The 57671-nt window shown below is 73.7% G+C and carries 40 protein-coding genes (1 of these 40 running past the window's edge); 12 read left to right on the top strand and 28 right to left on the bottom strand.

Going from position 1 to position 57671, the window contains the following annotated elements:
- The 5 genes from ACZ4W9_RS32130 to ACZ4W9_RS32110 form a co-directional block, all read right to left on the bottom strand.
- On the bottom strand, positions 1-613 hold the 5' portion of the coding sequence (locus ACZ4W9_RS32130; RefSeq protein WP_467941663.1) for a hypothetical protein. 290 nt of this gene lie to the left of the window's left edge; only the first 613 of its 903 coding nucleotides appear in the window; the start codon lies at positions 611-613; its stop codon lies off the left edge, out of view.
- Positions 614-933: 320 nt separating this feature from the next.
- Complete coding sequence (locus ACZ4W9_RS32125; protein ID WP_467941661.1) at positions 934-2730, bottom strand: eCIS core domain-containing protein; 1797 nt, start codon at positions 2728-2730, stop codon at positions 934-936.
- A 150-nt stretch (positions 2731-2880) separates the two neighbouring features.
- Positions 2881-3444, bottom strand: coding sequence for a TetR/AcrR family transcriptional regulator (locus ACZ4W9_RS32120; RefSeq protein WP_467941659.1), 564 nt, complete (start codon positions 3442-3444; stop codon positions 2881-2883).
- 86 nt (positions 3445-3530) lie between these two features.
- Positions 3531-4922 carry an amidase gene (locus ACZ4W9_RS32115; protein ID WP_467941657.1) on the bottom strand — a complete coding sequence of 464 codons (1392 nt, stop codon included), beginning with the start codon at positions 4920-4922 and terminating at the stop codon, positions 3531-3533.
- Positions 4909-5118 carry a hypothetical protein gene (locus ACZ4W9_RS32110; RefSeq protein WP_467941655.1) on the bottom strand — a complete coding sequence of 70 codons (210 nt, stop codon included), beginning with the start codon at positions 5116-5118 and terminating at the stop codon, positions 4909-4911. The genes ACZ4W9_RS32115 and ACZ4W9_RS32110 overlap by 14 nt, the downstream gene beginning before the upstream one ends.
- Before the next feature lie 132 nt (positions 5119-5250).
- On the opposite strand from ACZ4W9_RS32110, the gene ACZ4W9_RS32105 reads away from it, so the two are divergent.
- Positions 5251-6171 carry an MBL fold metallo-hydrolase gene (locus ACZ4W9_RS32105; protein WP_467941653.1) on the top strand — a complete coding sequence of 307 codons (921 nt, stop codon included), beginning with the start codon at positions 5251-5253 and terminating at the stop codon, positions 6169-6171.
- A gap of 61 nt (positions 6172-6232) precedes the next feature.
- On the opposite strand, the gene ACZ4W9_RS32100 is transcribed toward ACZ4W9_RS32105, so the two are convergent.
- Complete coding sequence (locus ACZ4W9_RS32100; protein WP_467941651.1) at positions 6233-7531, bottom strand: MFS transporter; 1299 nt, start codon at positions 7529-7531, stop codon at positions 6233-6235.
- A 94-nt stretch (positions 7532-7625) separates the two neighbouring features.
- On the opposite strand from ACZ4W9_RS32100, the gene ACZ4W9_RS32095 reads away from it, so the two are divergent.
- Positions 7626-8594 (top strand): ArsR family transcriptional regulator, encoded by a 969-nt coding sequence (locus ACZ4W9_RS32095; RefSeq protein WP_467941649.1) that lies wholly within the window; start codon positions 7626-7628, stop codon positions 8592-8594.
- Between the two features lie 85 nt (positions 8595-8679).
- Here the strand turns inward: ACZ4W9_RS32095 and ACZ4W9_RS32090 are convergent, their stop codons facing one another.
- Together ACZ4W9_RS32090 and ACZ4W9_RS32085 are read right to left on the bottom strand one after the other, a co-directional pair.
- Complete coding sequence (locus ACZ4W9_RS32090) at positions 8680-9222, bottom strand: MOSC domain-containing protein (RefSeq protein WP_467941647.1); 543 nt, start codon at positions 9220-9222, stop codon at positions 8680-8682.
- 156 nt (positions 9223-9378) lie between these two features.
- Positions 9379-11253, bottom strand: a complete 1875-nt coding sequence (locus ACZ4W9_RS32085; RefSeq protein WP_467941645.1) for an amidohydrolase — start codon at positions 11251-11253, stop codon at positions 9379-9381.
- A gap of 349 nt (positions 11254-11602) precedes the next feature.
- On the opposite strand from ACZ4W9_RS32085, the gene ACZ4W9_RS32080 reads away from it, so the two are divergent.
- Positions 11603-12484, top strand: a complete 882-nt coding sequence (locus ACZ4W9_RS32080; RefSeq protein WP_467941643.1) for a class I SAM-dependent methyltransferase — start codon at positions 11603-11605, stop codon at positions 12482-12484.
- Here ACZ4W9_RS32080 and ACZ4W9_RS32075 read toward each other — a convergent pair.
- The 10 genes from ACZ4W9_RS32075 to ACZ4W9_RS32030 all read right to left on the bottom strand — a co-directional run bounded on the left by ACZ4W9_RS32075 (position 12421) and on the right by ACZ4W9_RS32030 (position 27194).
- A complete protein-coding gene (locus tag ACZ4W9_RS32075; protein ID WP_467941641.1) occupies positions 12421-12963 on the bottom strand; it encodes a GNAT family N-acetyltransferase in 543 nt (180 codons plus the stop codon). The two genes, ACZ4W9_RS32080 and ACZ4W9_RS32075, sit on opposite strands and share 64 nt — an antisense overlap.
- A 120-nt stretch (positions 12964-13083) precedes the next feature.
- Positions 13084-13785 carry an HAD family hydrolase gene (locus ACZ4W9_RS32070; protein WP_467941639.1) on the bottom strand — a complete coding sequence of 234 codons (702 nt, stop codon included), beginning with the start codon at positions 13783-13785 and terminating at the stop codon, positions 13084-13086.
- A complete protein-coding gene (locus ACZ4W9_RS32065; protein ID WP_467941637.1) occupies positions 13782-14426 on the bottom strand; it encodes a transaldolase family protein in 645 nt (214 codons plus the stop codon). Before ACZ4W9_RS32065 ends, ACZ4W9_RS32070 begins: the two co-directional genes overlap by 4 nt.
- Positions 14423-16441: a thiamine pyrophosphate-binding protein gene (locus ACZ4W9_RS32060; RefSeq protein ID WP_467941635.1), complete on the bottom strand. Its 2019-nt coding sequence runs from the start codon at positions 16439-16441 to the stop codon at positions 14423-14425. Before ACZ4W9_RS32060 ends, ACZ4W9_RS32065 begins: the two co-directional genes overlap by 4 nt.
- Before the next feature lie 62 nt (positions 16442-16503).
- The gene (locus ACZ4W9_RS32055) at positions 16504-17784 is read right to left on the bottom strand and encodes a D-arabinono-1,4-lactone oxidase (RefSeq protein WP_467941633.1); all 1281 of its coding nucleotides are present in this window, start codon (positions 17782-17784) and stop codon (positions 16504-16506) included.
- A complete protein-coding gene (locus tag ACZ4W9_RS32050) occupies positions 17781-19373 on the bottom strand; it encodes an alpha-amylase family glycosyl hydrolase (RefSeq protein WP_467941631.1) in 1593 nt (530 codons plus the stop codon). Before ACZ4W9_RS32050 ends, ACZ4W9_RS32055 begins: the two co-directional genes overlap by 4 nt.
- Before the next feature lie 16 nt (positions 19374-19389).
- On the bottom strand, positions 19390-20364 hold the full coding sequence (locus tag ACZ4W9_RS32045; RefSeq protein ID WP_467941629.1) for an aldo/keto reductase: 975 nt from the start codon (positions 20362-20364) through the stop codon (positions 19390-19392).
- A complete protein-coding gene (locus ACZ4W9_RS32040; RefSeq protein ID WP_467941627.1) occupies positions 20364-21803 on the bottom strand; it encodes a glycosyltransferase in 1440 nt (479 codons plus the stop codon). The genes ACZ4W9_RS32045 and ACZ4W9_RS32040 overlap by 1 nt, the downstream gene beginning before the upstream one ends.
- Positions 21796-25311, bottom strand: a complete 3516-nt coding sequence (locus ACZ4W9_RS32035; RefSeq protein ID WP_467941625.1) for a DUF4915 domain-containing protein — start codon at positions 25309-25311, stop codon at positions 21796-21798. Before ACZ4W9_RS32035 ends, ACZ4W9_RS32040 begins: the two co-directional genes overlap by 8 nt.
- On the bottom strand, positions 25308-27194 hold the full coding sequence (locus tag ACZ4W9_RS32030; protein WP_467941622.1) for a class II aldolase/adducin family protein: 1887 nt from the start codon (positions 27192-27194) through the stop codon (positions 25308-25310). Before ACZ4W9_RS32030 ends, ACZ4W9_RS32035 begins: the two co-directional genes overlap by 4 nt.
- A 520-nt stretch (positions 27195-27714) precedes the next feature.
- Between ACZ4W9_RS32030 and cysC the strand changes: the two genes are divergently transcribed.
- The 3 genes from cysC to ACZ4W9_RS32015 are packed head-to-tail and all read left to right on the top strand — an operon-like array spanning position 27715 to position 30546.
- On the top strand, positions 27715-28275 hold the full coding sequence (gene cysC, locus ACZ4W9_RS32025) for an adenylyl-sulfate kinase (protein WP_467941620.1): 561 nt from the start codon (positions 27715-27717) through the stop codon (positions 28273-28275).
- The gene (gene cysD / locus ACZ4W9_RS32020; protein ID WP_467941618.1) at positions 28272-29228 is read left to right on the top strand and encodes a sulfate adenylyltransferase subunit CysD; all 957 of its coding nucleotides are present in this window, start codon (positions 28272-28274) and stop codon (positions 29226-29228) included. The genes cysC and cysD overlap by 4 nt, the downstream gene beginning before the upstream one ends.
- 4 nt (positions 29229-29232) lie before the next feature.
- Positions 29233-30546 carry a sulfate adenylyltransferase subunit 1 gene (locus ACZ4W9_RS32015; RefSeq protein ID WP_467941616.1) on the top strand — a complete coding sequence of 438 codons (1314 nt, stop codon included), beginning with the start codon at positions 29233-29235 and terminating at the stop codon, positions 30544-30546.
- Positions 30547-30693: 147 nt separating this feature from the next.
- Here the strand turns inward: ACZ4W9_RS32015 and ACZ4W9_RS32010 are convergent, their stop codons facing one another.
- Positions 30694-31968 (bottom strand): MFS transporter, encoded by a 1275-nt coding sequence (locus ACZ4W9_RS32010; RefSeq protein WP_467941614.1) that lies wholly within the window; start codon positions 31966-31968, stop codon positions 30694-30696.
- Positions 31969-32103: 135 nt separating this feature from the next.
- Between ACZ4W9_RS32010 and ACZ4W9_RS32005 the strand changes: the two genes are divergently transcribed.
- Complete coding sequence (locus ACZ4W9_RS32005; RefSeq protein WP_467941612.1) at positions 32104-33255, top strand: epoxide hydrolase family protein; 1152 nt, start codon at positions 32104-32106, stop codon at positions 33253-33255.
- Between the two features lie 10 nt (positions 33256-33265).
- On the opposite strand, the gene ACZ4W9_RS32000 is transcribed toward ACZ4W9_RS32005, so the two are convergent.
- Together ACZ4W9_RS32000 and ACZ4W9_RS31995 are read right to left on the bottom strand one after the other, a co-directional pair.
- Positions 33266-34726, bottom strand: a complete 1461-nt coding sequence (locus tag ACZ4W9_RS32000; RefSeq protein WP_467941610.1) for a radical SAM protein — start codon at positions 34724-34726, stop codon at positions 33266-33268.
- Positions 34726-37329 carry a glycosyltransferase gene (locus tag ACZ4W9_RS31995; RefSeq protein ID WP_467941608.1) on the bottom strand — a complete coding sequence of 868 codons (2604 nt, stop codon included), beginning with the start codon at positions 37327-37329 and terminating at the stop codon, positions 34726-34728. Before ACZ4W9_RS31995 ends, ACZ4W9_RS32000 begins: the two co-directional genes overlap by 1 nt.
- 232 nt (positions 37330-37561) lie before the next feature.
- On the opposite strand from ACZ4W9_RS31995, the gene ACZ4W9_RS31990 reads away from it, so the two are divergent.
- Positions 37562-38410 carry an EamA family transporter gene (locus ACZ4W9_RS31990; protein WP_467941606.1) on the top strand — a complete coding sequence of 283 codons (849 nt, stop codon included), beginning with the start codon at positions 37562-37564 and terminating at the stop codon, positions 38408-38410.
- 149 nt (positions 38411-38559) lie between these two features.
- Here ACZ4W9_RS31990 and ACZ4W9_RS31985 read toward each other — a convergent pair whose 3' ends face one another.
- On the bottom strand, positions 38560-39330 hold the full coding sequence (locus ACZ4W9_RS31985; RefSeq protein ID WP_467941604.1) for a class I SAM-dependent methyltransferase: 771 nt from the start codon (positions 39328-39330) through the stop codon (positions 38560-38562).
- A 159-nt stretch (positions 39331-39489) separates the two neighbouring features.
- Positions 39490-40350 (bottom strand): helix-turn-helix transcriptional regulator, encoded by an 861-nt coding sequence (locus ACZ4W9_RS31980; protein ID WP_467941602.1) that lies wholly within the window; start codon positions 40348-40350, stop codon positions 39490-39492.
- 86 nt (positions 40351-40436) lie between these two features.
- Here ACZ4W9_RS31980 and ACZ4W9_RS31975 point away from each other — a divergent pair, with 86 nt between their 5' ends.
- Both ACZ4W9_RS31975 and ACZ4W9_RS31970 read left to right on the top strand, forming a co-directional pair.
- Positions 40437-41216 (top strand): SDR family oxidoreductase, encoded by a 780-nt coding sequence (locus ACZ4W9_RS31975; protein WP_467941600.1) that lies wholly within the window; start codon positions 40437-40439, stop codon positions 41214-41216.
- Positions 41217-41316: 100 nt separating this feature from the next.
- On the top strand, positions 41317-41526 hold the full coding sequence (locus tag ACZ4W9_RS31970) for a 4-oxalocrotonate tautomerase family protein (RefSeq protein ID WP_467941598.1): 210 nt from the start codon (positions 41317-41319) through the stop codon (positions 41524-41526).
- A 24-nt stretch (positions 41527-41550) separates the two neighbouring features.
- On the opposite strand, the gene ACZ4W9_RS31965 is transcribed toward ACZ4W9_RS31970, so the two are convergent.
- The gene (locus tag ACZ4W9_RS31965) at positions 41551-42342 is read right to left on the bottom strand and encodes an SDR family NAD(P)-dependent oxidoreductase (RefSeq protein WP_467941596.1); all 792 of its coding nucleotides are present in this window, start codon (positions 42340-42342) and stop codon (positions 41551-41553) included.
- Between the two features lie 372 nt (positions 42343-42714).
- On the opposite strand from ACZ4W9_RS31965, the gene ACZ4W9_RS31960 reads away from it, so the two are divergent.
- Both ACZ4W9_RS31960 and ACZ4W9_RS31955 read left to right on the top strand, forming a co-directional pair.
- On the top strand, positions 42715-45021 hold the full coding sequence (locus ACZ4W9_RS31960; RefSeq protein ID WP_467941594.1) for a beta-L-arabinofuranosidase domain-containing protein: 2307 nt from the start codon (positions 42715-42717) through the stop codon (positions 45019-45021).
- Positions 45022-45180: 159 nt separating this feature from the next.
- Positions 45181-46479 (top strand): eCIS core domain-containing protein, encoded by a 1299-nt coding sequence (locus tag ACZ4W9_RS31955; protein WP_467941592.1) that lies wholly within the window; start codon positions 45181-45183, stop codon positions 46477-46479.
- A gap of 25 nt (positions 46480-46504) precedes the next feature.
- Here ACZ4W9_RS31955 and ACZ4W9_RS31950 read toward each other — a convergent pair whose 3' ends face one another.
- The 4 genes from ACZ4W9_RS31950 to ACZ4W9_RS31935 form a co-directional block, all read right to left on the bottom strand.
- Positions 46505-47944: an MFS transporter gene (locus tag ACZ4W9_RS31950; protein ID WP_467941590.1), complete on the bottom strand. Its 1440-nt coding sequence runs from the start codon at positions 47942-47944 to the stop codon at positions 46505-46507.
- Between the two features lie 8 nt (positions 47945-47952).
- Complete coding sequence (locus tag ACZ4W9_RS31945; RefSeq protein ID WP_467941588.1) at positions 47953-49077, bottom strand: alpha/beta hydrolase; 1125 nt, start codon at positions 49075-49077, stop codon at positions 47953-47955.
- The gene (locus ACZ4W9_RS31940) at positions 49074-51260 is read right to left on the bottom strand and encodes a thioester reductase domain-containing protein (protein ID WP_467941587.1); all 2187 of its coding nucleotides are present in this window, start codon (positions 51258-51260) and stop codon (positions 49074-49076) included. Before ACZ4W9_RS31940 ends, ACZ4W9_RS31945 begins: the two co-directional genes overlap by 4 nt.
- Positions 51261-51594: 334 nt before the next feature.
- Positions 51595-57657 (bottom strand): HAD-IIIC family phosphatase, encoded by a 6063-nt coding sequence (locus tag ACZ4W9_RS31935; protein ID WP_467941585.1) that lies wholly within the window; start codon positions 57655-57657, stop codon positions 51595-51597.
- Positions 57658-57671 lie beyond the last annotated feature (14 nt).

Genomic DNA, 57671 nt, shown 5'->3' with positions numbered 1-57671 from the left:
CGACGCGGCCGTCCCGCACCGCCCACGGGGTGCCGTTCGACGCGAGCTTGCGCCACTGCCCGTCGGTGTCCCAGACCGCACCGCCGAAGCCGGAGTCGCCCTGGGCGATGATCCTGCCCTGGCTGTCGACGTCCTGGAGATGCAGGTAGGAGACATCCGGGGTGGGCAGCACGCGGTAGGTGCCCGGCGCGCTGGCCGGCCACACCACCACCTGGGACTTCAGGTTGATGGTGGCCCGGCCGACGATGTCGCCGTTGTCGTTGACGAGTTCGGCGGAGTAGCCGTCCCACGTGGCGCTGCGCGGCAGTTGGTGGGTCGTGCCGTCGTGGTCGATGGTCACGGCGGCGAACGCGTCGTCGACGATGGTGTCGCCGACGATCAATCCAGCCGCGTTCACGTCTCTGAAGTGCGGGATTTCATCGGTGACCCGCAGCACGACCTTCCCGTTGTCCCACAGTGTGCCCCGCGGGTCGCTGATGCCTTCGCCCATCCACGGCCGGTTGCCCGTGGTGCCGACGGCCCAGCGGTCGCCGTCGTAGCCGCCGAGTGTGCCCACGTCGGCTCCGGCGGGCAGCTCCCACACCGTCTTCTGCCAGGTACAGGCCGCTGCCACCGCGCCTGCCTGACCCGCGGGCAACGTCACCAGCCCCAGCACCATCACCGACACCGCGCCCAGCACTGTCGCGAGCGCACGTCTTCTCCGTCGATCCGACAACGGTTCCACCCTCCTGTTGACACGCATTCACCTCAGCCCAGCGGTTCACCCCATAGCGGCCCTATGAGGTTCCTATGCGGTGGGACAAACCATCCGACCGGACTCCCGCACCCGACACACGGAAGAGACTTCCCGAGGCTGGAGACCGTCAAAAAAAGGGGGGCGCCTTTCCAGGCGCCCCCTTGTCGGGCATGAAATGCTTTTTCGCCGTAACGCGGTCAGGACATCATGATTTCCAGCCAGGGGCTCATCATGATTCCGGCCGCGCCGCCCGGCTGATTGGCCAATCCCGCGCGGGCGGCTTCCAGATCCTGGCCCGGCCCCTGCCAGAACGTGTACGGCTTGCCCTCGCTTCGGGGCGGGATCAGCGCCCAGTACTGGTAATGCGTCAAGGTGAGGTAGACGCGCTTGTTGATGTAGTCCAGCACCACCTTGACGTTGTGCTCCCAGTCGCTTCCCGTGCCGGTGTACTCGGCGAAGCCACGCGGCGCCGTGGCCGCGTTCTGGACCGAAGAGCCCGCGCCGGACTGCGAGTGCGCGGTGTAGTGGGCGTGCAGTCCCTGGGCGTGCGGGGGGACGTTGGCGGGGTCGAACCCGTTGTCGGGCAGCCTGCCGTAATCGTCCTGGTGCCAACTGCGCAGTGTTCCGGGCTGGTTGGGGCTCTTGTCGCGGGCCGCCTTCTGCGCCTCGGTCCGCTCGTCGATCACGGGCCGGGCTCCCGTGTCCGGTGTCTCCAACTGGTAGCGCACATCGAAGATGAGGTTGAGCAGCGGGCGCGGCAGCATCTCGACGGCCTGCTTCAGCGTGAGCCGCGTCAGCGGCAGGTTCTCCCCGCCGCGTGCGTGGCTCTGGAGCCTCGGCTGCTCCTGCGGGGCTCCGCCGGCGACGAGCGGCCCGAGCGACCGACCGGTCTTCTCGCGCATGGTGTCGTCGTTGCCCCAGTACGGCTCCTTCTGCTTGGACAGCGACGAGTGGAAGTAACCGGTCTCCCCGGTGTCCGGTGCCGTGGCGTACCGGGTGTCCGCGTTCGGCACCGTGACCATGGCCCCCGGCCCCTCCTCGTGGTCCGGCGGGTTGTAGTTCGAGACGTAGGTCTGCTCGTTCTCCAGGAGGGTGTTCACCTTGCGGACGAGCGCGGTGGTCAGTTGCAGGGCCCCCGGGACATCGAGGGTGGCGGGCTTGAGCCTGCGCATGACCTCCTTGAGGTCCGCCGCGTACGTTCCCGACGGGTCGACGTTCTGGGCGCGGCTCACCTCGTCCTGCACCGCGATCGCCAGATACCGCAGGAGCTGGGGCCCGGCCGTCTGCTCGGTGGCGTTCACTCCCCGCATGTACATATCGGGAGTGATCTTGACGATCCGCTGAACGGCGGCCGGGCCGCCGTCCGCCGCGTGTGCCGCGGCACCGGATCCGGCGTCGTGCGTCTTGGCCGTGTGCCCCGCCAGGGCGCGCTGTGCGGTGGCCTCGGCCTCCCGCTCGAACCGGTCGGCGGGGTCGGAGACCCGCAGACCGGCCCCGTTGTCGGTGCCGGCGACGGGGCCCCGGCGCTGCTGGATCACGTGCACCAGTTCGTGGGCCAGCGTGTGCCGGTCCGCGCCGCCCTCCCCGAGGACGACGTGGCTGCCCGAGGTGTACGCCCGCGCCCCCACCTCGGCCGCGGAGGAGCGGGCCGCCGTGTCGTTGTGGACGCGCACGTCGGAGAAGTCGGCGCCCAGCCGGGTCTCCATGTCGTGGCGGGTGGCCTCGTCCAGGGGGCGTCCGGGGGTGCGCAGCACGTCATGGACGGCGGAGCGCTGCACCGCGGGCTGTTCGTGCCCGCAGCCGGCGTCGTGCCGGTGTTCGTCCTCGGACAGCTGTCCGGCCTGGCGCAGCATCCGCACCACGGCGTCGTTCCCGGCGGCCGTCTGCAGAGCCGCGAGGCTCCGCGCGACCGTACGGGGTCCGGCGGCGGTCCGCCGGGGCGCCGCCCGGCTCGTGTCGGTGCCGGTCGTCCTCGTCCTGGAGTGGTCGTGCACGTGTCCCTCATCCGGTGGCGAACTCGACTCCCTCCTGGATACCGGGGCGGATGCTCCGCGCACCAGGGCCATCGGGGCAGCTCCGGGGACCGAACGGGTACCTCGCGGTGCCCCCGGGGATGCCCCGGGGCACGACCCCGGGTCGTTCGGTCACCCGGGGGGCGGGCCGAGGGCCGCGGTCACGAGCCGGCGCGCGTAGGTGGCGTCCAGCCCGTGCGGGCGGAAGAGGATGCGGTACATCAGGGGGGCGACGACGTGGTCCATGACCGTCTCGACGTCGGGTGTGCGCTCGCCGCGTCCGGCCGCGCGGGCGAGGATGACGTCGATCTGCGCGGCGGCGTAGGCGGAGCACTGGCCGGCGTTGCCGCCGTCCGGGTCGCCGAGCAGGGCGTCGCGGATGTAGGCGCGGCCGGAGGGGGAGGCCATGTCGTCGAGGAACTGCTCGGCCCACGCGGTCAGGTCGGACGACAGGGCACCGTGGTCCTCGGGCTCGGCGTCGGGTCGCAGGCGCTCCACCGCCACGTCCGACAGCAGTTCCTGAAGGTCCCCCCAGCGCCGGTAGATCGTCGACGGCGTCACGCCCGCGCGCTGGGCGACCAGGGGAACCGTCAGGGCGTCCCGGCCCACTTCGGACGCGAGTTCGCGTACGGCCGCGTGCACCGCCGCCTGGACGCGGGCGCTGCGCCCGCCGGGGCGGACCATCTGCCTGCTCATGCGGCCACCTTAAAGCAAAATCATGGCTTCTGATCGCGACCCTGGACGTCTTGGGCCCGACCCGAGTGGCCGGGCCGAGGGGGTGGTCAGACCGGCGGGGCGAGCCCGGGTGTCGGCCAAGCCTGCTGGTAGGCGTGGCCCACCCGCAGAAGCACGCTCTCCGTGAGGGGCCGCCCGAGCAGTTGCATGCCGATGGGCAGCCCCGCCGCGTCCCGGGCGACCGGTACGGACAGGGCCGGCACTCCGGTGATGTTGGCGGGGGCCGACAGGCGTACGTAGGCGTCGGAGACGCCTTCCACGGTGCCGTCGGCCCAGGTGACCGTCTCCTGACCGGCCTTGACGGCGGTCACCGGCACGGCGGGGGCGGCGATCACGTCGACCTCCCGCAGCACGCGCGCCCACTCCCGCCGCATGAGGGTGCGGGCGCGCTGGGCACGCAGGTAGTCCCCGGCGGAGATCAGTTCGCCGGCTTCGAGGAGTACGCGGACGTCGGCCTGGTAGAGCTCCGGAACGGTGCGCAGGGTCCTCTCGTGGTAGGCGGTGGCCTCGGGCACCATCAGGCCCCACTGGGTGGCCCGGATGTAGCGGGTCATGGGGATCTCGACCGGGACGAGGCGGGCGCCGAGGGCCTGGAGCCGGTCGACCGCGCGCCGGACGGCGGCTTCCACCTCGACGTCGACGTGCTCGAAGTAGTAGGTGCGGGGCACCCCCACGCGCAGTCCCGTGAGGTCCGTGCCCGCGGGCGGCCGGTAGTCCGTGGCGGGTGTGGTCAGAGAGGCGGGGTCGCGGGGATCGGGTCCGGCGAGGGCGGTCAGGACCAGGGCGGCGTCCTCGACGGTGCGGGTGATCGGGCCGACGTGGTCCAGCGACCAGGACAGCGAGGTGACGCCGTGGCGCGGGACGAGACCGTAGGTCGGTTTCAGCCCGACCACTCCGTTCAGCGCGGCGGGCACCCGGATCGACCCGCCGGTGTCGGTGCCGAGGCCGAAGAGGGCGGTGCCCGCGGCGACGGCGACGGCGGATCCGCCGCTGGAGCCGCCGGCGATCCGGCCCGGGTCCCAGGCGTTCACGGTCTGCGGGGTGGTCAGGCCGTAGGCGAACTCGTGGGTGTGGGTCTTGCCGACCAGGACCGCGCCGGCCGCCGACAGGCGGGCGGCGACCGTGCTGTCCGCCGTCGCGCGGTGGCCGGCCCTGACCCGGGAACTGGCCGAGGTCGGCGTGCCGGCGACGTCGATCAGGTCCTTGAGACCCATGGGGATGCCGTGCAGCGGACCACGGTGACGGCCGGCCGCGATGTCGCTCTCGGCTTCGCGCGCGGCGCGGCGGGTGCGCTCGGCCGCGACGGCGACGTACGCCCGCAGGTGCGGCTCCACCTGCGCGACGCGCTCGAGGACGGAGTCCGCCAGTTCCACGGGGGACAGCCGCCGAGCCCGGATCGCGTCGGCTGCCGCGCTCACCGACAGTTCATACGGCCGCATCGTCCGCCTCCTGTTCCGCGCGGTAGGCGAGGGCGGGCGGGGTGTCCCCGAAGTCCAGTTCCCGCAGGACCGCGACGACGGAGTGGATGTGGCGGGCGGTGGCCGCCACGGCGGCGTGGCGTTCGGCGGCCAGCGGGAGGCCGGCGCGTACGGCCCAGCGGGCCGCCTCCGGCGGGGTGAGGTCGGCGGAGGACAAGGGCGTTCTCTCCTCGGGTGGGGCGGAACGGGCGCAGCTCTTCAAAAGCTAAGCGTTTGCGTTAGCCGCACTGTAGGACCTACGGTGATTTAACGCAAACCAATTGCGTTTAGCTCCGTGAAGGGACCGTTCATGAGCACTCCCCGGGCCGCCACCCCCTCCTGGACCGTGGGCGACGTCCTCGTCCACCGCATCGACGAGGTCCTCCTGCCGCCCGCGACCGGAGCCTGGCTGCTGCCGGGCGCCACCCCGGACGTCATCGCCGGGCAGGACTGGCTGCGCCCCCACTTCGCGGACGACGAGGGCGTCCCGCGCCTCCACAGCCACAGCTTCGCGTTCACCGTCGGCGGGCGGCGCGTCCTGGTGGACACCGGCATCGGCAACGGCAAGCAGCGGGCCAACCCCGCCTGGCACGACCTGGACACCGGCTACCTCGAGCGCCTGACCGCCGCCGGATTCCCCCCGGAATCCGTCGACTTGGTGATCCTCACCCACCTGCACGCCGACCACGTCGGCTGGAACACGCGGAAGGCGAACGGTGCCTGGGTGCCCACCTTCGCCCACGCCCGGTACCTCGCCTCCCGCACCGAGCGCGAGTTCTGGGCCGGGTACGCCATGGACGCGCCGCGCGAGCAGATGTTCCGCGACTCCGTCATCCCGGTGGAGCGGGCGGGGCTGCTCGACCTCGTCGACGTCCCGGACGGGGGCGCCGAGATCGTCCCGGGCCTGCGCCTGATCCCGACCCCCGGGCACACACCCGGTCACCTCGCCGTCGAACTGAGCAGCCGCGGCCGGACGGCGGTGATCACCGGCGACTGCGTCCACCACCCGGTCCAGCTCGCCCACCCCGCCATAGGCGCCTGCGTCGACATGGACCCCGCGCGCTCCGAAGCGTCCCGCCGCGCGCTCCTCGGCTCGCTCGCCGGCACCCGGACCCTGCTCCTGGGCACCCATTTCGCGCCGCCCGCCGCCGGGCACGTCGTCGCCCAGGAGGGCGGCTACCGGTTGTCGCCGGTCCCCGCCGCGTCGCACGGAGCGGACGTCGGCGGCTGACCGCCGGAGGCGCCGCGCCCACGGCCGCCGCGCCGGCCGCCCCTGCCGCCGGGCGGCTGGATCACCGCGGGCCGGCGGCCGGGGCCGGGGCCGGCCGGTGTGGTGCCGGTGGATGCGGCTGGGCGGGCTGCGCGGGGGCCTGGGCCGTGCCGGTGTGCGCGCGGCGGGCCAGGGGGACGGACGAGGCGGCCAGCACCGCGTAGACGAGACCGATGACGAGCCAGCCGGTCTCGGCGAGGGAAGACAGGGCGAGGGTGACCAGGAGGGGGCCGCAGGAGCGGACGAGCTGGGTGCCCGTGCTCCAGGCGCCCTGGTACTCGCCGAGGCGGGCGTCGTCCGCCAGGTCGTAGGACAGGCCCCAGGACCCGGCCGACTGGAGCAGTTCGGTGAGGGTCAGCAAGGTGACGGCGGCGAACAGCGCGAGCGCGCCGGGCAGGGGGCCGAGCGTTCCGGTGGCGGCGAACAGCGCGGCCGCGGCCAGCAGGCAGTAGCCGCCGCGGCGCATCGCGCGGGCCGCCGAACCCACGTCGGTGACGGTGTTCCCGACCCGCATCTGGAGGCCGATGGCGACCAGGACGTTGAGGAAGAGCAGCGCGGACGTGGTCCAGCCGGGTGCCCGGGTGTGGCCGGTGACCCACAACGGCATGCCGACTTCCAGGAGTTCCATGTGCATGATGAGCACGCCGTTGAGCAGGGCGAGGGCGATGTAGGGGCGGTCGCGCAGTACTCCGGCCCGCTTGCCCCGCGCGGGGCGCGGCCCGGCGGTTGCCGTTCCGGCCGCGGCGGACGGCGCCGGTGTCTCGGGCAGGCGCACCGCGACGAGCGCGACGGCCAGCACGCTCACGGCGCCCGCGCCGATCAGGGCACGGAAGGCCAGGGGGCTGTCCAGGGCGAGGGCCAGGCCGAGCGCGGGGGTGCTGAGGGTGGCGCCGATGTTGCGCACGACGCGGTTGAAGGCGAGCGTCCGCACCCGGTTCTCGGGCGTGGTGATGGTGCCGAGATAGGCCTGGCGCACGGGGGCGACCGCGCTCTCGGCGAGGCCGGCGAGGCACGCGACGGCGAGGAACGCCGGGTAGCCGTCGACGAGTTGGTAGGCGCCGAGGATGAGGGCGCGCAGCAGGCTGATGGCGATCAGGAGCCTGCGGTGTCCGATCCGGTCGCCGAGACGGCCGGCCGGCACGGCGGCGGCGAGCCCGACGAGCGCGGCCAGGGACAGACCGCTGCCGACCTGTACCGCACCCAGGTGGGCGACCTTGGTGAAGAACAGCACGCCGCCCGCGAGCATGATGCCCGGGACCAGGGAGTCGAAGAACGTCACGGTGGCGTAGACCCGCAAGGGGCCGCGCGGAGGCAGGAACATGCCGTCCACTGAAGCCGCCCTCCCCCGGCGGCCGACAGGGATTTAGGCTGGGCCTAAATCCTCGGACGGGACGCGGGAGGGACTCGGTGACAGGGTGATCGAGATCGAGCTGGGGGTGGACGACCTGGCGCGTGTCCGGTTCGCCGTCTCGCCGTTGCAGGAGACGTGCCACAGCCTGTGGGCGCTGCGCGACCCCGGTGACTTCCCGCTGCACATGCGGTGGATCAGGCTGGTCCGCGACCGGCTGCGCCTGCTGGACGGCGAGATGCTGGACGCCCTGGTCAGCGAACGGCGCTGGCTGCCGGACTTCATCACCCCCCGCCCCCTCACCCGCGTGCCGGACATGGCCGAGGAGCTGCACATCCTCCGACGCACCGATCCGGCCACCGTCCGCCGGGACATCGAGACCGCCTACCGCGACCAGCGCGTCCCACCGGTTCTGCGCGGTGACCCGGCCGTACTGCGCGACCGGATCGCCGACGCCCTGGAGGCGTACTGGCACCTGGCGCTGGAGCCGCACTGGCCGAGGATGCGCGGCGTACTGGAGGCCGACATCCTGTACCGGGGCCAGCTGCTCGCCGACGGCGGGGCCGCCGCCCTCTTCGCCGGTCTGCATCCCAACGTCCACTGGGAGTCCGGGATCCTGCGCCTGCACCCCATGGGCACCCACAGCCGGGTACCGGCCGGCAGCGGGCTCACCCTGTGCCCGACCCTGTTCGGCCGCAAGGCGACGGCACCGATCGGCGAGGTGCCCCGCGTCGACTACCCGGCGCGGGGGGTGGCCACCCTGTGGGAGGCGGTGGCGGCGCCGCCCGCCGACGCGCTCGCCGCGCTGATCGGACGGCCGAAGGCGGCACTCCTGGCCGCCCTCGACGCCCCCGACACCACCGCGTCACTGGCCCGCGTCCTCGGCGTCACCCCCAGCGCCGTCTCCCAGCACCTCGCCGTACTCACCGCCTGCGGCCTCGTCACCCGCGCACGAGCCGGACGCACGGTGCTGTACGCACGCAGCGAGCTCGGCGACCGACTCGCCACCCCTCACGAGCGGAACACCGCCACCTGACCGGAGCCGTGGTGGTCCGGTACCGACCGTCGGACCGGCGCGGCACCGTCCGGGCCCGACCTCGTGTGAACGGCCCGAGAGGGCGTCAGACGCGGGCCAAGCGGCGGTGCGGGCCCCGGGGGAGTTCCGGTTCGACCGTGTCGCCGGGGCGCACCACGCCGCCTTCCCGCACGATGCTCATGATTCCGGCCTTGCGCACGATGTTCCCCGCCTCGTCGCGGCCGACGACCTGCTTCAGCAGTCCGTCCTGGAAGGCGTCGATCTGCCGGCAGGGGTTGCGGAGGCCGGTGACTTCGAGGACCGCGGTGTCGCCGATGCGCAGCAGTGTGCCGGTCGGCAGGCCGAGCAGGTCGATGCCGCGCGTGGTGATGTTCTCGCCGAGTTGGCCGGGTGCCACCGTGAAGCCTCGCTCGCCGACCTCGGCGAAGAGTTCTTCGTGGATGAGGTGGACCTGGCGGAGATTGGGCTGGGTGGGGTCCTGTGCGACACGCGAGCGGTGCTTGACCGTCACGCCGGCGTGCACGTCCCCCTCCACACCGAGCCCGGCGAGCAGCGTGATGCTGTCCCGGTTCGGCTTGGTGAACGAGTACTCCCCGTTGCTGCTGACCGCTGTCACGAGCCCGCTCATGCCTCGGGACCCCCTCTTCGCCGACTGTGAGGACAGGAGACTAACCCTCGTGGCCTGCCGGTGCCGGCGAGAGGGCCCGGCCGCACTGGCGGGCGGCCGGGCCGATCCGCACGGGCACGCGTCACGCGGTGGCCCGCAGGGGCGTCTGCCGCGCGGTCAGAGGAAGCAGGGGTCGGTGAACGTGCCCGATGTGTGCGGGGCCAGGCCGCGACGGGCGCGCCACCGGTGGTGCTGCTCGGACTCGGCGACGGCCTGGCCGAGGAGTTCGGCCTGGCGGGCGCCCGTCAGGCCCGCGCGGGGTGTTGCCTGGTAGCCCCCGAAGTGCGCCACCGGGCTCCACGCGGGGCTGACCGGCGGCAGTTCCTCGTCGAGGCCCTCGTACTCGCCGGTCGCGTAGACGATCCTGCCGCCGACGACCGTCAGCAGGGACTCGATGTGGGCGATGTCGGGCTCGGGCACGGTGAAGTAGTCCTCGGACAGGACGGCCAGGTCCCCGAGGAAGCCCGGGCGCAGCACGCCCTTGACGTCCTCCTCCCCGGTCAGTGTGGCGCCGGCCCGGGTGAACATGGCCAGCGCGGTCTGCCGGTCGACCCGGTTGTGCGGCGGGCGGACCACCAGGTCGCCCACGGTGCGGCCGGTGACCAGCCAGTGCAGGGCGATCCACGGGTTGTAGGTGGAGACCCGGGTGGCGTCGGTGCCGGCGCCGACGGTCAGGCCGCGGTCCAGCATGGCCCGGATCGGCGGGGCGTCCGCGGCGGCGCCGGGGCCGTAGCGGCGTACGAACGCCTCGCCCTGGAAGGACAGCCGGTTCTGCACGGACAGCGCGCCGCCGAGGGCGGCGATGCGGTCCAGGCTGTCCGCGGAGACGGTCTCGGCGTGGTCGAACAGCCAGCGGTTGCCGGCCGGGAACAGTCCTTCCGCGGCGAGCTTCTCGAACACCGCCAGGTCCCGCCGGATGGTCTCGTCGTAGGTGGCGTGCAGCCGGAATCCCCAGCCGTTCTCCATGAGCAGGCGTACGGCCTTCTCGAACTCCACCTCGTACGGGCCGAGTTCCGGCCGGGGCTGGGCGAAGTTCTCGAAGTCCGCCGCCGCCCAGGTCAGGTTCTCGCCGGCACCGTTGAGGCGCAGCCATTCGTCCCCGTCCTCGGGGCGGACCATGCCGATCCAGCGCGCGAGATCGTCGATCTCCTGTCCGGCGGTCTGCGGGAACAGGTGGTAGGCGATGCGCAGCGACAGCTGTCCGGCCTTCGCCAGTTCCATGACGGTGCCGTAGTTGTCGGGGAAGTTCTGGAAGCCGCCGGCCGCGTCGATCGCCGAGGTGAGGCCGAACCTGTTCAGTTCCCGCAGGAAGTGACGGGTGGAGGTCTTCCTGTCCTCCCCTTCCAGCACCGGGGCCTTGGCCAGGGTGGAGTAGAGGACGAGGGCGCCGGGAGCGGCCAGCAGCATGCCGGTGGGCTCGCCGTCCCGGCCCCGTACGATCTGGCCGCCCTTGGGATCGGGAGTGTCCCGGGTGAATCCGGCGGCCTTGACGGCGGACCGGTTGAGCACGGCCGCCTGGTAGAGGTGCAGGACGAACACCGGGGTGTCCGGTGCGGCGCCGTTCAGTTCGGCGACGGTCGGCAGCCGGCGTTCGGCGAACTGCTCGGCCGACCATCCGCCCACGACCCGCACCCACTGGCCCTTGGGGGTGCGCGCCGCCTGCTCGCGCAGCATCTCCAGGCCCTGGCGCAGAGTGGGGACGCCGTCCCAGCGCAGCTCCAGTACGTAGTTCAGTCCGCCCCGGATGACGTGCAGGTGCGCGTCGTTGAGTCCGGGGACGACGCGGCGGCCCAGGGCGTCGACCACCCTGGTGTCCGGGCCGACGCGGGGGGCCACGTCGTTGTCGTCGCCGACGACCGCGATGACACCGTCGCGGATGGCGATCGCCCCGGCCTGCGGACGGGACGGGTCTCCGGTGTGGATCTTCGCGTTGCGGACGACCAGGTCGGCGGCGTTGTCGGTGGCGTGGGCGACCAGCCCACCGACGGGCATCGTGGACACCTTGGGACAACCTCCTGCGGGATGAACGGAGTCGGCGGCAGCGGCCGTCGGCTTCCGGTCTGGGCCTGCGGCAACGGGCGGGAAAACCCCGTACGTTCGTGCGCGGTCGCCGAGCCCGGCTGAACGGTGCGCGTTCCCGGTACGTTCTCCGGGCGATGCCCAGACCCCTGTCCGGCTCCAGCGGGACCCGACTGCTGCGCCGCCAGGCTAGGTCGCGGGAAACCGCCGGTGTGTCCCGGCAGCGCACTGGATGCGTTCCGACAGTGCATCGCCCTCGCGGCCCGGTAGGGGCCGGCTCCGCCCACCGCCGCCGGAGACAGGGCCCGGTAATCTCGTGGCCATGGCCCGGATGTCAGTGACACGCTTCTACGACGAACTGGCCGACGATTACCACCTGATCTACGCGGACTGGGACGCGAGCATCCGCCGGCAGGGGGACGCGCTGGACGCCCTCATCGGCCGGGAGGGTGCGACGGTGCTCGACTGCTCCTGTGGCATCGGCACCCAGGCCATCGGCTTGGCGCGGCGCGGGCACCACGTCACCGGGACCGATCTCAGCCCTCGCGCCGCCGCCCGCGCCGCCCGTGAGGCCGGCCGGAGGAACCTGAGCCTGCGCACGGCCGCCGCCGATATGCGGCGTCTGCCGTTCGCGGACGGCCGGTTCGACACCGTCGTCTGCGCCGACAACTCGCTGCCGCACCTGCTGACCGAGCGCGACGTGCGGGCCGCCCTGGCCGAGATGCGCCGCGTGTCGCGTCCCGCCGGTCTCCTGCTGGTCAGCACCCGCCCCTACGACGACCTGCTGCGCGACCGCCCCTCCTCGACGCCTCCCCAGGTCCACCCGACCGCCGACGGCGCGGGCATCGGAGAACGGTCCGTCACCTTCCAGCTGTGGCACTGGCACGACGACGGCGAGCACTACGATCTGGAGCACTTCCAGCTTCTCCCGGCGGCCGGAGAGTGGCGCGTCCAAACCCGCCGCACCACCTACTGGGCGCTCGGCCGGGACCGGCTCACCGACCTCGCGGCCGAGGCCGGCTTCGTCGACATCGGTTGGCGGATGCCCCAGGAGACGGGTTTCTTCCAGCCGCTGCTCGTGGCCCGCGCCGGCGGCCGGGTGGCTGCGCCGTCCGACGTGCCGACCGCTCGGGCCGGCGCTCAGCCGGACGGCGTGGCCGGGGGCCGTGGGGACCACTCCCCCAACCACTGCTCCGCGCCGTAGGCCTCGAAGCGTTCCACCTCGGTGAACCCCAGCCTCGCCGCGAGGCGCATCGAGCGGACGTTGGCGGTCTGGGTGGTGAGTACCACGGGTTCGCCGGGAAGCGCGCCGGCGAACCAGTCGAGTACCGCCGCGCACGCCTCGGCGGCGTACCCGTGTCCCCACGCGTGCGGCAGGAACAGGTAGCCGAGCTCGGCCTTCCCGGCGGCCGGAAGGTGTCCCGTGCCCTTGGTGAGCGTGATCTGGCCGATCATCGCTCCGTCGCGCTCGGCCACGAAACGGCCGGGACGCCTGCCGGGTGCCCCGGGCATCGCCCGCTCGATCGCCTCGCGCGGTTGCGGGCCACCGAGGTAGGTGCCCACCTCCGGTGAGGCGAACAGCTCGATGACCGCCGCCCGGTCCCGGGCCTCGGGCTCACGCAGCAGCAGCCTTTCCGTCCTGATCGGGCCGGGCGGCCAGGCGACGGGTCCGAGGCCGGTCATGAATCCCCCCGTTCTCGTGCACGCGACTTCGGCAGCGGTGAGCCGCCTCCCGAAGTGTCGTACATCCGCGGTCGGGGGTTCCAGGCAGGCGTGCGTGAAGAGGGCCGGGCGGGCGCGGGGTCAGGTGTCGGCCGGCACCGAGGAGGCCAGGACCAGGTGTCTCAGGTCGTCGATGACGGTGTCGGCCTCGTGCAGCTCGCGGGCCGGGTGGGTGGAGGTGACCGCGGCCACCGTGCAGCCCGCGGCGCGGGCGGAGCGTACGCCCGCCGGCGCGTCCTCCACCACCAGGCAGTCGGCCGGATCGACGCCCAGCCGTTCGGCCGCCACCAGGTACGGTTCCGGGTCGGGCTTGCCGCGGGTGGTGTCGTGCGCGGACACCAGTGACGGTGGCAGGGGCAGGCCCGAACTGGTCAGGCGGTGGCGGGCGAGCAGCGGGGTGCAGGCGGTCACCACCGCCCACGGGCCCGCGTCCCGCAGCGCGGCGAGCAGCTCCGCCGCGCCGGGAATCGCCGTGCCGGGCCGGGGATCGGTCTCCTGGACGTGCAGTTGGTGACGGGCCGACTCGCTGATCCGCTCCGGCGACCACGCGGGCCGTACCAGTCCGATGAGGTCGGTGGCCGTGCGCCCGTGCAGCAGCCCGTCGAGTTCGGCGGGGTCGACGTCGTAGGCCACGCACCAGGCCTGCCACGCCCGCTGGATGGAGTCCCCGGAGTCGACGAGGGTGCCGTCGAGGTCCAGCAGCACCGCCGCGTAGTCGCGGGCGAGCGCCGGCGGCGACAGGAGGCGGGTGCGCCGTGCCCGGGTGTGCTCGGGCGCGCTCACGAGGCGCTTCCGTACTGGGCGCGGAACTCCGTCTCGGCGGCGAGGGAGGAGGGGTGGCCGGTGAGGGCGAGCAGCACCGGCAGGGGCGCGGTGACCGCGTCCGCGCCCTGCCGCAGCACTTCCACGGCCTGCTGCGGGCTCTTGACGGAGGCCGCCACCACCGCCGGGCCGGGGCGCCGCGCGCGGACCGCCACCAGGTCGGCGACCAGGGAGTCGGACACCTCCGGGTCCCGCAGCCCCCGGTCGTGGTAGGGGATCACCGCGCGGCAGTCCAGCGCGAGGGCCGTCACCATGACGGCGGCCGACTGCGCCGCGGTGAGGGCGACGGGGATGCCGCGCCGTACCAGGGCCGCGGCCAGGGCGGTGCCCTCGGGGGTCGCCATCGCCTTGATCACCACGCGGTCCGGGTCGATGCCGTGGGCGCGTGCGGCCTCCGCCTCCAGGTCCGGTCCGTAGGCCCCGGTGGGCTGGTAGTAGGCCTCCGTGAGCCCCAGTCCGAGCAGGTCCGCGAGCTGTTCCAGTGGTTTGTCGGTGACGGCGCGCATCAGTTTCGGGTTGGTCGTCGCGCCGTGGACGAGGCCGATGTCCAACGCGCGGGCGACGTCCGTGACGTCCGCGCTGTCGACCAGCAGGACCCTCATACGGTCACCTTCCTCTGCGTCTCGAATCCCTGGGTCACCCAGATGCCCCGCCACGCGGCGGGCTCCGACGGCAGCCGCAGCTCCAGCAGGGACGGGCCGTCGGCCGCGGCGACCCGCTCCAGTTCCTCCGACAGCCGGGCGACCGCCGCGGACACCTCGGGCTGCGGGGCCCCGACCGGCACCTCCACCGCCGTCGCGGGCAGCCCCATGGACCGGGCGAGACGACAGTAGTCGAAGTCGTCCACGTTGTGCAGGAACGGCCTGCGGCCCGAGCCGAACCAGTCCGGTCCGGACGCGGCGGCCTGCTTGGTCAGCGACACGGACCGACCGTTGTTGCACACCAGGTAGGTGATCCGGGCCCGCTGCTGGACGGCCGCGACCAGACCCTGGAAGGAGTTGGTGAACGCCTGGTCCCCCAGGGTGCACAGCACGTCGGCCGTCGGATCGGCCACGGCCAGGCCCGTCGCCAGCGGGATGCCGCCGCCGACGAAGCCGCCGTGGCCGCCGAAGACGCGCAGGCCCCGGGGGAAGCGGTCGTACCCCTCGGACAGCAGCCCGCCGAACATCTGGCTGTCGTCCACGAGGACCGGCTTGCGCCAGCCGGCCAGCAGCCCGGCGATCGCCGCGGTGATGTCCTGCCGGGCGCGTTCGACGTGGTCCTCTGCGGGCTCCGGGGTGAACCGGGCGGTCTCGGCGACCTCGGGGCCGTACCAGGGAGCGCGGCGCACCCCGCCCCGCTCCAGCAGTTCGGCCATCCGCAGCAGGGTGGCGCCCGGCTCGGCCCGCACCAGGAGGTCGCCGGGGGCGAGGTAGCCGTTCTTCAGGACCTTGGCGGGGTCGGTGTTCAGGGCGATCTTGGGGCAGTCGGGCAGCGGTCCGACCACGCGGGGGTAGATGTTGCGGTCCTCCACCGTCACCAGCAGGTCGCAGCGGTCCAGCAGTTCGTTGTGGGCGTCGCTGTAGGGGTTGAGCCAGCCCGCGAAGCCGGACACCTCCTCGGTGCGCAGCCGCTCGAAGAGCATCGGGCCGCGCCGGTAGCGGACCTGGAGCACCGGTGCCCCGAGTGCGCGCCCGACCTGGTCGAGGCCCTCGCGGACGCCCTCGAAGCGCAGGGCGTAGTCGTCGACGAGGAGTACCGGCCGGTCCGCCGCGGCCAGGGCGCCGACCACGGCCTTGACCTGGTCGGGGTCGGGCAGGGCACGGGCGGGCGCGGTGGGCGGGTCGGCCAGCGCCGACACCGGTATCCAGCGCTGCTCGGCGACGTCCTGGGGGATGCCGAACAGCACGGGCCGGTGCGGTGGCTGCTGCACCCTGCGGCAGGCCTCGCGCAGCCTGGCCACGAAGGCGGTCGCGGCGGCGCCGGCGGCGGAGGGCTCCTCCGGCACGGCCGGGGCCTGCCACCACCAGTCGGTGAACTCGCCGACGGCGGGCAGCAGGTTGTCCTCTCCGTGCGGGGGCAGGAAGGCCGCGGAGCCGGTGCTGGGCAGGCCCACCAGGTAGACGGTGCCCAGTTCGTTGCGGCGGGCGTCGGCGACGGCTCCGGCGGCGTTGGTCAGGCCGCGGGCGCCGTGCAGGACGGCGGCGGCCAGTCCGGGACGGAGCATGCCGGCGCCGGCGGCCATGAACGCCGACTCCTTGTCACCGCGCCCGTTGACCATCTCGATCCCCGCCGTGCGGTCGATCGCGTCGCACACGGCGAGTTCGCTGGTGCCGGGATAGCCGAACACGGTCCGGGTGCCGGCGGCGGCCAGCACCGCGGCGACGGCCTCGGCGCCGGTCAGCGGGGGACACGAGTGCGTGAGGGCGCGTAACAGCTCCTCGGCGTGGGCGGGCCCTGTCCCCAGGGCCCGGGACAGCTCGTCGACGGCGGCCTGGCGGCCCCCGGCCAGGAGGTGGCCCACCAGGCGCGGCAGGTCGTCCCCGGCCCGCCGCGCGATCTGGGCCGCGGTGCGCCGTGGGTCCTGGTGGTCGAAGCGGGCCGGCTCGCGGAAGGCGTCGTGATCTGTGGCGGACATCGATTCTCCGGTGGTGTGGGTCGCGGTGTGCGGGCGGGGGGGTGAGCAGGGAGGGATCGCCGTCAGGGGCCGTCCAGGACGCGGTCCAGGAAGGCGTTGCGGAACTTTCCCGACGGGTCGTAGTGGCGGGTCAGGGCACGGAAGTCGGGCAGCCGCGGGTAGCGGGACCGCACGGCCTGCGGCGGCATGGTGAAGATCTTGGCCCAGTGCGGGCGGGCGGCGTAGGGGGCCAGCTGCCGTTCGACGAGGGACACCGCCTGAAGCACGGGCCGGGTGCGGGCGGTCCAGGTGAAGTGGATGCTGACGCTGTCGCGTCCGTGGCACGGGCTCAGCCACAGCCCGTCGCCGGCGACGGTGCGCACCTCGCAGATCAGCAACTCGGGGCTGATGCGCTCGCGCACCTCGTCCAGCGCACGCAGCGCGGCGACCGCGTCGGCGCGGTCCACCATGTACTCGGACTGGAGTTCCTCGCCGACGCTGGGGGTCTGGTCGGGCCTGAAGTGCGGCAGCCGCTCGTGCCAGCTCCCGGCCCGCCCGAGCTGTTCGGTGCAGCAGTCCGGGGACAGGCCGGACACCGGGTGCCGGGGGCCGTCGGCCGGCCGCGCGGTGAACCAGGGGGCGGACGGGACGGCCGGCTCGGGGTCGGTGGCGCGCCGGTTGATCCACACCTGGGTCAGCCGGGGTCCGCGCCAGTCGGTGAACAGGCACACGCTGTAGGCGCAGGCGACCAGTTCCTCGAAGTGGTCGTCCAGCGCGGCCAGTTCGAGCTCTTCGTAGACGTGCTGGAGCATGTCGTACGCCGGTACCAGGTCCAGGGTCACGGCGGTGACGACGCCCAGCGCGCCGAGGTGGACCACGGCCCCGTCGAAGTGGTCGTCCGCGCCGCGGCGCAGCGTCACCAGGTCTCCGTCGGCGGTGACCAGTTCCATGCCGGAGACCTCGGTCGACAGGCATCCGTTGGCCACTCCCGAGCCGTGGGTGCCGGTGGCGCAGGCGCCGACGACGGAGATGTGCGGGAGCGATCCGAGGTTGCGCAGGGCGTATCCCCTGCCGTGCAGGTGGCGGGTGAGTTCGGCGTAGCGCACGCCGGCCGGGACCCTGGCCGTGGCGGTGTCCGGGTCGATCTCCACGGCCTGCGGCAGGGCGTCCAGGGTGACCAGGTCGCCCGGCGAGTCCGCCAGGTCGTTGAACGAGTGCGCGGTGCCGAGCGCCCGGATCCGGCGGCTGCGGGCCACCAGGGAGCGCAGCTCGTCCAGCGAGGACGGGGTGTGCACGGTGTCCGCGCCGAAGGTGACGTTTCCGGCCCAGTTGGTGCGCCGGGACACTTCGCGGGAGAGTGTCACGAGTCCCCCAGCCGTACGATCACGCCCTCGTCCGGGGCGAGTGTCAGCGGGCGCAGGGACACCTGCCGCCCGGTCTCCCGCTCGGGCCGGGTGGACAGTTCGACCCGGCCCGACGGCGGCAGTCCGCCGGGCGCCACCGTGAGGGGCCGGCCGGCGAAGTTCAGGGCGACCAGCAGGCGTTCACCGGGCGCGGAGCGCAGATAGACGAACGTGTCCCCGGGCGCGTCCAGCGACCGGTACGTGCCGCGCCGCAGGGCCCGCGAGCCGCGCCGGTACCACACCAGCCGCCGGTACAGGTGCAGCAGCGACTCGGGTGAGCGCGCCTGCCGGGCCACGTTCACCTCCGCGAGGTCGGGGCCGGGCGGCAGCCAGGGCTCGCCGGTGGTGAAGCCGGTGCCGTCGGCGTCCCAGTGCATCGGCACCCGGGTGCCGTCGCGGCCGTCGACGTCCAGTTCGTGGCCGGCAGGGGGCGGGGCGTCGCGCATCCCGACCTCCTCGCCGTAGTAGACGCAGGGCACTCCGCGCAGGGTGAGCGTCATCATCGCCGCGACCCGGGCCCGTTCCGGGCTGCCGTAGCGGGTCACCGTGCGGGAGATGTCGTGGGTGGCCAGGGCGTAGGTCGGCAGCGCGTCGGGCCTCATGCGGGCGGCGAGCCCGTCGACCGTACGGCGGAACGCCTCGCCCCGCCACGGCTGTTCCCAGTACGCCATGTGGAACGCGGTCTGCATGCCGTCCCCGCCGAAGTACTCCACCAGCCGCGCGTCGTCGCTGATCGGCACCTCGCCGAGCGCGAACCGGTCGCCGTACTCGCCGAGGGTGCGGCGCAGGTCGCGCAGGATGTCGTGGACCTCGGGCAGGTCCAGGTTGCGCTGGCGCACCGAGGGGTGGGAGACGTGGCGGCGGGCGTGCGCGACCTCGGGCGGGTTGTCGCGCAGCTCCGGGTCCTTCATCAGCCGGTGGGCCACGTCGATGCGGAAGCCGTCGACGCCGCGGTCCAGCCAGAAGCGCCACACGGCGCGCATGGCGTCCCGTACCCGGGGGTTGCGCCAGTTCAGGTCGGGCTGGCCCGGGGTGAAGCTGTGCAGGTAGTACTGGCCGGTGGCCCGGTCCAGGGTCCAGGCCGGGCCGCACCGCTCGAAGGCGCTGAGCCAGTTGTTGGGCGGCCCGCCGTCCGGTGCGGGGTCGGCCCAGATGTACCAGTCCCGCTTGGCACTGGCGCGGTCGGAGCGGGACTCGGTGAACCAGGGGTGGGTGACGGCGGTGTGGTTCATCACCAGGTCGACAATCACCCGGATGCCCCGGGCGTGGGCCTGTTCCACCAGTTCGTCGAAGTCGGCCAGGGTGCCGAAGACCGGGTCGACGGCCTGGTGGTCGCTGATGTCGTAGCCGAAGTCCGCCTGGGGTGAGGGGTAGAAGGGGGACAGCCAGACGGCGTCGACGCCCAGGGAGCCGGGTGTGCCGTCGTTGAGGTGGTCGAGGTGTTTGGTGATGCCGGGCAGGTCGCCGATGCCGTCGCCGTCGGAGTCGGCGAAGCTGCGGGGGTAGATCTGGTAGAGGACCGCGTCGCGCCACCACTCGTCGTGTGTCATCTCCGCCTCCCCGGGCCTAGACGTCCACGCCGGACATGTCCGGGTAGCGGTCGCCGGCCGCGCTCCCGGGGGGAGCGATACGGTCGAGCAGCGCGAGTTCGTCCCCGGTCAGCTTCAGCGCGGCGGCGGAGACGTTCTCCTCCAGCCGGGCGCGGTTCTTGGTGCCGGGGATGGGCACGATGTCGTCTCCCCGGGCGAGCACCCACGCCAGTGCGAGCTGGGTGGCGCTCACGTTCCGGGAGCGTGCCAACTCCTCGACGCGTCGCACCAGTTGCGCGTTGTGCGTCAGGTTGCCGGACTGGAACCGGGGCAGCCCGCGGCGGAAGTCGTCCTCCCCGAGGGCGTCGACGGAGCCGAAGCGTCCTGTCAGCAGCCCCCTGCCGAGCGGCGCGTAGGCGATGAAGCCGATGCCCAGCGAGCGCAGCACGCCCAGCAGTTCCCGCTCGGGGTCCCGGCTGACCAGCGAGTACTCGGTCTGCACGGCACACACCGGATGCACCGCGTGGGCCCGGCGCACGGTCTGCGGCGACGCCTCCGACACGGCCAGGTGGCGCACCTTGCCCTCGCGGACCAGCTCCGCCATGGCGCCCCAGGTCTCCTCGATGGGGACGCCGCGGTCGACCCGGTGCTGGCAGTAGATGTCGATGACGTCGGTGCCGAGCCGGCGCAGCGATCCCTCGCACGAGGAACGCACGTACTCCGGGCGGCCGTCAACGCCGATCACCCGGCCGTCGGGGCCCTTGACGTTGCCGAACTTCGTGGCGATCAGGACGCGGTCGCGGCGGTCCCGTACGGCCCGGCCGATGAGTTCCTCGTTGGTGTACGGGCCGTACATGTCGGCGGTGTCGAGCAGGGTGACGCCCAGGTCGATGGCGCGGTGGATCGTGCGGACGGATTCGCCGTCGTCCCAGGGGCCGTAGAACTGGGACATGCCCATACAGCCCAGTCCGATGTCGGAGGTGGCCGGTCCGTTGTGTCCCAGCGTGCGCATCACGCCTCCCCGGTGAGCACGATGTCCTCGAACAGGCGGGCCCAGTCCAGCAGGTGCCGGTCGGGCAGGAAGCGGGCGTCGACCCGGCGGCGTGCGGCGGTGCCCAGGCGTGCGGCCAGACCGGGGTCGCCGAGCAGTCGCCGGATCGCCTTGGCGGCGGCGCCGATGTCGGTGGGGTCGGGCAGCAGCAGGCCGTGCTCGCCGTCGGTCACCTGTTCCCGCAGTCCCGCGACGGCGCTGGCGACGAGCGGGCGGGACTTCCACATGGCCTCGGTCGCGGTGAGCCCGAACCCCTCGGCCAGGCTCTTCTGGACCACCACGCTCGCGTGCTGCTGGACGGCGTTGACCAGCAGCGCGTTCTCCCGCAGGTCGGCCATGGGCAGGCAGACCAGCTGGACACGGCCGCGCCACCGCGCGGGCAGCGCCTCCCACGCGCGGCGACAGGAGTCGAACATCTGCGTGGCCTCCGGGTCGTCGCAGACGCCCGTGACGTCGGCGCCGACCAGCGACAGATACGCGTCCGGGCGGTCCGCCTCGACGAACGCCCTGAGCACCCCGGTCATGTCCTTGAGCCGGTCCCAGCGGGAGACCTGGACGACCATGGGCACCGAGGCGGGTGGGGGCGGCCCGTGCCGCAGCACCACCGCGGGCCGGCTGACGGTGACCGGCGGTCCCACGGGCGCCGGCACGGTCAGCGGCAGCGCGCCGTCGGCGGCCGTGGCGGTGTCCGTGCCGGGGGCGAGGATGCCCGCGGCGGACAGCAGCGAGAGGGTGGTCACGGCGTCGAGCGGCATGTTCTTGGGGCCGCACGGGTCGATGGACGGGGGGATGACCCGGGGCGAGGGGGCCCAGTCGGTGACGTACCGCTCGGTGAGGAAGACGGCGGCGTCCGCCTGTTCCACGAAGGGGCGGAGGAAGGCCTGTCCCTCGCGGGTGTGCCCGTTCGGGGTGTCGGTGCCGACGTGGCTGCGCCACACCACCGTCGCGCCGCGCTCCTTGAGGGCGGGGACGACCCCGGCGGGCTGTGAATCGTGGACGATCACGATGTCGCCGGGGCGCACGAGCGCGGTGAGGCGGGCCGCGTTCTCGGCGTTGACCCGCCGGTAGTGGTCCGACTCCGCCGGGCCCAGCGCCCCGTCGTCGCCCCGGGCGCCGTAGAGCCGGGTGGACAGGCGCTTGGTGATGTCCCAGAAGGCCATGTCCCCGTCGATCACCAGCCAGCGCGTGTCGAGGCCCAGCTCCCGGCACAGCGGGACCAGGGAGTGCAGCAGCTCGGCGACCCCGCCGCCCGCCCCGGTGGAGTTCACGTTCCAGACCGTACGGCCGTCGAGCAGTTTCCTCGTCCGTTCGGCGGCCGTGCGCAGGTGTTCCGCGCGGTCCGGGCCGAGCGCGTGCAGATAGGGGGTGAGGGTCGTCGGTCCGATCGGCACTTCACGCATGGGGGGCTCCCAACGTCACGGGGGCGGGCCCGGGGACCTGCCCGTTCTCCTCGCCGGTCCGGGGGGCCGGCGGCTGTCCGGCGGGGCGCCGCGGCTCCGGCACGACGCATTCCACCAGTGCCGGTCCCGGCCGGGTGATCGCCGCCGCCAGTGTCCGGCGCAGTTCCTCCCGTTCGGCCGTGTCCGCTTCGCCGCGGGTACGGCCGTCCGGTCCGGTCCGCCGGGTGTGCACGCCCAGTGCGGCGGCGGCCTGGACGCAGCCGCGGCCGTCCGGTGCGCCGGTGCGGGTCTCCGGGGCGGCGCACACCAGGAACGTCACCGGGGCCGACTCCCGGACGGCCGCGGCCACGTGCCGCAGGCCCCCGGTGAACGTCCCGGGGCTGAGGCAGCACAGCACCCGGGCCGACGGCTCGGCCAGCGCCAGCCCGACGGCCCGCGCGACACCGCCCGCGGTACGCGCTCCGAGCAGCCCCTCGCCGTCGAGCACGACGACCTCCGCCCCGACCCGTGCCACGGCGTCGGCGATCGCGGCGGCGGGCGTCGCCGGAGCGGGTGTTCCGGCGGCCGGCGGAGCGGGGGCGGCGCCCCGGAGCCCGGCGTCTTCTCCGGCCGCCTTCCCCACGGCGGCCGGAGCCACGGGCCGTGTCCCGGTGTCGCCTTCGGCCGCGGCGTCCGCTGCGGCCGGCGTCCCGCCGGGGTGGGGCCCGTCCTCCCCTTCGGCCGCGGCGCCCCGGGCGGCGTCCCGGAGTCCGGCGCCGGTGCCCGCTCCCGCCACCGCCGCGCCGGTCCGGGATCCGGTGCCTCCTTCGGCGTCGGCGTCCCCCTCCGCGGCCGGCCCGACGGCGGGCCGTGGCACAGGGATCGTGTGGCCGCGGGCCAGGGTGTCCAGGGCCGCGGCCGGGTCGGTGACCGCGATCGCCTCCCACGTTCCGGTGCGGGCGTGCGCGCGGGCCGTGGCGGGGTCGAGGGTCAGCAGCATCCGGCGGCCCCGCCCGGGTTCCCCGGCGGTGCCCGTGTGGGCGCCGCCGTCCCCGAGAGCGAGGACCAGGTCCGCCGCCTCCAGCGCCTCCCGGTGGGCGGGGGACGCGGGGTCGAGGCGTGCCGGGGCGTCCGGTTCCGCCTTCGCCGGGCCCCACGGCGGTCCGACGCGCAGGACCGTGGCGCCGGTGCGGTGGGCGAAGGCGTCCAGCGCGGCACCGGCTCCCGCCACCGCCACCGTGCGGTCGTCGGCGAGCACCACCAGCCGGTCGGCCGTCAGCAGCGCGCCCTCCAGTGACCGCAGCGGCCCCGGAACACCCGGCGCCGGTACGGCGGTGAGCGCCGCGCGCAGTGCGGACAGCGGCACCCATGCCGTGCGCAGTGCCTGGGGCGGCAGGGTGAGCAGGACGGGTCCGTGCGGGGGGTCCAGCACGTCCCGGACCGTCTCCCGCAGTGCCGTGACGAAGCCGTCCACGGCGGCGCCCCGTTCCCCGGGGTCCTCGGGCACCGGTCCGCACGCGTGCCGGGCGCCGCTCAGCCTCCCGGCCAGGCGGACCAGTTCCCCGTCCGCGCCGGACGCTTGCGGCAGTTCGGCCAGGACGAACACCCCGGTGCCGTCCCGGCGCAGGTCCTCCAGCGCGCCGAGCCCGTCCGTCAGGCCCCGGGGCGAGCGCAGGAGGGCGGCTCCCCGGCCGGGGCAGGACAGGCCGGCCCCCGCCGCCCGCAGCAGGCAGTCCCGGCCCTCGTCGGCCGCGACGAACCGGCCGAGCGAGGCGAACGCGTCGCGCAGCGGCGATCCGTCGGCGTCCGCGCCGAAGACGGCCATGACGCCCGCCCGCCGCAGGCTCAGGGCCACCGCCTCGGCGCCCGTGAGCAGCACGTCGTCCGGGTCGGGCAGGACGGTGCCGAGGGGGTGTTCCAGGGCGTCCGGTGAGCACTCCAGGACGTCGGCGACGGCCGCGGCGAACGCCGGCCGGCCCAGGTCCGCGACCAGCCCGGCGGCCAGGCCGTCCGGGGTGCCCGGCGGGCGGGTGAGCAGCGTCCGCACCATGTCCGTCACGAAGGGTCCCGCCGCGCGGGCGGCCCACACCCGCGCGGCGTCGACCGCGAACGGGGCGAGCGCCGTGGGCCCGGTGTCCGCGGCCGTCACCCGGACCGGCAGGTCCAGCGCGCCGGAGGCGTCGGTCTCGTCGAACGGCGGATGGCCGTCCTGAGCCAGGGTGAGGCGCAGCACGTAGTGGCCGGGGTCGGCGGGCACCCGGGCCCGTACCAGCACCCGGGCGGTGTCGTCCGGCGGCAGGGAGCGGGGCAGTTCGGCCCTGATGGGTTTCCCGCCCGTGGTCACCACCGCGCCCTCGGAGTCGTACCAGCGGTGCACCACGCGCACCGGCTGGGGCGGTGCCGGGGTCAGCAGTTCCGTGCCCTCGTTGCGGACCAGGCACTCCAGGGTCAGCAGGGCGCCGGGTTCGGCCCGTGTCTCCCCGGTGGGCGGCGCGGCCGGGCGGACGGTGGCGCGGCGGCCGGACTCGGGCAGCGGGTCGCCGATGGCCCACAGCCGCGCGGGGCGCCGGCCGAGCCGCTCGAACAGGCCGCGCTGTCCCTGCTCGTGGGTCCTGGTGCGGTTCGCGCCGAACCCGCGCCGGGCGCCGGACACCAGGGCCGTCGGCGCCAGGCTCAGGGCGTACACCTCGCGCGCGGGCAGGTCGACCAGCGCGGCCAGGCTCCAGTCGGCCCGGTCGACCGCGGCGACCGCCGCCGTCTCCACCGAGGTCGCGGCGTGCCGGTGCGGGCTGAGCCCGACGAAGACATGGCGGTCGGTGACGGCCAGTCCGCGGGGCCAGCCGGGCAGTGCGAGCCGGCGGGTCGCCTTCCGGGTGGCGTCGGCGATCTCCAGCAGCTCACCGGAGGCCGAGTCACAGACGAGCCAGGTGCCGTCGGCGTACCAGGGGTTGTGGGGGGCGCGCAGTCCCTCCAGCAGTGGTTCCCCGGTGTCCAGGGCGACCACCCGGCCGCTGGCGGGCTTGCCGTTCTCGTCCCAGCCCCGGCGCCGCAGGAACGGGCCGAACCCGCACACCGCGACCCGTTCGCCGTAGCGGGCCAGGCTGTTGAGGTGCCAGCTGTCGGTCTCGCCGGGCGCCCGCCAGCGCCACAGGGTCGCGCCGTCGGGTGCCACGCACCGCACCTCGTTCTGCGTGGTGGCCGCGACCAGGACCCGTCCGTCCGAGACCAGGATGTCGTGCGGGGTGGAGACGTCGTCCAGCCGGTGGTAGCGCAGGACGCCGGTCGTGTCGTACACCACCAGTTCGGCCGGGCTGCCCTCGGCGCTCCACAGGCACCGGTAGAGCAGCCCGTCGGCCAGGTCGAGGCCCGTGCCGGAGACCCGGTCGATCTCCGTGACGGTGTGGTCCACGGCGAACAGTCCGCCGCCGATGGTGTGGTGGGCGTCGAAGCAGGAGGCCAGCAGGTGCCGGCCGGGCGGCAGCAGCCCGGCCAGGGAGGCCGGCCGTACCGTGGTTCCGGGGCGGGTCATGATGCCTCCGTCTCCCTCTCCGGGGCGGCCGGTTCCAGGACGGTGCCGCGCCAGGCGCCGGCCGCGGGTCCGGTGAAGAAGAGGGTGGCCGCCAGGAGGGCGTCCTCGGGGGCTTCCGTCATGGCGTGGACGGACACGCCGTGGCGCCGGCATTCCGGTGCCAGGCCGGTGAGCTGCGACCGCAGGTCCCCGGCGGTCCGGCCCGGTCCCGCCAGCAGGACGGTGCCGCCCAGTCCCTGGCGGGCGAGCACGGGCAGGGCTTCGGGGGCGGTGTGCCCGGAGCGGGTCGCGTCGACGAGCACGTCGAAGCCGCCGTAGGCCAGCACCGCCCGGCGGACGGTCTCCCCGGGGTCCGCGCCGGTGGGGGTCAGTGCCACCGCGCGGCGCTCGCCGTGGTGTTCCACGATCCGGCCGGCGACCTCGGCGACCCGGGCCGGGTCGCCGCCCGCGAGCGCGACGTGCGCGTCCTCGGCCGCCAGCAGGGCGGCGAGGGCGGCGGTACGGTCGTCGTCCACGCCGGTCAGCAGGACGACGCGGCCGGCCAGCGGTCCGTCGGACGAGCGGAGCTGGGGCTTGAAGCGCATCAGGGGCCAGTACTCGTCGGCCGCTCCCTGGGCCTCGCTCAGCGAGCTGTAGCCGCCCGCCGCGTCGGCCGCGCGCACCACCGTCATGGTCTGCCCGAAGTGGTCCGCGCACAGCCTGGCCTTCGCCGCGTCGCTGCCGCTGGTCACCACGCCGATGCCGGGCAGCACGATCGCCCGGGGGGCGTCGCTGCGCCGGCCGAGTGCCCGGCCGGCCTCGGTGATGTGGTGTTCGTAATAGCCGTCGTACCACTTGCGGTGGTGTGCGACGCCCTCCAGCACGGCGCGGACGGCCTCGTCCACGGCGTCGGGGGTGAGGGGCCCTGTCGTGTGCCCGGGCGCAAGGAGCGGGCCGGGCACCAGCGGCCGGTACCCCACGGTCACCAGGTGGTCGGGGCAGGCGGGGCCGGCCTGGCTGAGGGCGGGGCCGCGCGCCGAGGAGCTGAAGGCCACCGCTTCGGGGGTGCGGTCGGCGTGCAGCACGAGGCCGGGCGTTCCCGCGGACAGTGCGCCGCGCAGTGCCGGGAGGATCGCGGCGAGCAGCTCGGTCGCCGTCTCCCGCGGCGGCGCCTCGACGACGGTGCCGCCCAGGTCGGGTGTCCGGTGGATCGCCCGGTCCAGGGCGCTGGTGGCGCGGGAGACGGCCTCCAGCGAGTTGAGGTAGCACTCCTCGCTGGTGTCGCCCCAGGTGAACAGGCCGTGGTTGGCCAGGAGGACGAACCGGCAGCCCGGCCGCGCGTCGATGCGGTCGGCGAGTTCGCGGGCGACGCCGATGTCGAACTGCCGGTAGTCGAACCAGATCGCCTCGTCGCCGAACTCCTCCTCGGCCAGCCGGCGTCCGTCGGGGACGGAGGTGAGCGCGATGACGGCGTCGGGGTGGCAGTGGTCGACGTGCCGGGCCCGGATGAAGGCGTGGGTGAGGGTTTCTATGCCGGGGCGGGGCTGTTCGCCGCGCAGACCGCAGGCCAGGACGCGGTCGATCATCTCGCTCTCTTCCAGGGGGCCGCAGTCGCGCAGGGCCCGCAGGTCGGCCAGGCGCAGCGCCGGGAAGTCGTCGGCGGTCGTGGTGGCGCCGTCGCAGCCCCAGGCGCTCATCCACAGCACCTCGGTCGGCCTGCCGAGGTGGTCGGGTGCGGTGCCCTTCGCCGAGAAGTTGCCGCCGCCCTCCTTCGTCAGCGCGGGGTCGGCACCGACGAGGTGGGCCCGGTACAGCACCTCGTCTCTGTCCGTCAGGCTTTGGGCCGCCGCCCGGTCCCACCGGTGTGCCGGGCTCGGTAACAGTGACGCAGCAATCCCACTCATGACCTTCGTTCCTCGACTCGCGGGGGGGTGCACGGCGGATCAATGAAAAAAAGACGACAACGCTGGAGACGGTCTGTCATGGGTGCCGAAGGTGCGACGGACGCCTCCGCCTTCACCGGATATCCCGAAAACCGGGACGACGGGTCACGGCACACGACGATTTACCGGGGCGCGTTCTGATCCCCTTGGACGTGTTCTCAGGCTAACCCGGGGTCAAACCCCTGCAACACAAGGTCTTTGACAGGACGACGATTCCGCCAAGCTGTCCGGACCGCAACCGGGTGATCGATCTTGGAAAACAGCGCGGTTATTTATCCGTTCAACGAGGAAATCCGCTCTGCCCGTTACCGCGGAAAGATCGTCCCGCGCCGTCCGCGGCGGAGCCGTTATCTGTCCGAAACCGCTCTCCCGCGGTTCCTCGCCCCCCTTCCGCGTGCCTAGTCTGCGCAGGACGCGTGTCCCCGGCAGGCCGTCGGCCGCCCGGGCACGAAGCCCCACCCTGCTCAGTTCAGGAGCGGCTGTGAACTCCTTCTCTTTCTGCACCTGTCACCCGGGGGCCACCGTCTGGCTCACGGGTCTGCCCAGTGCCGGCAAGACCACGATCGCCAGAGCCGCGGCCGGGCGCCTGAAGTCCCGGGGCCGGCGGGTGGAGGTGCTCGACGGCGACGAGATCCGCCGCTTCCTCTCGGCGGGCCTGGGCTTCTCCAAGGAGGACCGCGACACCAACGTGCGGCGCGTCGGCCTGGTCGCCGAGGTGCTGGCCCGCAACGGCGTGCTCGTCCTGGTGCCGGTGATCGCGCCGTACGCCGAGGGCCGCGAGGCGGTGCGCCGGCGTCATGAGGCGAGCGGCACCGCGTACGTCGAGGTCCACGTGGCCACACCGGTGGAGGTGTGCGCGCAGCGCGATGTGAAAGGCCTCTACGCCCGGCAGGCCGCCGGCGAGCTGACCGGCCTGACCGGCGTCGACGACCCGTACGAGCCGCCCGTCGCCCCGGACCTGCGCATCGAGGCGCACGGCCGCGGTGTCGACGAGAGCGTCGGCTCGTTGCTGACCCTTCTCTCCGAACGGGACCTCGCATGACCGACGACCGCGGAACACGGCTGCTCACCGAGAAGACGGGGAACGCCGGACGGGACGGGTACGCCCTGCCCCACCTGGCGGCGCTGGAGTCGGAGGCGGTGCACGTCCTGAGGGAGGTGGCGGGCGAGTTCGAGAACCCGGTGATCCTGTTCTCCGGCGGCAAGGACTCCATCGTCATGCTGCACCTGGCGCTGAAGGCGTTCGCCCCGGCGCCGGTGCCCTTCGCGCTGCTGCACGTGGACACGGGCCACAACTTCCCCGAGGTGCTCGCCCACCGGGACCGGGTGGTGGCCCGGCACGGGCTGCTGCTGCACGTGGCCTCCGTACAGGACTTCATCGACCGCGGCGAGCTGCGGGAACGTCCGGACGGCACCCGCAACCCGCTGCAGACCGTGCCGCTGCTGCACGCCATCGCCGCCCACCGGTTCGACGCGGTCTTCGGCGGCGGGCGCCGTGACGAGGAGAAGTCCCGGGCCAAGGAACGGGTGTTCTCGGTGCGGGACGAGTTCGGCGGCTGGGACCCGCGCCGGCAGCGGCCGGAGCTGTGGCAGCTGTACAACGGCCGGCACTCCCCCGGTGAGCACGTGCGCGTCTTCCCGCTGTCGAACTGGACCGAGCTGGACGTGTGGCAGTACATCGCCCGGGAGGGCATCGAGCTGCCGGCCGTCTACTACGCCCACCGGCGCGAGGTGTTCCTCCGCCACGGCATGTGGCTGGCCCCGGGGGCCTGGGGCGGGCCGAAGGACGGCGAGCGGCGCGAGGTGCGCCGGGTGCGCTACCGCACCGTCGGCGACATGTCCTGCACCGGCGCGGTGGACTCCGACGCCGTCACGGCCGAGCAGGTCATCGCGGAGATCGCGGCCTCCCGGCTGACCGAGCGGGGCGCGACCAGGGCCGACGACAAGCTGTCGGAGGCCGCCATGGAGGACCGTAAACGCGAAGGGTACTTCTGATCCGATGACCACCGCTGCCACCACCTCCGCCGCCGACGGTCCGGTACCGGGCCCGCTGCCGGCCGCCGCGCTGCTGCGCTTCGCCACCGCCGGGAGCGTCGACGACGGCAAGTCCACCCTGGTCGGCCGGCTGCTGCACGATTCCAAGTCGGTGCTGGCCGACCAGTTGGAGGCCCTGGAACACGCCTCGCGCACCCAGGGCGCCGAGGGTCCCGACCTGGCGCTGCTGACCGACGGGCTGCGCGCCGAGCGGGAACAGGGCATCACCATCGACGTCGCCTACCGCTACTTCGCCACGCCCCGGCGCCGCTTCATCCTCGCCGACACCCCCGGCCACGTGCAGTACACCCGCAACATGGTCACCGGGACCTCCACCGCCGACCTGGCCGTCATCCTGGTCGACGCCCGCAACGGCGTGGTCGAGCAGACCCGCCGGCACGCCGCCATCGCCGCCCTGCTCCGGGTCCCGCACGTGATGCTGGCGGTGAACAAGATGGACCTGGCCGGCTACGACCGCGCGGTGTTCGCCCGGATCGCCGGGGAGTTCGGCGCGTACGCGGCCTCGCTGGGGGTGCCGGAGGTGACCGCCGTCCCCGTCTCCGCGCTGGCCGGGGACAACGTGGTCGAGCCGAGCGCGCACATGGACTGGTACGACGGCCCCACCGTGCTGGAGCGCCTGGAGACCGTCCCGCTCGGCGACGACCCGGCCGGGGGCGCGGCCCGGTTCCCCGTGCAGTACGTCATCCGCCCGCGCCTGCCCGAGCAGCCCGGCTACCGCGGCTACGCCGGCCAGATCGCCGCCGGGGCGTTCCGGGTGGGCCAGCCGGTGACGGTGCTGCCCTCGGGCCGTACCTCCCGTGTCGTCGCGATCGATCTGCTGGGGCGGCCGGTGAGCACCGCGTGGGCACCGCAGTCGGTCACGCTCCGGCTCGCCGACGACCTCGACGTCTCGCGCGGCGACCTGATCGCACCGGCCGACGCCGTTCCGCGGCTGTGCCGGGAGGTCACCGCCACCGTCTGCCATCTGCACGACAGCCCGCTGCGGGCCGGCCGGCGGGTGCTCCTCAAGCACACCACCCGTACCGTGAAGGCGATCGTCGAGGACATCCCCTCCCGGCTGTCCCTGGACGACCTCTCCCCCACGGCCCGGCCCGACCGGCTGGCGGTCAACGACATAGGCCGGGTGCGGCTGCGTACCGCCGAGCCCCTGCCGTTGGACGCCTACGCCTTCTCCCGCCGCACCGGATCGTTTCTGCTGATCGATCCCGCCGACGGCGCCACTCTGACCGCGGGCATGGTCGGCGACGCCTTCGCGTAAAACGCACGCGGCACGGAACACCGGGCAATTCCCGGCGGCGCCCCGCCGGGTCCGGTGTGATGCCGCGAAATATCCGGTGTGATGTCGCGGAAAGCGGGAAACCGGGAAGGATTTCCTTCCGCGCGCTTGGCTTCGTTTTTACGGTTTTTACGCGGGGTGATTTTCCTCCAGGGGTGTGCGTGCCGTTCGACGCGCGGCGGGCACGCCCCTGTTGCGTGCCGCGTAGGCGATAGCGCCCGAGGCGACGATCATCACGGCAATGGCATTGAGTGCGACGGGCAGCCCCAGTCCCTGGGCGAGAAATCCGATCGACGGCGGCGCGACCAGAATTCCGCTGTAGCCCAGCGTCGAGGCGAGCGCGACACCGTCCGGACCGCCCGCCGCGCCCGCCCGGGCCATGGCCACCGGAAAGATGTTGGCGAGGCCCAGCCCGGTGACGGCGAGACCCGCGAAGACCAGCCACGGCTGCGTCGACAGGGCGACCACGACCATGGCCGCCCCCGCCACCAGCCCGCCGGCCGTGACGACCCCGGTCTGTCCGAGGCTCTCCAGCAGCCGGGTGCCCAGCAGCCGTCCCAGGGCGAGCATCAGGGTCACCGTCGCGTACCCGGCCGCCGCCACACCGGGCCCGCCGTCGAGGTCGTCGCTGATGTGCAGCGGCACCCAGGTGTCGAGGGCCCCCTGGCTGTAGGCGGCGCACAGGCCGAGGACGCCGAAGACGAGGACGTCCGGGCGCACCCGCGCGGAACGCCGGCCGGCGGTGTCCGGCCGGTCCCGCCGATCCGTCGCCGCCGCCGCGCCGCCCGCCCGGCGTGACGGGGTGGGGGTCGACAGCAGGACACGGCCGCCCAGCGCGGTGGCCAGCAGCCCGATCGGCACCAGCAGGAGCAGATGGCGGGTGGGGGTGAGGGTGGTGGCCAGCAGCCCGCCGAGTCCGGCTCCGGCCAGGCTGCCCAGGCTGTTGGCCGCGTGGAAGCCCGGCATGAGGGGCCGGTCCGTCGCCTGGATGAGTTCCACGGCGACGCTGTTGCCGGCGACGTCGATGCCTCCGTAGGCGGCGCCGAAGAGGATCAGGACCAGCCCCAGGGTGGGCGCGGAATGGGTGAGGGGGGACAGGAAGACGGTGGCGGACAGCAGGGCGGCCGTCGCGACGGTCATGCGGCGGCTGCCGAAGCGGCGGCACAGTCTGCCGGTGACCAGCATCGACACCACGGCCGCCGCCGTCATGCAGAACAGGGCGAGGCCGAGGGACGCGGGTGACGCGTGCGTCTGCTCCTTGATCGCGGGGATGCGGATGGCCCAGCCCGCGTAGAGGAAGCCGCCGAGCGCGAAGAACAGGGTGAGCGTGATCCGCAAGCGCAGGAACTGCCGCTCGGGGGTTGGCGCGGTGGGGGGAAAGGGTGCGACCGATGGTTTGTTCATCTGCGACACAAAATCCAACCTAGGGAGCGCCGCGAACCCGGCACAAGAGCGGATTCGGACACTCCGGGCGGGTGAGACACACGGGGGCGGGTGATGACTTCCGCCGCGCGGGGGCACCAGAGACCCGGAAAGGAGGTGCGGACCGTGACGAGCCTCAGTGACTTCCGCATCGACGTACCGGCGCACGCGCTGGCGGACCTGCGCGACCGCCTCCGGGGCACGCGCTGGCCGACGACGACCCCCGGGACGGGCTGGAGCCGGGGCGTGCCGGTGGACTACCTGAGGGACCTGGTGGGCTACTGGTCCGGCGGCTACGACTGGCGGAGGTGGGAAGCCAGGCTCAACGCGTTCCCGCAGTACGTCACGGACATCGACGGGCAGCGCATCCACTTCCTGCACGTCAGGTCGCCGGAGCCGGGCGCCCTTCCGCTGGTCCTCACGCACGGCTGGCCGGGCTCGGTGGTGGAGTTCCTGGAGATCATCGGCCCGCTGACGGATCCGCGCGCCCACGGGGCCGATCCGGCCGACGCCTTCCACGTCGTCGCCCCGTCCCTGCCCGGCTTCGGCTTCTCCGTGCCGCTGGCGGAACCCGGCTGGGACTACGGCCGGACGGCACGCGCCTGGGCGGAGCTGATGGACCGCCTGGGCTACCGCCGCTACGGCGCCGAGGGCGGGGACGCCGGCTCGGTCATCTCGCCCGAGCTGGGCCGGCACGCCCCCGAACGGGTCGTGGGCGTCCACATCCACGGCGGACTGGACTTCCCCTCCCTCGGCCCCGCCGAGCTGGCGGCGCTCGGCGAGGACGAGCGGGCGCGGCTCGCGGCCGCCGACGGCATCCGGCGCGAGGGCCGGGGCTACTCGGACCTGCAGAGCACCCGGCCGCAGACACTGGCCTACGCCCTGAACGACTCGCCGGCCGGGCAACTCGCCTGGATCGTGGAGAAGTTCAAGGAGTGGACCGACCCCGCCCACAAGCTCCCCGAGGACGCCGTCGACCGCGATCTGCTGCTGACCAACGCCACGCTGTACTGGCTGACGGGCACCGGGGCGTCCTCCGCGCACATCTACTACGAGGAGCGGATCGCCGACCGGCCCGCCCCGCCGTCCCCGGTGCCCACCGGTGTCGCCGTGTTCCCCAGCGACCCGGCCGTGCGGAGCGTGCTGGAGCGCCGGCACCGCGTCGTGCACTGGTCGGAGTTCACCCGGGGCGGGCACTTCGCGGCGCTGGAGGCGCCCGATCTCCTCGTCGCCGACACCCGGGACTTCTTCCGCGCCCTGCGCCGCTGACGGGATCCGCTCAGGTGTCCGGCCGCGCCGTCAGCTCGGTGTTGATGATCGCCTCCACCAGGGTCTCCCCCACCGGGGTGAGCGTGACCGTGCCCGCGGCCTCGTCGGTCTCCAGGAGCCCCCGGCGGCACAGGGAGTCGAAGCCTTCGCGCCGATCGGGTCCGAAGAGCGAGGAACCGGGGAAGCGCCGTTGGTGCACGTCCTCGCGCAGCGGGCGCAGCGTGGACAGCGCCATGGTGATGGCCCTCGTCTCCCGGGCCCGCGCGGTGAACCCGGTGGCGGAGTCCAGGGGGATCCGCCCGGCCCGCACCGCGTCGCCGTACCGCCGCCAGTCGACGTCCGTCATCGCCTCGGAGCGGTGGCAGCTGGAGCTGCCGCCCAGGCCGATGGCGACCTCGGGCCGCTGCCGGTCCTGGTCGGCCATGAGGGACTTCCACTTCTCCGGGCCGGCTCCGGGCCGGGCGAAGTACATCGTCGGATGCTCCGTCCAGCCGGCCGCGCGCAGCCCGGTGGTGAGGGTCTCCCGCATCTGGTACTGCTCGCCGAGCGTGGGCCAGTGGTGCCCCCGGGACGCCAGCCGGGCCCGGTACCCGGGGAGTTGCCAGGCGGCGGGCCGCACCCCCGAGACGCCGGTGCGGGTGTCGGCGAAGTCCCGCAGGTGCAGCTTGGTGCACACCACGGCGGTGGGCTCGTGTTCCAGTACGGTCTCCAGGTCGCGCCGGACGCTGTCCACGGTCTGGTCGAGCAGGCCGTACATCAGGTCCACGCCGACCCGCTCGAAGCCGGTGGCCTTGGCCCGGCGGATGAAGTCCGTGCAGGCGGCGGCGGTGTGTTCGCGCCCGCTCAGGCGCAGCACGTGGTCGTCGAAGGACTGCACCCCGCTGGAGATCCTGCCGCAGCCGAGTTCGGCGAGCAGTTCCAGTTTCTCCGGGGTGAAGGTGGTGGGGTCGCCCTCGAACCGTACGGTGGTGCCGGGGCCGAAGCCGAAGTTCTCGCGGTAGAAGTCGAGCAGCCGGCGGATCTGGTCGGCGGGCAGCAGCGACGGGGTGCCGCCGAACACGTTGAACTCGCCCACCGGTGCCGCGGCCAGGTGCGGGAGCCTGCGCAGCCAGAGCCGGGCCTCCCGGATGTTCCAGTCCACCCACTGCGCCGCCCGCCGGTCCACCGTCTCCCGGGGGCCCTTGACGATGACGACCGGGTACTGGCAGAACCGGCAGCGGTAGGCGCAGGTGGGGATGTACGCCCACAGGTGGATCGGCGCGGTGGTGCTCAGCTGGGTGTCGAGGTCGTCCAGGAACCACTCGGGGTCGTAGCCCTCGATGTCGCCCGGGAAGACATGGGCGCCGAACGGGTCCTCCCGCACGTAGTCCAGCAGGTGCCGGTTCTCGGGTGCGGCGAGGGCGTGGACGGCGTCCGGGACCGGTGCGGAGGGGTCCACCGCCAGCAGGGAGTCGAGCGCGGGGTCGGTCATCAGAAGACACCCCCGTTGCCGAAGTAGTCGTGGGCCTCGCCGGATTCGCGGTCCTCGCAGTAGTAGGCGACGAACTCCCGGAACCGCTCGCGGGGGACGTCCGCCAGGCAGGGCGGCAGGGGTGGCGGGTGGCCGATGTCGTCGCCGACGGTCGCCCGCAGCCGCTCGAAGAGCTGGTCGGCGAATTCGAAGTAGAGGCGGAAGGACGGGGTCTTGTAGCGGTGGATGGGGGTGAAGTCCAGGATGCGCATCTCGTCGACGATCTCCTCGACGCGTTGCCGCAGCGCGTCGGCGAGCGGGGCGCCGAAGAAGTCCCGCACCGGGGCGGTGGAGAGCAGGTCCGGGTCGAGCAGGACGGGCAGCAGGAGGTTCTTGGGGGTGAAGTCCTTGATGGAGAACTCCCAGGCGCGGCGCGCCTCGTCCTCGGTGAGGTCGCGGACGGGCGGGGTCCGGCGGTCGTCGGTGGCGGGGCGGATGTCCCGCATGACGATGGTGCCGTGCGAGCCGTAGGCCTTGCCCTCGATCACCTCCTCCAGGGCGTGGTCCACCCGGCGCGGGTTGATCTCCACCCTGGAGGCGGGGACGTACACCCGGCTGCCGCCGAGCGCGGACACCTTGATGCCGAAGTCCCAGTCGTCGGAGAGGTGGTTGACGAAGCGGCCGTTCTCCACCTGGTAGAAGATCTCGATGCCGCCCGCCCGGTCGTGCGCCCGGCGTTCGACGGCGAACCCCTTGCCGTCGGGGAAGCCGCCGAAGAGGGAGAAGGCCACCTGGCGGCAGCGCAGGGTGCGGGAGATCGCGTCCCACAGGCGGGGCCGGTCCGCGAAGTGCTCGGCGCGGTAGAAGTAGTCGCACACGCCGATGTCGGCGCCGCTGTCGTCCATCGCCTCCAGGAGTGTGGCCAGCCACCGGGGGTCCACCCGGCAGTCCGCGTCGGCGGAGACGAGGTAGAACCGTTCGGCCCCGGCGGGCCGGCCGGCGCTGCGGTCGGCGGCGAACCGCATGCCGGTGCGGCGGGCGCACGAGACGCCCTGCTCGGGTTCGCGGACGATGTGCAGGGGCAGGTCGGGGTGGCCGGCCGCGAAGCGCTCGGCCAGTGCCACGGTGTCGTCGGTGGAGTTGTTGTCGACCACCACGATCTCGTACAGCTCCGGGTCGAGCCGGCCGTCGCCGTCGCGCTGGTCGTACAGCGACTCCAGCACGGCGGTCAGCTGGGCGGCCTCGTTGTACACGGGGAGGACCACGCTCATCCGGGTCCGGAGGCCCATCGGGGTGAGGACGAGGCGGTCGAGCAGGCCGGCCGCGGCCGACCGGCCGAAGGAGCGGGCGCCCAGCCGGTGGTTGTGCTCCACCGTCGCGGACCGCAGGTCGTCGTCGTTCAACAGCTGTGCCACCTCGTTCACGAACGCGGGGGTCGGCAGGTCGTCGTGCAGGACGGGTGCGCGGAAGCCCTTGTCGCCGTACACCGTCGGATACAGCTCGTAGGCGCTGGTGATGTAGGGGACCTTGGCGGCGATGGCCTCGCCGATGGGGTTCCCGTAGCTGTCGTAGTCGTAGGAGGTCAGGAACGACACCAGGTCGGCGTGGGCCAGCAGGTCGCGGACGGAGGGGCCGCCGCCGGCGGGCGTGCCGGCCGCGTCGGGGTCCGGGGCGAGCCAGCCGCCGAAGACGATCCGGCCGGTGACGCCGAGCCGGGCGGCGAGCGCGGTCAGCCGCCGGTACTCGCGGGGGTCCTCCCCGGTGTCGCCGGCCACGAACAGGCGGACGTCCATGGTGCGCGCGAGCCGGGCGATCAGGTGGATGTCACGGTCGATGCGTTTTTGCGGGATGATCCGGGTGGTGCGCGCGATCAGCCGGGCGCCGTCGGGTATCGCGTGGTCGGCGCGGAAGGACGCGTTGTGCGGGCCCGCCGTCGCCGCCCGGTGCGGGAACGCGTTCGGCAGGACGTCGATGTGGCGTACGTGCGGCGCCCAGGCGCGGGTGAGGGCCCTGGCCCGCTCGTGCAGCGCGAGATAGCGGACGTGGACGGAGTCGAGCAGCGGCGGGACGTGCGGGTACGGGGGGCTGCCGTATTTGCCGCTGCCGGGCTCGCTCTGCCACATCAGGTCGTGGTCGCGCCACAGAACGTAGCGGCCCAGGCGGTGCCGGGCGCCGTAGGCGACGATCGCCTGGTGCAGGGCGCGGGTGACCATGATGTTCTCCGGCAGGGTGCCGTTCTCCACCAGCACCCGGGTGACGCCGAGCGCTTCCCACAGGGACAGGACCCGTTCGCACAGGGCGTCCGCGGTCCGCTCCACCCGCGGCAGCAGCCGCGGGTCGCCCTTCTCGACGACTTCCTGGAGGACCTCGGTCACCAGCGCGGCGTCGTACCCGGCCACGGTGTCGAGCCCCGGTAATCGCGACAGGCGTATCCAGGGCGGCAGCAGCCGGGCCTCGTCACGGTACGGGACGAAGAACCGTCCCTTGTCCGCCTTGATGTCGTAGCCGAGGTCGAGGTGCACCTCGTAGCCCCGGTCGTGGAAGTGCCGGGCGGTCTTCGCGAATTCGACGACCACTCCGGACAGGGGTGTCGCGTCGAAGGACACGCCCCACAGGACCGTCATGTCTCGCCTCCCTCCCCCGGCAGGGCTGCCGGGCTCGTCGGCCAACCATTCGACGCTAAGGGGGAGATCGCGGGATCGTACAGACCGCGACCATGCCGCTGTGGGGCGGCCGGTGCCGCCGCCGGGGCGGGTGCCATCATCGCGGGGATCGCGGGTAGGGCGGTCGGTATGCCTTCGCGAGCCGCTGCCCCGCCGCCCCGGGAGAGTCCGCTGCCGTCCGGGAGGAGGGACCGTGGGTGAGACCCTGGCGCTGGCCTCCGCGCTCTGCTTCGGCGCGACCCATTTCGCGGCCGGGCTCGTCTCCCGCCGCGTCGACGGCATCACCGTGGCCCTGTACGCACAGCTCGCCGGCACCGTGGTCGCGCTGGTGGCGGCCCTGTCGTCGGCCGGCGGCCCGGCGACGGCGGGTGACTACGGGTTCGGCGCGCTGTCGGGTGCCGGTACGGGGGTGGGGGTCGCCTTCCTCTACCGGGCGATGTCCCAGGGGAAGATGAGCGTCGTCGTACCGGTCAGCGACGTGGGCGCCGTCGCCCTGCCCGTCCTGGTGGGGGTCGCCCTGCTGGACGAGCGGCCGGCCGCGGTCGCCTGGGCCGGCATCGTGGTCGTCGTGCCCGCGCTGTGGCTCGTCGCGCAGGCGCCCGGTCCCGGTCCGGGCGGCGAGGGCCCGCCGGTGACCGCGGGGGTGCCGGCCGCGCTGACGGCGAGCGCCGGTATCGGGGTGCAGTTCCTGGCGATGGCCCGGGTGGGAGGGGACGGCGGGCTGTGGCCGGTCGTGGTCAGCCGGGTCGTGTCCGTCGTGGTGATCGCCGCGGTGCTCGCCCTGTACCGGGCTCCGGTGAGGGTGCCCGGGCGGCCGGCGGCGGTGGCCGCCGCGGCCGGTGCGGTGGGGGCGGTCGCGATCATCCTGTATCTGGCGGCCACCCGGCACCAGTTGATGGCCGTGGCCACCGTGCTGTCGGCGCTCTATCCGGCCGTCCCGGTGCTGCTGGCGCTGGTCTTCCTGAAGGAGCGGCTGACCCGGCGGCAGGTCGCCGGGCTGGTGTGCGCGGCCGCCGCCATCGCGCTCATCGCCCTGCGCTGAACGGGCCGCCGCCTCCGGGTGCTCGCCGGGCGGGGATGTCGGCGGGGCCGCGAGGAGGTGGGTAACGGGTCGGCGCTCTGTTCGGTTGGCTCGGCGGCCGTCCGAGCGGTCTCCTGGCCGGGGCCGCCGCCGTGCGCCGCCGCGCACGGTCACGGTGCCGGGCGTTCGATGCGCAGGACGTGCTGGTCGTGGCGGAAGGTGTACGTGCCGTCGTCGTCGCCGAAGTGCCGTCGTACGTACGCCTCGACCGCCGCGCGGGTGGCGGAGGGGGCGTCGGGGACGCTGAGGAGGAAGTCGGCGACCGCGAGGGTCTCCTCCAGGTTCCGCCCGCGGTACCGGGCGGGTACGACGTCCAGTCCGGTGCGGCCGGCCAGTCCGGGCGGGAGGGTCGCCAGTTCGCCGACGAGTTCGCGTACGTCGTAGTGGCGGCCGGTGAAGTGCCGCACCATGCGCATGCACGCGTTGTCAGGGTTCTGCAGCAGCACCAGCAGGACCCCGCCCGGCGCCACCCACTCCATGATGCGTGCCGTCGTCGCCGCCCACTCGGCGCGCGGGACGTAGTACAGCACGTGCGACAGCAGGGCCAGGTCGGCCCGCGCGTCCACCCGGGCCTCGCCGACCGGTTCGGCCACCACCTCCGCCTGGGGGCACGCCCGCGCCAGCGCCCGCCGCATCGGCTCGCTCGGCTCGACGCACACGGTGCGCTCGAAGAGCGGGGCGAGATGCCGCGTCGTCGTCCCCGGGCCGGCGCCGATGTCCAGGAACACCCGCCGAGCGGGCAGTCGGTCCACCACCTGGCGCAGGTAGGCGTGGGTGACGGCCTTCTCGTCCGACCCGGCGAGGAACACGTCGAAGGCTTTCCGGTAGGCGTCGTCGTCCGTACCCGTGATGCCCTCCTGCGCGGCCTTCCGCAGTTCCACTGCCCGCTCCCTCCGTGCGATGCGGCATTCGGCGAGGCCACAGTGGCACGCGCGGGGTCCGACCGGCGGAAAACACGCCTCCGGGGGAGCGAGGGGGCGGGGCGCACCGGAGCGGGCCCGGACGGCGCGGCGTACGCCCCCTCGCAGGAGAGATCCCGGTCAGCCTGGTGCGTCGGCGATGTCCTGGGTGCCGATGACGGTGAGCAGGTCGAACAGGGAGGCGCTGTCGGTGCCGGCCACGGGGGTGAACCAGAGCAGTCGTTGCCGGCCGTCCTCGCTGAACAGGTTGAGGCAGTTGACGTGGATCAGACCGAGCGCGGGATGGTTGAGGCGTTTGCGTTCGTCTCGCCGGAAGGCCACGTCGTGGTCGGCCCACAGCGCGGCGAATTCGGCGGAGCGGTCGAGCAGCGTGGCGATCACCGTGGCGGCCTCGGTGTCCTTCGCGTCCCGCCTGGCGGCGGCGGCCCGCAGGTCGGCGACGAAGGAGCGGGAGTGGCCGTCGTGGTCGGATTCGGGGTAGAGGCGCCGGGTCTCGGGCTCGGTGAACCACCGGTGGACGAAGCCGGCCCGGGCGCCGCGGAAGCCGGACTGGTCCCCGAGCAGGGCCACCGCGAGCGGGTTCTGCACGAGGGTGACGTGCAGGTCGGTGATGACCTGCGCGGGTGTCGACGTCATGCGTCGCAGCAGGTCGAGCATGCCGGGGTGTACGTGCGCGGCGGGGCCGCCCTGCCCGGGCACCGGGCGTCCGGCCAGGTGGTAGAGGTGGTCGCGCTCGTCGGCGGTCAGGCGCAGCGCCCTGGCCAGGGCCGCGATCATCTGCTCGGACGGCTGGGAGCCGGCCCCGCGTTCCAGCTCGTTGTAGTAGTCCACCGATGCCCCGGCGAGCTGGGCGACCTCGTCCCGCCGCAGCCCGGGCACCCGGCGCCGGGGCCCGGTGGGCAGCCCCACCTCCGCCGGACGGATCCGTTCACGCCGCGAACGCAGGAAGGCGCCCAGCTCGGTGTACTTCGCGGAACCCATGGTCCCCATGGTGCCCGCGGGCGGGGTGCGGAGACAGGGGATGGCATCCCCTGGTTCCGGTGGCCCGCGCCGTTCACGCTGGACACATGAACGCGATCCCTTCCACTCGGCCGTCCTCGGTCCCCCAGCCGTCATCGGCCCCCCGGGTCGCCGTCGTCACCGGCGGATCGCGCGGCATCGGGCGGGCCGTCTCCCGGAAACTCGCCGGGGACGGCCTGGCCGTCGTCGTGAACTACGCCCGTGACGCGGCCGCCGCCGAGGAGACCGTGGCCGCGATCACCGCCGCCGGCGGGCGGGCGATCGCGGTGCGGGGCGACGTGGCGGACGAGGACGCGGTCGCCGCGCTGTTCGACCGGGCGGAGGAGGAGTTCGGCGGTGTGGACGTCGTCGTCAACTCCGCCGGGCGCATGGCCCTTTCGCCGATCGCCGAGCTGGACCTGGCGGTGCTCGACGCGGTGTTCCGCACCAATGTGCGCGGGGCCTTCGTCGTCGCGCGGCAGGCGGCACGGCGGCTGCGGGCGGGCGGCTCGTTCGTGGGGTTCTCGACCTCCGTGGTCGGTACGCGGTTCCCCGCCTACGGCGCGTACACGGCGAGCAAGAGCGCCGTCGAGGCGATGACGCTGATCCTCGCCCGGGAACTGCGCGGCCGGGACGTGACCGTGAACACCGTCGCGCCCGGCCCCACCGCCACGGATCTGTTCCTCGAAGGCAAGTCGGCGGACGAGGTCGACCGGCTCGCCAAGACCCCGCCGCTGGAGCGGCTGGGCACGCCGCAGGACATCGCGCAGGTGGTCGCCTTCCTCACCAGTCCGCAAGGGCACTGGGTGAACGGGCAGATCCTGCGCGCCAACGGCGGCATGGTCTGACGACGCGGCCGGACGGCTCCCGCACCCCCAAGAACGATCACCGGCCCTCCGCCGGAGATCTCCGCATCCCGAGAAGAAGCCGATCCCAGGAGAGAGCGCCATGCCCTTCGCTCATTTCAAGGTCCCCGCCGGCACCCTCACCGCCGAGGACAAGAAGAAGATCGTCGAACGCACCACCGACCTGTACGCGGAGATCTACGGCGAGCGGGCCCGCCCCACCACCGTCGTGCTCGTCGACGAGGTCGCCGACGGAGGCTGGGGCGTCGCCGGCGGCGTCCTGACCGCCGCGATGCTCGGCGGCGCCGGCTGACCCCGGCCGCCGGCGGGGGCCGGGTCAGCGCGCGGCGCGCTGTGCCTCCACGATCCGGCGCACCGAGTCCGACGGCCCGGCCCCTCGCCGGGCGCGCGACGCGAAGTCGGGGAACTGCCCGGCGACGGCACAGCGCCACCGCAACTTCGCCGGAGCGATGTTGATCTCGCCGCGGTTCTCCGTGACGGAACGGATCACGGCCGCGGCGACCTGGTCGGGCGAGACGGTCCGCACACCGCTCGGCACCTCGGCGCCGGTGTCGGCGAACATCCCCGCCTCCCCCACGAAACCGGGCTGCACCAACGACACGCCGACCCCGGCCACGTCCAGATCCTGGCGCAGGCTGTGCGCGAATCCGCGCAGTCCGAACTTCGTGGCGGTGTACAGCGAGGAGTACGGCGTCGCGGCCTTGCCCGACATCGATCCGACGAAGGCGAGGTGCCCGTGTCCGGCCGCGGCCATCCGCGGGGCCAGGTGGCGGGCCAGCAGAATCGGCGCGTAAAGGTTCACCGCCAGGGCTCGTTCGATCTGCCCGTCGGTGTATTCCAGCAGGTCTCCGCTGGCCGGCAGGGCGGCGTTGGCCACCAGTACCTCCGTGTCCGCCGCCGCCTCGGCGAGCCGGAGGACCTGGTCCCGGTCGGCGAGATCCGCGACCAGTGCCCGGGCGCCCGTCTCGTCCGCGAGCGTTTTGAGCGCCCGCTCCCGGCGGCCGGTCAGCACCAGCCTGGCCCCCTCGCCGGCGAGCCGGCGAGCGAGGGCGCGGCCGATCCCGCCGGTCGCCCCGGTGAGCAGCACGGTCGCTCCGCTGATCCGCATCCACAGCCTCCACGTCCCGGGGGCCGGACGGCCCCGAACCGGTGCCCGCCGCACGGCGAACGCTCTGCACGATACGAACCTTGGCAACATCTTGTCTACGGCAGGCACATTTGTGCCACAAGACGGGATCCGTCGCCGAACTCATTGACGACCCATCGTCACGCCACTATGGTCTCGTCGACTCCGCGAACAACGTTCGATATCACGAACATTGAAGTCAGTGAACGGCTCGGCAGGGCGGCGTCCGAGACGCCGCTCACGAGGTACTCCCCCGCGCGCCCCCGACGGGCGTTCGTGCGCCGCTCGACACCTACCAGGCCGGCGGACCCGCGCCTCCCCACCGGCAGGGGCCCTCACCGAAAGGGTGCACCCATGTCCTCCTCCGTCAGCAGACGACGTCTCCTCCAGCTCGCCGGGGCCACCGCCGCGATGTCCGCCGCGGGGCCCGTCCTCGGCGCCGCCGCCCAGGCCGCCGTACCCCCGGCCCGGACCGACATCGGGGCCCAGGTCTTCCCGTTCGCCCTCGGCCAGGTCAGGCTGACCGCGAGCAGATGGCTGGACAACCAGAACCGGACCCAGAGCTATCTGCGGTTCGTCGACGTCGACCGGCTGCTGTACAACTTCCGCGCCAACCACCGTCTGTCCACCGGCGGAGCGGCCGCCACCGGAGGCTGGGAGGCACCCGACTTCCCCTTCCGCAGCCATGTCCAGGGCCATTTCCTCACCGCCTGGGCGCAGTCGTACGCGGTGAGCGGGGACACCGTCAGCCGGGACAAGGCCCTGTACATGGTCGCCGAGCTGGCCAAGTGCCAGGCCAACAACAGTGCCGCCGGGTTCGGCGCGGGCTACCTCTCCGGCTATCCCGAGTCCGACTTCACGGCCCTGGAGGCGCGCACCCTGTCCAACGGGAACGTGCCGTACTACACCATCCACAAGACCCTGACCGGGCTGCTGGACGTGTGGCGGCACATCGGCAGCACGCAGGCCCGCGACGTGCTGCTGGCCCTGGCGGGCTGGGTCGACCGGCGCACCGGCCGGCTGAGCGCCGCGCAGACGCAGGCCATGCTGGGCACGGAGTTCGGCGGTATGAACGCCGTCCTGACCGACCTGTACCAGCAGACCGGCGACGCCCGGTGGCTCACCGTCGCCCAGCGGTTCGACCACGCCGCGGTGTTCGACCCGCTGGCGGCGGGCCAGGACCGGCTGGCCGGGCTGCACGCCAACACCCAGGTGCCCAAGTGGATCGGGGCGGTGCGCGCGTACAAGGCCACCGGCACCACCCGCTACCGGGACATCGCCGCCAACGCCTGGAACTTCTGCGTCCACGCGCACACCTACGCCATCGGCGGCAACAGCCAGGCGGAGCACTTCCGCGCGCCGGACGCCATCGCCGCCTATCTGCGCCAGGACACCTGCGAGAGCTGCAACACCGTCAACATGCTCACGCTCACCCGGGAGCTGTTCGCGCTGACGCCGGACCGGGCCGAGCTGTTCGACTTCTACGAGCAGGCGTGGCTGAACCAGATGATCGGCCAGCAGAACCCGGCCGACCCGCACGGCCACGTCACCTACTTCACCCCGCTCAACCCCGGAGGCCGCCGGGGCGTCGGCCCGGCCTGGGGCGGCGGCACCTGGAGCACCGACTACACCACCTTCTGGTGCTGCCAGGGCACGGGCCTGGAGATGCACACCCGGCTGATGGACTCCGTCTACTTCTACGCCGGCACCACCCTGACGGTGAACCTGTTCGTGCCCTCCGTGCTCACCTGGACCCAGCGCGGCATCACCGTCACCCAGACCACGTCGTACCCGGCGAGCGACACCACGACCCTGCGGGTCACCGGAGACGCCGGCGGGACCTGGACGATGCGCATCCGCGTCCCCGGCTGGACCAGCGGGGCCACCGTCAGTGTCAACGGCGCCGTGCAGGACATCGCCACCACCCCCGGCGGCTACGCCGTCCTGACGCGTGCCTGGGCGTCCGGCGACACCGTCACCGTGCGCCTGCCCATGCGCACCGTGCTGCGGCCGGCCAACGACAACCCCGCTGTCGCCACCATCGCCCACGGCCCGGTCGTCCTGTCCGGCAACTACGGCGACACCGCGCTCGGTTCGCTGCCCGCCCTGGACGCCTCCTCGATCCGGCGCACCAGCTCCACCGCGCTCGCCTTCACCGCCACCGCGAACGGCGCCACCGTCGGCCTGGGCCCGTTCTACGACGCGCACGGCCACAACTACACCGTCTACTGGAACACCGGCGGCGCGGCCACCGTCCGCCTCGCCAACGCGGCCAGCGGCCTGGTGCTGGGCATCCAGGACATGTCCACCGCCGACGGCGGCCGGGCCCTGCAGTGGTCCGACTCCGGCACCGCCGACCACGACTGGGAGCTGCTCCCCGACGGCGACGCGTACCGCATCCGCAACGCCCACAGCGGCAAGGTGCTCGGCGTGCTGGACATGTCCACGGCCGACGGCGCCACCGTCCTGCAGTGGTCGGACAACGGCACCGCCGACCACCGGTGGGCCCTGCTCGACCAGGGCGACGGCACCTGCAAGATCCGCAATGTCCACAGCGGGAAGCTGCTCGCCATCGCGAACGGCTCCACCGCGATCGGCGCCTTCGCGGTCCAGGCCCCGGACGACGGCACGGCCGACAACCGGTGGCGCGTCGTACGGTGACGGCCCGCCCGCCACCCGCCGCATGCCGAATGGTGCCGCGCGGCACCGACACCCGGGCGGTCCCTCGTGCACCCGATGGTGCCCCTCCGTACCTTCCCCCGGGGCTTCCGGCTCTGTAGGGGTAGAGGGCGATCAAGATCAGAGAGGGGCCGTCCCGACATGCACGCCAAGGAACAGCCGGAGAAGAACGCCGGTCAGCGGCGCCTGCCGCACCCGACACGACAGGCGCCGGCGGTGGCGCCGGCCGTCACCGGGGGCATGTCCCCGGCGACCGCCGGATCCCTGCAGCGCGCGGTCGGCAACGCGGCGGTGACACGGATGGTCGAGGAGCGGCGCGACACCCACCACGGTCACGACCACGGCCCGGCCGTGCAGCGGTCCACCGTGCACGACGTGCTGCGCTCGGCCGGCCGGCCGCTGGACGACTCCGTCCGCACCGACATGGAGGCGCGGCTCGGCGCGGACTTCTCCGACGTCCGCGTCCACACGGGCAGCGCGGCCCGCGCGTCCGCCGCCGAGGTGGGCGCCCGGGCCTACACCAGCGGCCACCACGTCGTCATCGGCGACGGCGGCGCGGACCGGCACACCCTCGCCCACGAACTCACCCACGTCATCCAGCAGCGGCAGGGCCCGGTCTCCGGCACCGACAACGGTTCCGGGCTGCGCGTCTCCGACCCCTCGGACCGATTCGAGCGCGAGGCCGAGGCCAACGCCGCGCGCGTCCTCGCCGGGCCGGCCCCGCAGCGCGGCGAACCCGTACAGCGCGCCGCCGACACGGGCCGGGACGTCGGAACGCCCGTCCAGCGGGCCAAGGCGGCCGGGGGCGCCCACGCGCAGGGCGAGCACATCTTCAACGCCCTCGACGCACTGGCCAAGGAGGCCGGTACGTCCCTGGGCCGCCGGGTCACGGACCGCATCAGCCTGCTCGACGGCCAGGGGAAGCTCACCCACGAGCAGAACGTGCGCCGGGCGACCACGACCTGGAACTACGAGGTCCACAAGAAGAGCCTGAACGAGGCGGCGACGCTGGCGGCGGAACTGCGCGACAACGAGCGCTTCCGGTCCGCGACGAGCGGGGAGCCGCTGGACGCGCAGGGCAACGACCCCAACTCCCTCCGCTACGGCGCCTTCGTCACGCAGGTCAGGGAGGCGCTGCGCCACTGCGGTACGCCGAACTGGAACAACGGGGCGGCCCTGGTGGCCCTCCGGGAGAACCTCGTCGCGACCATCACCGACCAGGTGGCCCGGGACGTGAAGCGGAACACCGATCTGGGCAACGGGCGCGACCGCACGGACTTCGACACCTGGTACACGAACACCGAGAACCAGATGAAGGCCCTGTTCAACGAACTCATCGGTGCGGCGAGGGCCGTTCACGAGGCGCTGTTCACGACGGTCCACGCCGCGTATGGCTACCCGGAGGGCGACACCGTCCCCGAGGCGGACTACTACGGGTGAGCGGCCGGCGTACCGCACCGGCCCCCTACGACGGCCGGGCCCGCCGACGATCACCCTTTCCGAGTGCCTCCGCCGGGCGGGGGTGGCGCAGGAGGGGGAGGGATGCCGTGCCGATCGTCGCCGCCAGGGCCGTGGAGGCGATGGTGATCCAGGCGAAGCCGGGGCGGGAGGCGTGTGTGGTGTCGCCGGAGAAGGCCGCGAAGAGGGAGCCGAAGAGGGACACGCCGATCGCCTCGCTGCCGAGGCGGACGGTGTTGATCCAGCCGGCCGCCATGCCCGCCTCGTTCTCCGGGAGTTGTGCCAGCGCCTCGCCGTCGACCAGGCCGGCCTGGAGTCCGAAGCCGATGCCGACGACCGCCATGGGGAGTGCCATCCAGGCCATGCCCCGGGGGGCGGTCGCGCCCGTCGCCAGCAGGCCCGCGACGAGCAGGGCGATACTCACGACCAGGATCCTGTCCACGGCCGTGCCCCGGGCCGCCAGGCGGCCGGCGACCAGCGGGGTGGCGAGGACGGGCAGGGTCAGGAACATCAGGAACGCGCCGCTGGCGCCCGCCGAGGAGCCGTAGGCGCCCTGGAAGAACACCGGCAGGTAGGCGACCGCGTTGGTGAAGGTGAACGAGGAGACCGCGACGACGAGGGTCATCGCGGCAAAGCGCCGGTCGCGCAGGGTGCGCAGGCTCAGCAGGGGGTCCGGCGCGGTGGACTCGCGGCGGACGAAGAGGCCGTAGCCGGCGAGTCCGGCGGCCGTGCAGAGGAGGAACGGCGGGGAGGCCCAGCCGGTCGCCGAGCCGAGTGCCAGTCCGCCGAGCAGCAGGGTCGTCGCCGCGCAGAAGAGCACCGCACCGGCGGCGTCGACGCGGGCCGCGCGGCGGCGTTCGTGCGCCGTGGCCCGGCGGATCAGCGGCATGCCGGCGCAGGCGACGGCCAGGCAGCACAGCTGTGCCGCGTAGACCGGACGCCAGCCGACGAGCTGGGTGAGCACACCGCACAGCGTCGGACCGAAGGCGAGGGAGAGGCCCGCGACCGAGCCCAGCACGGCGAAGGCACGCGTACGGCGCTCACCGGAGTACACCGACGACAGCATCGCCGACCCCACCGAGAACACGGCGCCCGCGCCCGCGCCCGCCAGCAGCCGGGCGGAGTCCAGCATCCAGTAGTCGACCGCGACCAGGCTGGCGGCCGACCCGGCGCCGAACGTCACCAGCCCGGCCAGGAGCGACCGCCAGCGGCCGAGGACGTCCGCGACGGAGCCCCACACCAGCGTGGAGCAGGCGAAGGTCAGCGTGAACCCGTTGAGCGCCCACTGCTCCCCCAGGGAGGAGGACCCGAGGTCGCGGGCGATGTCGCCCAGCGACACGGCCGTGCCGGACACCGACAGCGGGACCGTGAACACCGCGAGGACGATGACCGGCAGCACCGCACCGGTCCCGCGCACGCCGCCCCGCCGGATGCCGTCCGAGGTCACCGGGCCCCCTACGCTCGGGGACCGGCGGAAGGGGCGAGTCGCGGGCGTTCACCGGCCCGCCGGCACTCGTCGAGGAAGTCCACGATGTGCCCGAACACGTCCAGCGCGGCACCCCGGCCGATGAACGTGTCCAGGTGGCCGTAGCCCGGCACCTCCACGTACCGGACGTCGAGGCCCGGATGCCGGCGGCCGAGGATCTCGTGGCACAGCTTGTTGGAGTCGTACCAGAAGCGGTTCTCGTCCCCGGACAGCAGCATCAGCGGGGCGTCGATGCGGTCGGCGTTGTCCAGGGCGTTCTTCGGCAGCACGTCGTAGCGGCCGTCGGCGTCGTTGAACCGCATCATGGTGTGGGCCAGTTCGATGGCGCGCAGATGTGGCAGGACCCACATGGGCACGGTGCCGTACAGGTCGGCGAGGCGGTCGTGGGTACGCCGGTCGAGGTTGTCGTGCACGAACAGCGAACCGCCCACGCCCCACGAGTCATTGTGCAGGATCTGGCAGTTGGGGTCCTTGCACTCGGCGCCGAGGGAGACCTCCGCGAACAGCAGGGAGTACTTCGACCACAGTCCCACCTTCTTGATGTCGGTGGGGATGTGCGCGAACCGGGACCGCAGCAGCTCTCCGCCGAAGTGCAGCCGGGCCCGGGTCTTCCAGGACATCTTCGGGGTGAGGAACACCCCTTGCGCGACCACGCCGGCCAGCCCCGGCACCAGCCCGGCCGTCATGCTCAGCGACAGGCACAGGGCGCCGATGCAGTGCGCGACGACCAGCAGCGGACGGCCCTCGGTGTGCCGGCGCACCAGGGAGACGGCCTCGGGGATGTCGTAGAGGGCCACGTCGTCGAAGGTGTACCGCACCCGGCCCTCGTTGTACGGCAGCCGGCAGCTGCCCCGCCAGTCGAGCAGCCACGGTTCGTAGCCCGCGTCCAGCAGGACGTCGACCAGGTTGCGGGTCTCGGGCAGGACGAACATGTCGGAGGAGGCCGTCAGCCCGTGCAGGACCAGGACGGGCGGCCGGTCGGCGCCGTCCCCGGCCACGACGCGGGTCAGTCCGAGCCGGGTGCCGTCGGACGCGGTGAACGGGATGTCCTCGACCCGGGCGCCGAGGGCGTGGTGAAGGGGCCTCGGCGTCATCGGATCTCCTCTTTCTGGATCATCAGCTTCCTGAACTTGTGCCGCAGCTTGTCCTTGTCCCGGTCGATCGCGTCCCGCCGCAGGTCCAGCAGCTCGGCGGCGGCCCGCATCGACGGCTCCGCCAGCCCCATGCCGACCTGGACGAAGAACCACGACAGCCAGCTGAGTTTGGCCAGCCGCTGCTCCTGCGACGACAGGCGCGGGTCGACCCGGATGCCGTCGATCTGGTCGGGCACATAGCTGCGGCCCGGGACCCGGATCACACCGGCGAGGCTCGCCGGCTCGCCCTCGCGGCCGATCGTGATCTCCAATGTGCGGGTCTGCGCCCAGAAGTCGCGCCGGGCCCGGGCCGTCTTCCAGCCCTCCAGCCACCACCGGCCGCCGTCCCGGTCCTCGAGGGTCAGGCGGTAGCGCAGCAGCGGGTGGTCGTTGCCGTGCCGGTGCGGTACGCCCTCGTCGGGGCGGACCCAGATCTCGCCGTCCCGCACGGTCAGCGGCTCGGCGTGCAGCCGCTCGCAGAAGACCTGGCCGCGGACGTCGACCCTGCGGTGCCGGACGACCTGGTACATGCTCGCGATGGACAGCGTGAACGCCGTCCGGCAGGTGGTGTCGGGTGCCTGGCCGACCGGGCCGACCTGGCCCTTCATCCGTTCCCGGAACGACAGGTACGGCGGGTCCTCGCGGCTGGGCAGCCGGGCCACGCCGTCGCATGCCATCCGCTCGAACGCCTTCAACTGGGCCTCGGAGCCGTAGCGTTCGGGCAGCGGCAGTTCGTTGCGGGCCAGGAACTCCTCGGTGCGTTCGGCGTCCGCCGCCGGGCCGAACATCAGCGCCTCGAAGAGCTTGACGGCGGTCGGACTGCTCAGGATGCGGGCCAGGAAGTCGAGTTCGGGCACCGGGTCGGTCTCCTGGCGCCGCAGCAGCTCCTCGCGCCACTGCTGCCAGCCCATGGTGCGGACGTTCATCCCGGCCAGCTTCATGTCCTTGACCAGTTCCGGCAGGGTCTCCGCGCGGCCGGTCAGGTGGTAGTTGCGGCCCCACGCCCGCGGGTCGAGGACGACGGCGGCGGCGACCTTGCCGACCCAGTCCACCGGCGCCAGGTTCAGGTACCGGAACGCCGGTACGGTGCGGAAGCGGGAGATCGCCCCGATCAGCCCCGTACTCAGGTCGCTCGGGTTGTACACGCCGGTGCGGCTGTGCCCGCCGATGGCGCCCGGCCGCAGGAAGGTCACGGTCAGCCCGTGTTCGCGGGCCCGGCGCAGCGCGGCCTCGGCGGCCCACTTGGACTTGTCGTAGCCCGCGAACAGCCGGTCGAGGTGGGCGATCGGATCGTCCTCGGCCATCGTGGCGATCCCGACCTCGTTGAAGACGGCGACCGACGAGATGTGGTGCAGCGGCTTGGGCCGGCCGGTCATCGCCAGCTCGGCGAGGTGCAGCGGGCCCAGTACGTTGGTCTGCCGCAGGGAGGGGTAGCCGCGCAGGAAGTCCACGGCGGCGGCCACGTTGACGATGGAGTCGGTCTCGTGGGCGAGGCTGTCCCAGCGTTCCGGTGTCAGTCCGAGCCGCGGCTGCCGGATGTCCCCGGCGAGTACGGTGACCCGCCGCCGCACCTCGAACGTCCACGGCTGCTCGTAGCCCGCCAGGGCCTGGCCGAGGCGTTCCGCGGCGGCCGTGTCGTCGGCCGCGCGGACCAGGCACACCACCTCCGCGTCGCTCTGGCGCAGCAGGTCCAGCAGCATGTGGCTGCCGAGGAACCCGGTGGCGCCGGTGAGGAGGATCCGGCGCGGCCGGACCCGCTCGGCCTGCCGGCTGAACGGCAGGCGGTCGGCCAGCGCCAGGTCGGCGAGGATGGTCCGCACGTCCTCGTCCGCCGCGGTACCGGCGCCGCCGGCCGGGGTCGTGTGGCCTGCGGGGGCCGCGGGAAGGGGCGTGGCCGCCGTCGCGGTGGTGCCGGTGGCGCGCTGGGCCAGACGCCGGGGGCGGGCGTCCGCGAAGACGTCGTCCAGGCTCATCCGCAGATCGAGTTCGCGGGTCATCAGCGCGACGAGTTCGACCGCGTCCACGGAGGACAGGCCGGCGTCGAACAGGTCCGTGTCGAGGTCGGCCGCGCCGTCCGGCAGGAAGCGGGCGGCGAGGCCGGCGATGGCCGTGGCGAGCGGGTCGACGGCGGTGGGGTGCGCCACCGCCGACCCGTTTGGCGCCGCCGGCGTCACCGCCGGGCCGGCAGGCGCCTCCGGCACCGGGCCGGGGTGCGTCCGGGACGCCGGAGCCGTGGGTGGTGGGGTCGTAGGGCCGGTGGGTGCCTGCGAAGCCGGATCCGGAGGTGTACGAGGGGTCTGGCCCGCAGGGGTGTGGGTGGCCGGGCCGGCGGGGTTCCGTGGGGCCGGGCCGGTCGTCGACCTGCGGAAGCGGGCCAGCAGATCGGCCGCCTGGCCGCGGCCGGGACCGCGCCGCTCGATCACCTCCTCGTCGGGCCGACGGCTGACACTGCGGTCGCGGTTCGTGCCGCCGCCCGCCTCAGGCATTGCTGACCTCCGCTGCGATGTCCGATCCGAGGTCCCAGGAACGGAACTCCCGGAGTTGCTCCGGCGCCAGGGCCGTCTCCAGCCGGGGCGCGTCGACCTCGCCGCCGCCCAGGCGGGAGACGAGCCGCCGTGCCGGTGTGTTGCGTGGGGTGTTCTCGGCCACGATCCGTACCGTCGCGCACCCGAGGGCGTCCGCGCGGTCGGCCAGCCAGGCCAGCAGCCGGTCCTCGACGCCGCGGCCGAGGACCCGGCAGCTCATCATCCAGGCGACGACCTCCAGCACGCCGTCGACGGGCCGGACGGCGAGGACGCCGATCTGTCCGTACGCGCCGAACCGGTCGCGTGCGGTCGCCGTCCACACCTCGCCCTCCTGGCAGAGCCGTTCGAGCCGGGCGGCGTCCAGCGGCAGGGGCCGGAGGTTGAACTGGTTGGTGCGCCTGCTGAGCTGGATGGTGCGTTCGGCCGTGTCGGTGCCGACCGGCTCGATGTCCAGTTCCAGCTTGAGGCTCTCCAGGAAATCCGCGAACCCCAGCTGGGCGCGGGCCGCGTCGCGTACCCGTTCCTGCCGGTAGAACTCGGCGCGGGAGGCGTCCTCCGTGGTGGCCGCGCGCGGCACCATGGGCCACAGCCGGGTGACGAAGTCGGCGAGTTCGGCGGCGGGCGGGCAGGTCAGGCTGAGCACCTCGGGCAGCCGGGCGCGCACCCCCGCGATCTCCACCGGGTTGTCGTCCAGGAAGAGGAAGCTGTCCAGGCCGAGGTTCAGGTCTTCGGCGATCCGTACGATCCTGGTCCACTTCGGTTCCCAGGCCGCGGAGACGGCGGCGAAGTGCTCCCGGCGCAGCAGGCTGTCCGGCCGGTCGAGGACGCTGTGCACGGTCTCCTCGTCGTTGTTGGAGACGAGGGCGAGCAGCACGCCTGCCGCCCGCCACTGCAGCAGCCGGCGGGCGAGCAGGGCGCGGGGGCCGGTCAGGTCGACGTTCTCCGGTCCGGCCTCGCCGGCGATGCCGCTCCACAGCGTCTCGTCGCCGTCGACCACGATGACCTTCGGCGCGCGGCGGCGGATCTTCCAGACCACATCGGCGAGGCGCAGCGCGACCACCGCCTGGAACTCCTCCTCGAACGGCAGATGGGCGATGTCGTCGGTGTGCTGGTCGAAGATGCCGTCGAGGGGGCCGGGGGCAGCTTCGGCGGGGACGGTCCCGCCGTCGGCGGCCAGGTCGCCGGCCCAGGAGTCGGCGGACAGGACGGCGATGCCCGGCTGGTCGGCCAGTCGTTCCGTCACCTCCCGTTCCCAGGCACGCAGCCGCTCGTCCCGCGACCGCTCCGGGAGGAAGGCGACGACGAGCGGGGTGCGGGTGCGGTCGGCGAGGGCGCGCAGCGCGGCCGGGTATTCCTCGGCGAGCTGGCCGAGCAGGCCGGTGTCCTGCGGGGCGAAGCGGGTCAGGTCGCCGGGACGGAGCAGGACCAGGCCGGCGGCGGTGGCCGGCTGGGCGAGGACGCCGTCCGGGTCGTGCAGGGCGGCCAGGACCTGGTGGTAGGGCGCCTCCACGACGTCGTAGGGGCCGCCCTCCACGTCGGTGTCCTCCAGGGCGACCGTCAGCAGGGCCGGGAGGTTGCCGAGGGCGAAGGTGGCCGCCACCGCGATCTGGCCGGCCGGGTGGCCGCCGGCGGGGGCGCCGTCCTGTCCGGCGGGGGCGGGGGCCTGCGGGGTGACGGGAGCGCCGTGCGGGGTCGGACCGGTCGCCTCCCCGGACGGGTGGTGGGGGCCGGGCATCGGAACGGTGCCGGTGGGCGTCGGGCCGGCCGGGGCAGTGGGGGAACCGTCGGCGGACGCACGTGCCGCGTGCTCCACGACCACCGCCTCGGGTTCGTCGGCCAGTCGGGCGGCGACGGCGAGGACACCCTCGGCCAGGGCCGCGCAGTGCGCGTCGTCGAGGACGTCGGTGTTGTACTCCAGTCCCACCTTCCCGAGGCCGGGCATCACCGTGACCATCAGGTCGAGGTCGGAGTAGCCGGTGCCCGCCGGCAGGACGCGAAGGCCCTCGGCGGCCCCGGCCTGCGGTGGCATGTAGTTGAAGTACACCTCCACCAGTGGGGCGTCCTTGCGGTGCAGCCCCTCCTGGACCAGCGCCGGCATGGCGTCGAAGAAGGTGATGCCGCGTTCGAGCACCCGGCTGAGCCGCCCGTCGGTGCGCCGCAGCACGTCGGTGCCGGTGTCGCCGGGCTCGACCTGGGCGGCGAACGGGATGGGCAGGCCGAAGTATCCGACGGCGTCGAGCGCGCCGACGTGCATGCGGGTGTCCACCGGCACCGCCAGCACGAACCGGTCCCGGGCGCGCAGCCTTGCCAGGTGCAGCGTCAGGGCGCCGAGCCAGAACGCGGCGGGCGTGATGCCCAGCCGGGTCGCCCGGTCCGTCACCCGCCGCGCCAGCTCGGGCGGCAGGCCGGCCAGGTGCATGGCCGAGCGGTGCGAGCGCCGGGCGGGGCGGGGGCGGGCCAGTTCCAGGTCGAGCCGCCGGACCCCGGCGAAGTCGTCGCGCCAGTCCCCCGCGGTCGCCCGCTCGCCGGCCGGTGCGCCGGGACGGTCGGGCGGGGTCGCCTGGGCCCGCAGCAGGAGGTCGATGTCGCGGTTGGTGACGACGGCGGGCGGTGCCTGGCCGGTCAGTTCGGCGCCGAGTCCGTGGGCGACGAGCATGAGGGACGCGAGGTCGGACACGGCGTGGTGCGCGCCGAACACCAGTATCTGGTCGCCCGACGGATAGGCGAGCAGTTCGAACCGCCACAGCGGGGAGCGTGTCAGGTCGAACGGCGGTTCCATCAGCGCGCACAGCCGCCGGTCCGGGTCGGTGCCGTCCTCGACCGCGCTCCAGCGCACCAGTTCGCCCGCCGGGGTGCGGCGGACCTCCAGCCGCTGTCCGCCGTCGGTGTCCGCGACGATCGCGGTGCGCAGCGCCGCGTGCCGGCCGGCGAGCCGGGAGATCGCCTCGGTGAGACGGTCGGCGGTGGTCGGGGTGTCGAGTCGTACGGCCAGTCCGATGTGGTGGGTGACGCTCGGGGTGCCGTGCTGCTCGGCGCGCAGCAGCCGTACGACGTCCCGGGTGGCCGGGTGGTGTGCGACATCGGGGACGTCGGGGATCTCGGTGTCCGACGGGTCCGCCGCGCTCGCCGTGGACGGCGTCGCGCCCTCGGGGCCGGCCGCCTCGGTCGCGGCCTCGGCGAGGATGTGGTCGGCGAGGCTGTCGAGGGTGGCTCCGTTGAACATCGTCGCGATCGGCAGGCTCTGGCCGAAGTCGGCCTCGACGAGGCCGCGGATCTGCATGGCCATCACGGAGTCCAGGCCCTGTCCGACCAGGGAGGCGGCCGGGTCGAGGTCGTCGGCGTCGAAGCCCATGGTGCGCGCGAACCGGTACCGCAGCCGCTCCACCACCGCCTCCCGGGTGGTCGGCACGACGGGTCCGGCGGCGCCGGCCCGCGTCCCGGAGGCGGGTACGGCGGCCCGGCGGCGCGCGGGGACGAGCGCGGCCAGCAGCGGGGGCAGCAGGGCGGGTTCGGTGGTGCGCAGAACGGGCAGGTTGAGGGCCGCCGCCACCAGTACGGCGTGACCGGTGCCGTCGGCGGAGGCGTGCCGGGTCAGCGCGGCGTCCAGGAGGGTGAGCCCCTGTTCGGTGGCGAGCGGGCTGATCCCGCCGCGGCTGATCCGCTCCAGGTCCGTCTCGGCGAGGTGCCCGGTCATTCCGGTGGCCTCGGCCCACAGGCCCCAGGCCAGCGACAGGCCGGGCAGTCCGGTGCGGCGGCGGTGCTCCGTCAGGGCGTCGAGGAAGGCGTTCGCGGCGCCGTAGCCGCCCTGTCCGGCCCCGCCGAGGACGCCCGCGACGGACGAGAACACCACGAAGGCGGACAGGTCGGCGGCCGCCGTCAGCTCGTGCAGGTGCCAGGCGGCGTCGGTCTTGGGCCGCAGCACCCGGTCCAGGCCGTCGGCGTCGACCGATTCGATCGTGCCGTCGTGCAGGACGCCCGCCGAGTGGATGACGGCGGTCAGCGGGTAGCGTTCCGGGATCTCGCCGAGGGCCCGCTCCAGCTGGGCGCGGTCGGCGACGTCGCAGGCCACTACGGTGACCTCGGCACCGGCGGCCGTGAGTTCGTCCCGCAGCGTCTCGACGCCCTCCGCCTCGGGGCCGCGCCGGGACAGCAGCAGCAGGTGCCGGGCGCCGAGGCGGGCGGCGTGCCGGGCCACCTGCGCGCCGATTCCCGTCGTGCCGCCGGTGATCAGGACGGTGCCCGTGCCGAGGGCGGCGCGGACGTCGCCGGCCGGGTCGGTCGCCTGCCGGCGCAGCGCGGGCGCGTACCGGCGGCCGGACCGGAGCGCCAGCTCGGGCCGTCCGGAGCGCACGGCGCCGAGAATCTCCTCGTCGAGGCGGGCGAGACGGTCGGTGTCGTCTGCTTCGGGGTCGTTCTCCTCGGGGTCGGTGTCGACCAGGACGATCCGGCCGGGGTTCTCCGCGCGGGCCGCCCGCACGAGTCCCCACACCGCGGCGTGGGCGAGGTCGACCGGCGTGCCCTCGGCCTCGGCGCCGGTCGGCACGGCCCCGCGGGTCACGACGACCAGCCGCTCCCCGGCGGGCCGGTCCCGCGCCAGCCACTCCTGGAGACCGCGCAGTGTCTCGTGGAGCACCGCACGGATCCGGGCCGGCGTGTCCCCGGTGTCCGCTTCCGCGCCGGTGACCTTCAGGAGCGTCGGTGCCGGCGCGCCGGGGCCGTTGTCGGCGGCCGGGGCCTGGTCGTGCTCGGTCCACTCGACGGACAGCAGCGCCTGAGTGCCGCTGTCCGCGAGGGTGAGGTCGTCGGCGGTCACGGCGCGCACCAGGAGGGAGTCGACGCGGGCGACCGGGACGCCCGCCGGGTCGGCCGCCTCGACCGTGAAGGTGTCCGGGCCGCTCGGCGCGATGCGGATCCGCAGCTCGCTCGCGCCCCGCCCGTACACGGTGACGCGGCCGAAGGAGAACGGCAGCGGTGTGCGCCCGGTGCCGCCCTCCGTCCCGCGTGCCGCCGCCGCTTGCAGCGCCGCGTCCAGCAGCGCCGGGTGCAGGGTGAACCGTGCCGCGTCCTCCGCCTGCCGGCCGGGCAGGGTGACCTGCGCGAACACCTCGTCACCGGACCGCCATACGTCCGACAGCCCCTGGAACGCCGGGCCGTACTCCAGCCCGATGCCGGCCAGGGTCGCGTAGTGGGCGGCCGGGTCCAGCCGGTGTGCCCGCTCGGGTGGCCAGGCCGTGCCGTACGGTGGCCGGCCGGGCTCCGGTGGCGCGGCGGCGGGTTCCTCGACCAGGAGTCCGCTCGCGTGGTGGGTCCACTCCCGGGTGCCGTGCGGGCGGGAGTGGACCTCCACCGTGCGGCCCGTGGCGCCGGCCGCTCCGACCTGCACCTGGAGGTCGGTCTCGCCGTGCTCGGGCAGGGACAGCGGCGCGTGCAGGGTCAGGTCCCGTACGCCGGCGCAGCCGGCCTCTTCCGCGGCGCGCAGTGCCAGTTCGACGAAGGCGGTGCCGGGGAGGAGCACGGTGCCGAAGACGGCGTGGTCCGCCAGCCAGGGGTGGGACGTACGGGAGAGCCGCCCGGTCAGGACGATGTCCTCGCCGCCCGCCAGGGTGAGCGCGGCGCCCAGGAAGGGGTGCCGTACGGCGTCGAGTCCTACGGCGCCCACGTCGGTGCCGGTGACGGCGGGCTGCCAGTAACGCCGGTGCTGGAACGGGTAGGCGGGCAGGTCCACCAGCCGTCCTTCACCCGTCCACACCGGCCAGTCGACGTCCACGCCGGCGACGAACACCTCGGCCGCGTGCCGCAACAGCTGCGGCATTTCGTCTTCGTCACGGCGCAGGGTGCCCACCGCGGTCACGCCGGCCATGCCCTTGTGGTCGGCGTTCTGGACCACGGCTCCGAGGAGGACGGGGTGTGGACTGACCTCGATGAAGACCCGGTTCCCGGCCTCCAGCAGCGTCTCCAGCGCCCGGTCGAAACGCACCGTCTCCCGCAGATTCGTGAACCAGTACTCCGCATCCATCACCGCCGTATCCA

It is taken from the genome of Streptomyces sp. NPDC029296 (assembly GCF_055569255.1).
This window is presented reverse-complemented; position numbering and strand designations above follow the sequence as displayed.

Coding starts and splice junctions, on each gene's coding strand:
- ACZ4W9_RS32120 (WP_467941659.1), bottom strand. CDS start 3,444: ATGAGCAGGCAGATGGTCCGCCCCGGCGGGCGCAGCGCCCGCGTCCAG.
- ACZ4W9_RS32115 (WP_467941657.1), bottom strand. CDS start 4,922: ATGCGGCCGTATGAACTGTCGGTGAGCGCGGCAGCCGACGCGATCCGG.
- ACZ4W9_RS32105 (WP_467941653.1), top strand. CDS start 5,251: ATGAGCACTCCCCGGGCCGCCACCCCCTCCTGGACCGTGGGCGACGTC.
- ACZ4W9_RS32100 (WP_467941651.1), bottom strand. CDS start 7,531: ATGTTCCTGCCTCCGCGCGGCCCCTTGCGGGTCTACGCCACCGTGACG.
- ACZ4W9_RS32090 (WP_467941647.1), bottom strand. CDS start 9,222: ATGAGCGGGCTCGTGACAGCGGTCAGCAGCAACGGGGAGTACTCGTTC.
- ACZ4W9_RS32085 (WP_467941645.1), bottom strand. CDS start 11,253: ATGCCCGTCGGTGGGCTGGTCGCCCACGCCACCGACAACGCCGCCGAC.
- ACZ4W9_RS32080 (WP_467941643.1), top strand. CDS start 11,603: ATGGCCCGGATGTCAGTGACACGCTTCTACGACGAACTGGCCGACGAT.
- ACZ4W9_RS32075 (WP_467941641.1), bottom strand. CDS start 12,963: ATGACCGGCCTCGGACCCGTCGCCTGGCCGCCCGGCCCGATCAGGACG.
- ACZ4W9_RS32065 (WP_467941637.1), bottom strand. CDS start 14,426: ATGAGGGTCCTGCTGGTCGACAGCGCGGACGTCACGGACGTCGCCCGC.
- ACZ4W9_RS32060 (WP_467941635.1), bottom strand. CDS start 16,441: ATGTCCGCCACAGATCACGACGCCTTCCGCGAGCCGGCCCGCTTCGAC.
- ACZ4W9_RS32050 (WP_467941631.1), bottom strand. CDS start 19,373: ATGACACACGACGAGTGGTGGCGCGACGCGGTCCTCTACCAGATCTAC.
- ACZ4W9_RS32045 (WP_467941629.1), bottom strand. CDS start 20,364: ATGCGCACGCTGGGACACAACGGACCGGCCACCTCCGACATCGGACTG.
- ACZ4W9_RS32040 (WP_467941627.1), bottom strand. CDS start 21,803: ATGCGTGAAGTGCCGATCGGACCGACGACCCTCACCCCCTATCTGCAC.
- ACZ4W9_RS32035 (WP_467941625.1), bottom strand. CDS start 25,311: ATGACCCGCCCCGGAACCACGGTACGGCCGGCCTCCCTGGCCGGGCTG.
- ACZ4W9_RS32030 (WP_467941622.1), bottom strand. CDS start 27,194: ATGAGTGGGATTGCTGCGTCACTGTTACCGAGCCCGGCACACCGGTGG.
- cysD (WP_467941618.1), top strand. CDS start 28,272: ATGACCGACGACCGCGGAACACGGCTGCTCACCGAGAAGACGGGGAAC.
- ACZ4W9_RS32015 (WP_467941616.1), top strand. CDS start 29,233: ATGACCACCGCTGCCACCACCTCCGCCGCCGACGGTCCGGTACCGGGC.
- ACZ4W9_RS32010 (WP_467941614.1), bottom strand. CDS start 31,968: ATGAACAAACCATCGGTCGCACCCTTTCCCCCCACCGCGCCAACCCCC.
- ACZ4W9_RS32000 (WP_467941610.1), bottom strand. CDS start 34,726: ATGACCGACCCCGCGCTCGACTCCCTGCTGGCGGTGGACCCCTCCGCA.
- ACZ4W9_RS31995 (WP_467941608.1), bottom strand. CDS start 37,329: ATGACGGTCCTGTGGGGCGTGTCCTTCGACGCGACACCCCTGTCCGGA.
- ACZ4W9_RS31980 (WP_467941602.1), bottom strand. CDS start 40,350: ATGGGTTCCGCGAAGTACACCGAGCTGGGCGCCTTCCTGCGTTCGCGG.
- ACZ4W9_RS31975 (WP_467941600.1), top strand. CDS start 40,437: ATGAACGCGATCCCTTCCACTCGGCCGTCCTCGGTCCCCCAGCCGTCA.
- ACZ4W9_RS31970 (WP_467941598.1), top strand. CDS start 41,317: ATGCCCTTCGCTCATTTCAAGGTCCCCGCCGGCACCCTCACCGCCGAG.
- ACZ4W9_RS31965 (WP_467941596.1), bottom strand. CDS start 42,342: ATGCGGATCAGCGGAGCGACCGTGCTGCTCACCGGGGCGACCGGCGGG.
- ACZ4W9_RS31960 (WP_467941594.1), top strand. CDS start 42,715: ATGTCCTCCTCCGTCAGCAGACGACGTCTCCTCCAGCTCGCCGGGGCC.
- ACZ4W9_RS31955 (WP_467941592.1), top strand. CDS start 45,181: ATGCACGCCAAGGAACAGCCGGAGAAGAACGCCGGTCAGCGGCGCCTG.
- ACZ4W9_RS31945 (WP_467941588.1), bottom strand. CDS start 49,077: ATGACGCCGAGGCCCCTTCACCACGCCCTCGGCGCCCGGGTCGAGGAC.
- ACZ4W9_RS31935 (WP_467941585.1), bottom strand. CDS start 57,657: ATGGATGCGGAGTACTGGTTCACGAATCTGCGGGAGACGGTGCGTTTC.